Source organism: Pseudomonas sp. GW822-FHT05A08 (assembly GCF_058800485.1).
This window is the reverse complement of the sequence record NZ_CM179511.1, coordinates 6,515,138-6,571,765: the sequence shown is the minus strand read 5'-3', so window position 1 is coordinate 6,571,765 and position 56,628 is coordinate 6,515,138. Positions and strand designations below refer to the sequence as shown.

The following is a 56,628-nucleotide window of genomic DNA, read 5'->3' as shown; positions in this document are numbered from 1 at the left end:
AGTCGTCATGGTTCATGGAGGGCGCGCGTAAATTCATAAGGCCAGCAGTCTAGTGACGCACCCCCAACCTCGCAAGATCAATATCAAAAAGTTTTGATATTGGTCGATAGGTGGCACTTAACGCAGGTCCCTGTGTTCTACAAACGAACTGCGGAATGGTTTCATCAGGCGATTGCCCCTTTATCGACCGGAAAAACGCGCCAGAGTCATTATCTGTCATTGCCCCCGCCTACCGGCTGAGGGAAAATGCACGCCTTTTTCCGATTCGTTTTTATTCAACCCGACTTAGATAACCCCCAGGAGATCAGCGATGCCAAGCCGTCGTGAGCGTGCCAACGCCATTCGTGCCCTCAGCATGGATGCCGTGCAAAAAGCCAACAGCGGCCATCCCGGCGCCCCTATGGGGATGGCTGATATCGCCGAAGTACTTTGGCGTGACTATCTGAAGCACAACCCGAGCAATCCATCCTTCGCCGACCGTGACCGCTTCGTGCTGTCCAACGGCCACGGCTCGATGCTGATCTACTCGCTGCTGCACCTGACCGGCTACGACGTCACCATCGACGACCTGAAGAGCTTCCGCCAGCTGCACAGCCGCACCCCGGGCCACCCGGAATTCGGCTATACCCCGGGCGTCGAGACCACCACCGGCCCGCTGGGCCAAGGCCTGGCCAATGCTGTGGGCTTTGCCCTGGCGGAAAAGGTCCTGGCGGCGCAGTTCAACCGTCCTGGCCACAACGTCGTCGACCACCACACCTACGTGTTCCTGGGCGATGGCTGCATGATGGAAGGCATCTCCCATGAAGTCGCTTCCCTGGCCGGCACCCTGGGCCTGGGCAAGCTGATTGCCTTCTACGATGACAACGGCATTTCCATCGACGGCGAAGTCGAAGGCTGGTTCACCGACGACACGCCAAAGCGTTTCGAAGCCTACAACTGGCAGGTGATCCGCAACGTCGACGGTCACGACCCGGAAGAGATCAAGACCGCGATCGACACCGCGCGCAAAAGCGAGCAGCCGACCCTGATCTGCTGCAAGACCACCATCGGCTTCGGTTCGCCGAACAAGCAAGGCAAGGAAGACTGCCACGGCGCGCCACTGGGTGCCGAGGAAATCGCCCTGACCCGCGCCGCGCTGAAGTGGAACCACGGCCCGTTCGAAATCCCGGCCGACATCTATGCCGAATGGGATGCCAAGGAAGCCGGTCGCGCCGTCGAAGCCGAGTGGGACCAGCGTTTCTCCGCCTACTCCGCCGAGTTCCCCGAGCTGGCCAACGAGCTGGTGCGTCGCCTGAGCGGCGACCTGCCGGCTGACTTCTCCGAGAAGGCCGATGCCTACATCGCCGAAGTCGCGGCCAAGGGCGAAACCATCGCCAGCCGTAAGGCCAGCCAGAACGCCCTGAACGCGTTTGGCCCGCTGCTGCCGGAATTCCTCGGCGGTTCGGCCGACCTGGCCGGTTCCAACCTGACCCTGTGGAAAGGCTGCAAGGGTGTCAGCGCCGAAGACGCCAGCGGCAACTACATGTACTACGGCGTTCGCGAGTTCGGCATGACCGCCATCATGAACGGCGTGGCCCTGCACGGCGGCCTGGTGCCTTACGGCGCGACCTTCCTGATGTTCATGGAATACGCGCGCAACGCGGTACGCATGTCGGCCCTGATGAAGCAGCGCGTGATCCATGTCTACACCCACGACTCCATCGGTCTGGGCGAAGACGGCCCGACGCACCAGCCGATCGAGCAGATCGCCAGCCTGCGCTGCACCCCGAACCTCGACACCTGGCGTCCAGCCGATGCCGTGGAATCGGCGGTGGCCTGGAAAAACGCGATCGAGCGCAAGGACGGCCCTTCGGCACTGATCTTCTCCCGTCAGAACCTGCAGCATCAGACCCGCAATGCCGTGCAGATCGCCGAAATCAGCCGCGGCGGCTACGTGCTCAAGGACTGCGCTGGCGAGCCTGAGCTGATCCTGATCGCCACCGGTTCCGAAGTCGGCCTGGCGGTGCAGGCTTTCGACAAACTGACCGAGCAGGGCCGCAAGGTGCGCGTGGTGTCCATGCCATGCACCAGCGTGTTCGATGCCCAGGACGCCGGCTACAAGCAGTCGGTCCTGCCGCTGCAGGTCAGCGCGCGTATCGCCATCGAGGCCGCGCACGCGGACTACTGGTACAAGTACGTCGGCCTGGAAGGTCGCGTCATCGGCATGACCACCTACGGCGAGTCGGCGCCTGCGCCGGCCTTGTTCGAAGAGTTCGGTTTCACCCTGGAAAACATCCTGGGTCAGGCCGAAGAGCTGCTGGAAGACTAAAAAAGCGCGAATGCGGCGGCCTCTGGTCGCCGCATCACTTTGTAGGAGCGAGCTTGCTCGCGATGGTCGTCAACGATAACGCTGGCTATCTGGATAACCGCGTCGTCCTGAAGCCCATCGCGAGCAAGCTCGCTCCTACAATGGTTTTGTATCGCTCATGAAGTTGTCGGCTAACGAGAACCCCATGCCTCAACCGCGTCCCTATAAAGTTGCACTCAACGGCTACGGCCGGATCGGTCGTTGTGTCTTGCGTGCCCTGTTCGAACGGGGGGCTGCGGCCGGGTTCGAGATTGTCGCGATCAACGATCTGGCCGACATGGCCAGCGTGGAATACCTGACACGCTTCGACTCCACCCATGGCCGGTTTCCCGGCGAAGTGAAGGTCGACGGCGACTGTCTGCATATCAATGGCAACTGCGTGAAGGTCCTGCGCAGTGCCACCCCCGAAGGCATCGATTGGGCGTCCCTGGGCGTCGATCTGGTGCTCGAATGCTCCGGCGCCTATCACACCCGTGAAGACGGCCAGCGTTTCCTCGACGCCGGTGCGCCGCGGGTGCTGTTTTCCCAGCCGATGGCCAGCGAGGCGGATGTCGACGCCACCATCGTCTACGGCGTCAACCAGGACTGCCTGACCGGTGACGAGCTGCTGGTGTCCAATGCGTCCTGCACCACCAACTGCGGCGTGCCGCTGTTGCGCCTGCTGGACCAGGCCATCGGTCTGGAATATGTGTCGATCACCACCATCCACTCGGCGATGAACGACCAGCCGGTGATCGACGCCTATCACCATGAAGACCTGCGCCGCACCCGTTCGGCGTTCCAGTCGGTGATCCCGGTGTCCACTGGTCTGGCGCGCGGTATCGAACGGCTGCTGCCGGAACTTGCCGGGCGAATTCAGGCCAAAGCTGTGCGCGTGCCGACCGTCAACGTGTCCTGCCTCGACATCACGATGCAGACCGTGAGCGATACCGACACCGGCGAAGTCAACCGGATCCTGCGCGAGGCCGCCACCAGCGGTCCGCTCAAGGGCCTGTTGGCCTATACCGAGTTGCCGCACGCCAGTTGTGATTTCAACCATGATCCGCATTCGGCGATCGTCGATGCCAGCCAGACCCGTGTTTCCGGCCCGCGGCTGGTGAACATCCTGGCCTGGTTCGACAACGAATGGGGTTTTGCCAACCGAATGCTGGACGTTGCAGGACACTATCTGCAAACAGCCGCACCCAAAGCTGTCTCTTAACTTCCCGTTTCCAAAAAACAGTAACCCAGGAATTGCGACCCATGACCGTGTTGAAGATGTCCGACCTCGATCTGCAAGGTAAGCGCGTACTGATCCGCGAAGACCTCAACGTCCCAGTCAAGGACGGTGTTGTCACCAGCGATGCGCGTATCCTGGCTTCGCTGCCGACCATCAAGCTGGCCCTGGAAAAAGGCGCGGCCGTGATGGTCTGCTCGCACCTCGGCCGTCCGACCGAAGGCGAGTTCTCCGCCGAGAACAGCCTCAAGCCAGTGGCCGACTACCTGAGCCGTGCCCTGGGTCGTGAAGTGCCGCTGGTGGCTGACTACCTGGGCGGCGTCGACGTCAAGTCCGGCGACATCGTGCTGTTCGAGAACGTGCGCTTCAACAAGGGCGAGAAAAAGAACGCCGACGAACTGGCCCGGCAATACGCCGCCCTGTGCGACGTGTTCGTGATGGACGCCTTCGGCACCGCGCACCGCGCCGAGGGTTCGACCCACGGCGTGGCCAAGTTCGCCAAGGTCGCCGCTGCCGGCCCGCTGCTGGCTGCCGAGCTGGACGCGCTGGGCAAGGCCCTGGGCGCCCCGGCCAAGCCGATGGCGGCCATCGTCGCCGGCTCCAAGGTGTCGACCAAGCTCGACGTGCTCAACAGCCTGAGCCAGATCTGCGACCAACTGATCGTTGGCGGCGGCATCGCCAACACCTTCCTCGCCGCTGCCGGCCACCCGGTCGGCAAGTCGCTGTACGAGCCGGACCTGCTGGATACCGCGCGCGCCATTGCCGCCAAGGTCAGCGTGCCGCTGCCGGTGGACGTGGTGGTGGCCAAGGAATTCGCCGAAAGCGCCACCGCTACCGTCAAGCTGATTGCCGAGGTGGCGGCCGACGACATGATCCTGGACATCGGCCCGCAAACCGCGGCGAACTTCGCCGAGCTGCTGAAGTCGTCGAAGACCATCCTGTGGAACGGTCCGGTCGGCGTGTTCGAGTTCGACCAGTTCGGTAACGGCACCAAGGTGCTGGCCCAGGCCATCGCGGAGAGCGCGGCGTTCTCCATCGCCGGCGGCGGCGACACCCTGGCGGCCATCGATAAATATGGCGTGGCCGAGCAAATCTCCTACATTTCTACCGGTGGTGGCGCTTTCCTCGAATTCGTCGAGGGCAAGGTACTGCCGGCGGTCGAAGTCCTGGAAAGCCGGGCCAAGGCCTGAAGCCCCAATGGCCAGGCAAGGGAGTGTTCATATGGTCAAGACGTTACCGCTGTTGATCGTCGCGGGCTTGCTGGCCGGTTGCGGTAGTCAGCCTGCCCAGTCGGAGCCCGAGTCGGGAGAGCCTGAGAGAGGTTGCTATCAGGCCGACTGGCAGGCCGAGACTGCGCCGGTGATCAACAAGCGCATGGGACCCGATGGTCTGGACAAGTACGAGACTCCAGCCAAGGCCAAGGAACATGGTTGCCCTTGACGGGTCTGATTCGATAACGCGTTGTGCTGGCGGCCGTGGGCCGTCAGCCGAGGAACACCGATGAAAGGCTTTATCGCCGTGGCTGCGCTGGGATTGCTGGCAGGTTGCGCCAACTTCGACCTGTTCAAGCCGGCCGAGACGGACAACTGGACGACCTGGGTGTGCGACAGCCAGGCGCAAGTGGTCTGGCGCTACACCGACAGCGGCCGCAAGGAAGTCGATGTGCGGTTGGGCGGGGCCGATCAGGTCTATCGCCTGAAGCTGGAGCCGAGCGGTTCCGGTTCGCTGTACAGCAACGACATGCTGGCGTTTCACGAAAAAGGTGACGAAGGCCTGGTTTACTGGGTCGCCACCAACGATTTGATCGGCCGCGGCTGTAAAGCGCCGTAGGCCGGGAGCCGATGCTGAACCCGTAGGAGCGAAGCTTGCTCGCGATAGCGATCCAACCGTCAACAGGAATGTTGAATGCGATGACCCTGATCGCGAGCAAGCTTCGCTCCTACAGAGATAGGCGCGGCTCGCAAGATTGATGCAGTAACGAATCGGCAGGCCGGGCTGACCCCCGATCTGCAATCACTTGAATAGCAGCCGCCGCTACGGCAGGCTTGCACGATTAACGACCCTCGACCGGGAGAGATACACACAATGGCACTCATCAGCATGCGCCAGATGCTGGACCACGCAGCCGAATTCGGCTACGGCGTTCCAGCCTTCAACGTCAACAACCTTGAACAGATGCGCGCCATCATGGAAGCAGCTGACAAGACTGACTCTCCGGTGATCGTCCAGGCTTCGGCCGGTGCCCGCAAATACGCCGGCGCGCCTTTCCTGCGTCACCTGATCCTGGCGGCGATCGAAGAATTCCCGCATATCCCGGTGTGCATGCACCAGGACCACGGCACCAGCCCTGACGTCTGCCAGCGTTCGATCCAGCTGGGCTTCTCCTCGGTCATGATGGACGGCTCCCTCGGCGAAGACGGCAAGACCCCGACCGACTACGAGTACAACGTTCGCGTGACCCAGCAGACCGTGGCCATGGCTCACGCCTGCGGCGTTTCGGTGGAAGGCGAACTGGGCTGCCTGGGTTCCCTGGAAACCGGCATGGCCGGTGAAGAAGACGGCATCGGCGCCGAAGGCGTGCTGGACCACAGCCAGATGCTGACCGACCCGGAAGAAGCCGCGGACTTCGTCAAGAAGACCCAGGTCGACGCCCTGGCCATCGCCATCGGTACCAGCCACGGTGCCTACAAGTTCACCAAGCCGCCTACCGGCGACGTACTGGCTATCGACCGCATCAAAGAGATCCACAAGCGCATCCCCAACACCCACCTGGTGATGCACGGTTCGTCTTCGGTTCCGCAAGAGTGGCTGGCGATCATCAACCAGTACGGCGGCGACATCAAAGAAACCTACGGCGTGCCGGTTGAAGAAATCGTCGAAGGCATCAAGTACGGCGTGCGCAAGGTCAACATCGACACCGACCTGCGCCTGGCGTCCACCGGGGCGATGCGTCGCCTGATGGCCACCAACCCGAGCGAGTTCGACCCGCGCAAGTTCTTCGGCGCCACCGTGACCGCCATGCGCGACGTGTGCATCGCCCGTTACGAAGCCTTCGGCACCGCTGGCAACGCCTCGAAGATCAAGCCGATCTCCCTGGAAGCGATGTTCCAGCGTTACCTCAAAGGTGAGCTGAACGCCAAGGTCAACTAAGCCTTTGTGTTGAACGAAAAAGCCCGCAGCGATGCGGGCTTTTTTGTGCCTGTGGCAAACACCTCATCGTGCAGGAGCGAGGCTTGCCCGCGACGAGGGCCTGACATTCGCCATGGATGTCGCCAGGCAGACCGCTATCGCGGGCAAGCTTCGCTCCTACAGAAGATCAGGTTTCGTTGTGATCGATATCCAGCTTGTAGAAGGTCACCTTGCCGCCTTCGGTGGTGTAGCCGGTGTTGTCCTGCACGTACACCCCGGCCTTGAAGTACAGCGGCTTGTCGCGCCAGGTGCTGCTGAGCTGGGTGTCCCATTGATAGCCTGCGGCGCTGACGCCCAGGGCACCGCCCGGGCTCAGGTGGATCAGGTAGGAGAACTCGCGGTCCAGCGGCACGTTTTCGGCGACGATGATCACCCGGCTATCGGTATCGTCCGGATGCATGCGGACCTTGGCGACTATGTTGCCGCTCTGGGTGGTGGTCTTGTACTGGTACTCGACCTTCACCAGGGGCTTGGTGCTGTTGTAGGCGTGGATCTGGCCGATGACGATCTTGCCCGTGGACGGCACCTGGTTCACCGCCAGGGTGGCGTAGAGCAGGTTGTCGGCTTCCGGGTAGGTCCAGTTCTTCAGGGTGCCGTTGGAGTAGGTTTCCCGCAGCTCGCTGCGCGGGTAGATGGCGTTGGCGGTGCGGGAACCGGTGACGGGCGACCAGAAGAACAGGGTGCCGGTGTCGGAATGGAAATATTGATCCTTGAAGCCATCCACCAGTCGGGGGGTGTCGATAGTCGCCGGTGGACTGCCTTCGGGAATGCTCAGATTCCAGGTTGCGAGGTCGATCATAGTCAAAGCTTCCCGATTTGATGCCGGATAAAAAAGCCGACAAAGGCTTTAGCCTGCGCTTTTGAAGGCGATCTTTATAAGCGTAGAAGGGACTTTTGTTAATGCCCGTCCGGCGGATAATTGGCGTCAACCATCTGTCAAAAAAACACCTCCACCGGTTTCAGCAGCTATGGGGCTGACCGTTAGTCGGGTGCCTCGGGCTTTGGCTAAATGATGGCGCTGTGACAGCTTCTGCTTTATTGGATCCAGGTCTAGAGTGAAGTCTCAGTATTTGTCCGGCCTTGTTCGCAGGCCGACCCTACACAGACAAGAGAAGCAGCATGGAATGCGCGCAAACTCGGCCAGGTGAAGCCCGCTCGGTCTTGCTGATTGTTGATGATTACCCTGAAAATCTGCTCAGCATGCGTGCACTCCTGCAGCGCCACGACTGGCAGGTCATGACCGCCGCCTCGGGTGTCGAGGCCCTGGGGCTGTTACTGGAACACGACATCGATCTGGTGTTGCTGGATGTACAGATGCCGGAAATGGACGGTTTCGAAGTCGCCCGCCTGATGCGCGGCAGCCAGCGAACCCGGCTGACCCCGATCATTTTCCTCACCGCCAACGAGCAGTCCAAGGACGCGGTGATCAAGGGCTACGCCAGCGGCGCGGTGGATTATCTGTTCAAGCCGTTCGATCCGCAGATCCTCAAGCCCAAGGTGCAGGCGCTATTGGAGCAGCAGCGCAATCGCCGCGCACTGCAGCGCCTGAGCCATGACCTGGAGAGTGCCAGGGCCTTCAATGCCTCGGTGCTGGAGAACGCCGCGGAGGGGATTCTGGTAGTGGATGAGGGCGGAGTCATCCGCTTTGCCAATCCGGCGATTTCCCGCTTGCTCAACGCTCCGGTGAATGAGCTGGAGGGGGCGTGGCTGCTCGACTATCTGCAAAAGCCCCATGTGCCGCAGTGGGCCGAATCCGAGCTGTATGCCAGCTATCGCAAGGGTGAGACCTACCGCCTGCACGACGCCACGTTGCGTACGGCTCCGGGCCAGCAGGTGTCGGTGGCGTTGTCCTGCGCGCCACTGCCGAGCGAGCAGAAGGCGATGGTGGTGACCTTGCTCGACATGTCGGAAGTCCGTCATCTGCACCAGCAACTGGAATACCAGGCAGTGACCGACCCGCTGACCGGCCTGCTCAACCGTCGTGGCTTCTACCAGACCGTGGAAAGCCTGTTGTTGCGCAGCGAGCGCTCCGACAAGTCGGTGGTGCTGCTGTACCTGGACCTGGACGGATTCAAGCGGGTCAACGATTCCCTGGGGCATGACGCCGGGGACCGGGTGCTGCGCTGGGTGTCCGAACAGATAAAGGCCTGCCTGCGTTCCTTCGACATCCTGGCGCGCATAGGCGGCGATGAGTTCACCGCTTTGCTGGAGCTGGAGTTTCCGGAACAGGCGGCGAAGATTTCCGAGAAGCTCATCGAGCGCATATCGATCTGTCAGCAGTTCGATGGCCTTGAGGTCGCGCTGGGGGCCAGTATCGGTATCGCCATCTACCCCGATTGCGGTTCCAATCTGGATGGCCTGATGCGCGCGGCGGACATCGCCATGTACGAGTCCAAGCGTGCCGGGCGCCAGCAGTATCGTTATTACGACCACGAAATGAACGGCCGTGCCCGCTCGCGGCTGATGCTCGAGGAAAGCGTGCGCAGCGCGGTCGAGCACAAGGAGTTCAACCTGGTGTACCAGCCCCAGGTGGCGATTGCCGATGGGCGCCTGCGCGGTTTCGAAGCCCTGTTGCGCTGGCGGCATCCGAGTGTCGGCGATGTGCCGCCGGGGTTGTTTCTGCCGCTGCTGGAGGAGGCGCGGCTGATCAGCCGCCTGGGGAGCTGGATCTATCAGCAGAGTGCGAGCCAGCGGGCGTCCTGGAAAACACTGTTCGCCGAGCAGACCGTGCTGGGCGTGAGCTTGAGCGGCACCCAGTTCGCCATGCCGAACCTCGCCACCGAACTGCGCCAGGTCCTGGAACGCCATGGCCTGGAACCTCGGCAGTTGGAGGTCGAGATCACCGAAGACGCCCTGACCCAGAACCTCGACGAGTCGCGCAAGCAGCTGCGCCTGTTGCGCAGTCTCGGGGTGCGGGTGGCGCTGGATGACTTCGGTTCGGGCGCCTGTTCGCTGGCCCACCTGCGGGATCTGCAGCTCGATACCCTCAAGCTCGACCGTCACTTGATCGCCAGGTTGCCGGATTCGGCACGGGATGCGGCGCTGGCGCGCTGCGTGATCGACCTGTGCAAGGCGTTCGGCGTGCTGGTGATCGCCGAGGGCGTGGAGACCCTGGAGCAGTACCGCTGGCTGCAGGCCAACGGCTGCGAGTACGTGCAGGGCTTCCTGGTGGCCCGGCCGTTGATCGCCGCGGATGCCGAGCGCTTTGCCGAGCCTTTCGACTGGAGCGCGTTGCCGGGTTGAATTCGCTACACTGGCGGCCTTTCGTGATTGCATTGGCGCCCCATGACCGCGTTGAAATACCTCCAGGCCTATCCCGCCACCCTGCAAGAGCAAGTGCGCCAGCTGATTGCGCAAGGGCGGCTGGGCGATTACCTGAGCCAGCGGTACCCCGGCAAGCACGGGGTGCAGAGCGACAAGGCGCTGTACGGCTATGCCCTGGAGTTGAAGCAGGAGTACCTGCGTAACGCCCCGGCCATCGACAAGGTGCTGTTCGACAACCGCCTGGACCTGACGCACCGCGCCCTGGGCCTGCACACCACGATCTCGCGGGTCCAGGGCGGCAAGCTCAAGGCCAAGAAGGAAATCCGCATCGCTTCGCTGTTCAAGGAGGCGGCGCCGGAGTTCCTGCGCATGATCGTTGTCCACGAGCTGGCGCACTTCAAGGAAAGCGAGCACAACAAGGCGTTCTACAAGCTCTGCGAGCACATGCTGCCGGGCTATCACCAACTGGAATTCGACCTGCGGGTCTACCTGACCTGGCGCGACCTGCACGCCAGGGCAGGTGGTTCCGAGTAACCCTGTACAAGGAACGGGCGATGGACGTGAGCAAGACCAAGAGCAGCTTTTACCGCCGGCTGTATGTGGCGTACCTGATCGACAGCGGCCTGGCCAGCAATGTCCCGGCCCTGACCGAGGCCACCGGCATGCCGCGGCGCACGGCGCAGGACACCATCGCCGCCCTGGCGGATCTGGATATCGTCTGTGAGTTCGAGCAGCAGGACGGCGCGCGCAATCATGCCGGCAGCTATCGGATCAAAAGCTGGGGCGCGATCGACAAGGGCTGGATCGAGGCGAACCTGTCGCGGATCAAGACGGTGTTGGAGTATCCCTGAGGGAACTCGGCAGCCGGTCGATGCGAAGGCGAACCTGCTGGCGCCAGCAGGTTCGCGATGACGCTATCAGCTTCGGCGCATGCCGATATGCGGAATATCGTCTTCCAGGTACTCCTCGCCCACGACGTTGAAGCCGTAGCGCCCGTAATACCCCTGCAAATGCGCCTGGGCCGACAGATAGATCGGCATCTGCGGCCAGCGTTTCTGCGCCTGTTTCAGGGCGTGCTCCATCAGTTCATGGCCCAGTCCCTTGCCCCGCGCTTGCGGGGCGATCACCACGCGGCCGATGACCACGTCGCCGCCCTGGGAGGTCGGGTCGAGCAGGCGCAGATAAGCCACCAGCTGGTCATCATCCCAGGCCATCAGGTGGCAGGTGTCGCCTTCCAGGTCCTGGCCATCGACTTCCTGGTAGGCGCATTTCTGCTCGACCACGAAGACTTCGGTACGCAACTGCAGGATCGCGTACAACTGCTCCTTGCCCAGATCGGTGTGGTGTTTGCAGACCCATTCGATTGTCATCGTTTCATCCTTTGGAAAGCGGTGCCCGGATGTTAAGCGCCTGGCGGGTGGCTTGTCTTGTCTGGTGCTGGAGTGGCGTTTCTGTGAGGTAGGTCAAAATGCCATCATCGCATTGGTTCGTGGCGGTCTTCTTTGTGTAATCTGCGCTGAAGCGCTGTGCAGTGGCACCCATAAGCTACTGTTAGGAGCTGGGTCGTGGCCGTCCGCCGGCCGGAGAACCTCGAGTCTGGGCAAAAAAACACGCAGGGCTGTCCGCCCGCTAAGGATCTTTTAGCATGCCGCGATTGCATCGAGCCTTTGCTTTGATCGGATTGCTGTTGCTGGGCCAGAGCGCTTATGCGGAAAAATTGCGATTGGTCGCCGACGTCTGGCCGCCCTTCACGGATGCGACGCTGGTCAACGGCGGGCTGGCCACCGACATCGTCAGCACCGCGCTGGCCCGGGCCGGTTATGCCAGCGAGTTCGAACAGGTGCCCTGGGCGCGGGCCTTGCTTGGCGTCGGCGAGGGGCGTTACGACGTGCTGGTGAATGCCTGGTTCAATGAGGCCCGCACCCAGCTGGGGCAATTCTCCTCGGAGTATCTGGTCAATCGGGTGCGTTTCATCCGGCGCAAGGATGCCCCCATCGAATACACCAACCTCAAGCAACTGCACCAGTACCCCATCGCGGTGGTGCGCGGTTATGCCTACTCCCCCGATTTCGACAGCGATCCAGAACTGCAGAAGGTCCTGGTGCACAACTTCGCGATGGCGGTGCGCATGCTGGCAGCCGACCGGGTCAAGCTGACCCTGGAGGACGAGTACGTTGCCCGCTATTACCTGGCGCGGGAGTCGCCGCGGGTGCGTAACGCGGTGGAGTTCCTGCCCAATTCCCTGAGCGAGAACGGCCTGCATATCCTGGTCAGCCTGAAGAACCCCGCACATGCGCAGATCGTGGCGGGGTTCGATCGAGAGATCGAGGCGATGAAAGCCGACGGCAGCTACGACCGCTTGCTGCGCCAGCACGGGATGTAAGGGGGGCAGCGGCAAGCTACAAGCTACAAGCTACAAGCAAGGCAGTCCGCACCCGTCTTGCAGCTTGAAGCTCGAAGCTTGCAGCTGCTCTTAGGCCGCCTTGATCAGATGCGCCGCCAGGGTCCGCAAGGGGCCCAGTTGGCGGCAGATCAGCGCCAGTTGGGTCTGCACCAGCCGCTGGCCTTCATCGATCTCGTCCGGCATCTGCTCCAGCTCATTGGCCAGGGCCTCTTCGGCATCGCTCTGGATCGCCACCGGCTGCTTGCTCGCCAGGCCCTGGGCGATTTCATCGATGCTGCTGGCCAGGCTGACCCCGGCCCCGCCGATCAGGTGCTCGCGGACTTCCGCCGGCAGCTGGGTTTCCCGATGCGCGCCGAGGCCGGAGAGGTAACTGAGCAGGGTGTGCGAGAGCACCAGGAAGCGAAAGCCCACGTCCGCTTCCTTACGGAAATGCCCAGGCTCCATCAGCATGTTGGCCAGGGTGGTGGACAGCGCCGCGTCGGCGTTGTGGGCGTTGCGCCGGGCCAGGCGGTAAGCCAGGTCGTCGCTCTTGCCGGCCGCGTACTGCTGCATGATCTGCCGCAGGTAGATGCTGTTGCAGGTCAGGGTATTGGCCAGCACCTTGTTCAGGCGTCGGCCCTGCCAGTCCGGCAGGAACAGGAACACCGCCAGGCCGGCGATCAGGCTGCCCAGCAGGGTATCGAACAGGCGCGGCAGCAACAGCCCGTAGCCGTCGCCCACCTGGTTGAAGCAGAACAGCACCATGATGGTGATGGCGCCGGTGGCCAGGGTGTAGCGGGTGGTGCGGTTGGTAAAGAACACCACCCCGGCGGCAATCGCGAACAGCGACTGCACCAGCGGGCTGGGGAACAGGTCGAACAGCGCCCAGGCGACCACCAGGCCGATGGCGGTGCCGATGATTCGCTGGCCCAGCTTGCGCCGCGTGGCGCCATAGTTCGGCTGGCAGACGAACAGGGTGGTGAGGATGATCCAGTAACCCTGGGAGGGGTGGATCAGGTGCACCATGCCGTAGCCGATGCTCAGGGCCAAGGGCAGGCGCAGGGCGTGGCGAAACAGCAGCGACGTCGGGGTCAGCTGGGTGCGCAGGCGGGTCCAGACGTCCTTGAGGTTGCGCGGCGAACGGTCCAGCAGGCTGCTGTCGGTGGCGTCGGCCAGGGCGTCGGGGTTGCTGGCGTCACTGAGCAGGCGGTCGAGGGTGCCGAGGTTGGCGGCCAGCGCCCGCAGCGAACGCAGCAGGCCGCGCCAGGCCGGGTTGCTCTGGATGCGCAGGTGTTCCAGGGAGGCGTGCAGGTCGCTCAGGGCTTCGGCGAAGCTGGCGTCGTAGACGAAGGGCTGGCGCAGCTGGATGGATTCGCCCAGGGCCCGGCAAGCCTTGCCCTGCTGGCGCAGCAGGCGTTGGCAGCGGAACAGTACGTCGCTGTGGAAGAACGCATCGGCCAGGGCGTTGTAGGGGTAGTGGGACGAGCTGGCGCGTTCGTGGATGTCCTGGGCAAGGAAGTACAGCTTCAGGTAGCGGCTGACTTTCGAGCCCGGCCGGCCGTTGCCGACCCGGTGCAGGATGATTTCCTTGGCGGCGTTCAGGGCCGCCACTACCCGGCCGTTCTGCTGCGCCAGTTCCAGCCGGCGTGCTTCCACGTCCAGCTGGCGGATCGGCTCGAACAGCGACGACTTGAGCTTGAGGTAATAGCCCAGCTCGCGGAACAGGCGCGCCAGGCTCTGCTGCACCGGCTGGTTGGAAAACATCGCCTGCCACAGCACCGACAGCAGGCCATACCAGGCGGCGCCGGCCACCAGCAGCAGCGGTTCGTGCCAGAAGTCGGTGACGGCGCCGCCGCGCTGGTCCACGCCGATCATGGTGTAGACCGACAGGATCAGGGTCGCCGAGGCAATCGCCCCGTAACGTTCGCCCAGGGCGCCGAGCATGGTCAGGCCAAAGCTGGCCAGCGCCAGGGCGATGACGAAGATCCAGGGGTAGGGGAACAACAGTTCGACGGAAAGGGCAGCGACGCTGAAACACACCAGGGTCACGGCCAGGGCATTGATCCGGCCTTGCCAGCTGTCGTCGGTCTCGGCCAGGGCGCTGGCGATAATCCCCAGGAACAAGGGAATCAGCAAGGCCATTTCGTCCTGGTACCAGCACAGCGCCATGCTCCCGGTCAGAGCGATGAACACCCGCACGCTGTAGCTGAATTTATCCAGCGCCCAAAGGCGCCGCAGTGACTGACGAAAGCTGGTCGATGACATGAAGTGAGAAAGCCTTCCGGGGCGATGCCGCTAAATTGAGCCAGTATTGACGACCGTGCAATGGGGTCGTCACATCCGACAGCAAATTCTGTTCCCGCTGATGTTCATCGGAACCTTTAGCCGCTGCCGAAGGCTGCGATCGACCCGAAGGGGCGCAGCGATCTGGCGCCCCGAGGTCCTGCGGACCTATCGCAGCCTGCGGCAGCGGCTACAGGATACGGGGAAGCCTTGTAGCCGCTGCCGAGCCCTGCGAGGCTGCGATCGGGCGCGCAGCGGCCGCATAACAGGCGACCGTGTTCGGCCTGTCCCACCGCAGTGGCCGGTTCTGCGGCTCCTGGGGCAGCGGCTACAGGCCAGGTGAACGGCGGATCAGACGTACTGCGCGGCCGCGTAGCCGGAGGCCCAGGCCCACTGGAAGTTGAAGCCGCCCAGGTGGCCGGTGACGTCCAGCACCTCGCCGATGAAATACAGCCCCGGGCTCTTCAGCGACTCCATGGTCTTGGACGACACCTCGCGAGTGTCGACGCCGCCCAGGGTCACTTCGGCGGTGCGATAACCCTCGGTGCCGGCCGGGACCACTTTCCAGCACGCCAGTTGCTCGGCGATCTGCGCCAGTTCGGCGTGGGTGTACTGCTTCATCGGTTTGGAGACGAACCAGTTGTCCGCCAGCAGGCCGGCCATCTTCTTGGTGAAGATCTCGCCAAGCAGGGTCTTCAGCTCGCTGTTCGGGCGTTCGGCCTGTTGCTGTTGCAGCCAGCTTGCGGCGTCGTGGTCCGGCAGCAGGTTGATCTCCACCGTGTCGCCGGATTCCCAGAACGAGGAAATCTGCAGGATCGCCGGACCGCTCAGGCCACGGTGGGTGAACAGGATGTTCTCGCGAAAGCTCATGTCGTTGCAGCTCACCAGGCAGTCCACCGAGGTACCGGACAGCTCGCCGCACAGCTCCTTGAGCTGGTCGGTGATGGTGAACGGCACCAGGCCCGCGCGGGTCGGCAGCAGCTCGTGGCCGAACTGCCTGGCCACCTGATAGCCGAAGCCGGTGGCGCCCAGGGTCGGAATCGACAGGCCGCCGGTGGCGATCACCAGGGATTGGCACTGGAGCTGGCCGAGGGTGGTTTCCAGCAGGTAGCCGCTGTCGAGCTTCTCGATCTGCTGGATCGAGGTGTCCAGGTGCAGCTGGACGCCGACCTGGTCGCACTCGTCGAGCAGCATGCCGAGGATGTCGCTGGACTTGTTGTCGCAGAACAGCTGGCCGAGTTTTTTCTCGTGGTACGGCACGCCGTGCTTGGCCACCAGGCCGATGAAATCCCACTGGGTGTAGCGGGCCAGGGCCGACTTGCAGAAATGCGGGTTGTGCGAGAGGAAATTGCCCGGCTCGGTGTACATATTGGTGAAGTTGCAGCGCCCACCGCCGGACATGAGGATCTTCTTGCCGGCCTTGTTGGCGTGGTCCAGCAGCAGCACCTGGCGGCCACGGCCGGCCGCGGTCAGCGCGCACATCAACCCTGCGGCGCCAGCGCCAATGATCACGACTTCGGTAGAGCGCAAAACGGTGTCCTCACACAAGTGTCGAGGCAACCCCGTTCCCGTAGGAGCGAGGCTTGCCCGCGATGAACGATGATGCGGTTGTACCTGGCAGACCGCGGTGCCTTGATCGCGGGCAAGCCTCGCTCCTACAGGAGAGCAGGCATTGGCCGCGGTGGTATTACAGGATGCGCACGCGCAGCGAACGGCCCTTGATCTTGCCGCTGTTCAGGCGTTGCAGGGCCTGCTTGGCAATGCCGCGGTCCACGGCGACATAGGCCTGGAAGTCGAAGATCGCGATCTTGCCGACCTGGGTGCCGGGGATGCCGGCTTCACCGGTCAGGGCGCCGAGGATGTCGCCCGGACGCACTTTGTCCTTGCGCCCGGCGCCGATGCACAGGGTGCTCATGGCCGGCAGCAGCGGGCCGCCGCCCTGGGATTTCAGGCTGTCGATCTGTTCCCAGTTCAAGGGCGACTTCTGCAATTGCTCGATGGCCTGGGCGCGGTGCGCCTCGGACGGCGCCACCAGGCTGACCGCCAGGCCCTTCTCGCCGGCGCGGCCGGTGCGGCCGACGCGGTGGATGTGGATCTCCGAATCCCGCGCCAGCTCGACGTTGATCACCATGTCCAGGGCATCGATGTCCAGGCCGCGGGCGGCCACATCGGTGGCCACCAGCACCGAGGTGCTGCGGTTGGCGAACATCGCCAATACCTGGTCGCGGTCGCGCTGTTCCAGGTCGCCGTGCAGGCCCACCGCGGACATGCCCTTGGCGGTCAGGTGGTCGACGGTTTCCTGGACCTGCTGCTTGGTGAAGCAGAAGGCCACGCAGGACTCTGGACGGAAGTGGTTCAGCACCTTGACCACCGCGTCGATGCGTTCTTCCGGCGAGATCTCGTAGAAACGCTGTTCGATCTGGCTGTCGGCGTGCAGGGCTTCGGCCTTCACCTGCTGCGGGTCGCGCATGAACTTCGAGGCCAACTGCTTGATGCCCACCGGGTAGGTGGCGGAGAACAGCAGGGTCTGCCGGCGCTCGGGGGTGTAGGCGATGATTTCTTCGATCGGGTCGTAGAAGCCCATGTCCAGCATGCGGTCGGCTTCGTCGAGGACCAGGGTGTTGAGGCCGTCGAGTTTCAGCGAGCCCTTGCGCAGGTGCTGGGACAGGCGGCCCGGGGTGCCGACGATGATGTGCGCGCCGTGTTCCAGCGAGGCGATCTGCGGGCCGAAGGACACGCCGCCGCACAGGGTCAGGACCTTGATGTTGTCTTCGGCGCGGGCCAGGCGGCGGATTTCCTTGGCCACCTGGTCGGCCAGCTCGCGGGTCGGGCAGATCACCAGGGCCTGGCAACCGAAGTAGCGCGGATTGATCGGGTTCAGCAGGCCGATGCCGAACGCGGCGGTCTTGCCGCTGCCGGTCTTGGCCTGGGCGATCAGGTCCATCCCCTTGAGGATCACCGGCAAGCTTTGCGCCTGGACCGGCGTCATCTGGGCATAACCGAGTGAGTCGAGGTTAGCCAGCATGGCGGCGGACAGCGGCAAAGTATTAAAAGCGGTGGCAATGGTGGTCACGGGACGGGCCTGCAAAACAAAATGTCGCGCAGTGTATCAGTCCCGCTCCCTTTACCTGCAATTTCTGGACGAGCGAGCCATCGCTCGCTCCTGTAGCCGCTGCCGAAGGCTGCGATCGGCGGCGCAGCCGACGTCAATCGAGCTGCATGTTTTATCCGATGCGCCTCAGTGCTCGATATGCTCCTGGACCTTCTTCGCCCGTCGGCCGTCCCTGGGCGACAGCTGCAGGAAGATCGCCGCCGCCAGCATCGCCATGATCCCCACCGTGAGGAAGGTCAGCTGGAAGGCGCCGAGCACGGTGTTCACGCCATCGTTGCCGACTTCGGCGGTGAAGCCGCCGAGCAGCGCGCCGGCGCAGGCCACCCCCAGGCTCAGGGACAGTTGCGCCACCACCGATAGCAGGCTGTTGCCGCTGCTGGCGGAAGCGTCGTCGAGGTCGATCAGGGTCACGGTGTTCATCGCAGTGAACTGCAGCGAGTTGATCGCCCCCAGCACCGCCAGCATGCCCAGCAGTAGCGGGTAGGGCGTCTGTTCCGTCACTAGACCCATGCTGGCGAGCATGATCCCCAGCGCCAGGGTGTTGCCGGTGAGGACGATGCGGTAGCCCAGGCGTTCGATCAGCGGACGGGCGATGGACTTGGCGAGCATCGCCGCGGCGGCCAGCGGCAGCATGCTCATCCCGGCCTGGGACGGTGAATAACCGAGGGCCACTTGCAGCAGCAAGGGCACCAGGAACGGCAGGGCGCCGCTGCCGAGGCGGGCGAACAGATTGCCGAGGATGCCTACGGCAAAGGTCCGCACCTTGAACAGCGAAGGCGCGAACAGCGGGTTGTCGATATGCCCGGCCCGCAGCCAGTAGGCCGCGAGGCAGGCCAGGCCGCCGAACAGCAGCAACATCACCCGCAGGTGCGGCAGGTGCAGTTCGCCCAGGCCCTCCATAGCGATGGTGATCAGCACCATCGCCGCGCCGAACAGCAAAAAGCCCAGGCCGTCGAAACGCGTGCGCTCGCTGCCGCGCAGGTCGGGAATGAAGCGCCAGACGGCATAACAGCCGATCGCGCCCACCGGCAGGTTGATCAGGAAGATCCAGTGCCAGGTCAGGTACTGCACCATCCAGCCGCCCATGGTCGGGCCGATCAGCGGGCCGAGCAGCCCGGGAATGGTGATGAAACCCATGATCCGCACCAGTTCCGAGCGCGGGTAGGCGCGCAGCACCACCAGCCGGCCGACGGGCAGCATCAGGGCGCCGCCCAGGCCCTGGATCACCCGGGCGCCGACCAGCATGCTCAGGGAGTTGGACAGGGCACAGAGCAATGAGCCGATGCTGAACAGCAGGATGGCGCCGAAGAAGATTTTCTTGGTGCCGAAACGGTCGGCGATCCAGCCCGAGGCCGGGATCAGCAGCGCCACGGTGAGCATGTAGGCGATGACCACGCCCTGCATGCGCAACGGATCTTCCGCCAGGTCGCGGGCCATGGCCGGCAGGGCGGTATTGAGGATGGTCCCGTCGAGGGATTGCATGAAAAAGGCGATGGCCACCACCCACGGCAGCCAGCGGGCGGTGGTGGCGTCAAGTTCGGCACGGTTGGGCATGGGACCTCTTTCTTGTTGTGAACACCTATCCCCCCTGCAACCGCATCGCGGGCAAGCCTCGCTCCTACAGACACGCTCCCGTAGGAGCGAGATTTGCGTGCGACAGCGGTTACAAGGTCAACGTCAGCCGGCTCACCAGTGCGCCCGGCAATTGCGCCGAGGCGGTCTGGCGCTGACTGTAGGTACTGGCCGACAGCAGCAGCTCGCGCTCCCGGGTCAGGCCTTCCAGGTGCGAACCCAGCAGGCTGTAGACGCTGTCATCGAAACGCATGGTGCTGACCGGAGCCTGGATCTCGCCGTTCTCCACCCAGAAGGTAGCGAAGCGGGTCATGCCGGTCAGGCGCGCCGCCGGCTGGTCCGAGTAGTTCAGGTACCACAGGTTGCTGATGTACAGGCCGGTGCCCAGTTGCTTGAGAATCTCCTGCTGCGACAACTGCCCGGGCGCCATGTTCAACGCGCTGGGGTATTCGCCGCTGCCGGCACCGTTGGTGGCCAGGCTGTATTCGGCGGCGCTGCGCGAGTTGATCAGTTGCCCTTGGGCGACGCCGCCGGCGATCAGCGACAGGTCGCTGCGCGGGTAGCCTTCATCGGAAAACGCCGGGCTCAACGAGCCGCTGACCTGCTCGTCCAGCGACACCAGGGGGCTCAGGCTGGCATCGCCGGCATAGAGCTTTTGCAGCGGGCTGTGCTTGCTGGCGATGGACTGCGCGGAAAACCCGCCCCAGCTCAGCATGCCCATGATTTCTTCCAGGGCCGCTGGCGCCAGGTAGGCGCGATACTGCCCGGGCGCCAGAGTGCGCAACGGTCGTCCGAGAAACGCCAGCTGTTCCCGGGCCTGCTGGAAGCGCTGGGCAAAACCCTGGCTGCTCCATTCGTGCCCGGCGTAGCTGGCTTTGACGGCCTGGCCATTTTCGTGGAACAGGCTGAAATCGAAGTTGAAGCTATTGGCCTGGTGCCAGCCAAAGGCGCCCGAGGAACTGGCAAAACCACGGCTGATGGGACCTGCCGCATAGAACCCCACCAGGTCCAACCCGGCGGCGGCCTGGCCGATTTCGGCCACCACCTGCTCGCTGCTGGGCAGCGGGTGCTCCTGCACATTGTGGGTGTTCCAGGCATCGGGGTTGAGCAGCAGGTACGGGTCCCGGGGCAGCAGCGGCAGGGTCTCGCGCAACTGTTGCAGGCCTTCGGCCAGGCGCTGGACATCGACCTGCGGGTCGCCGGCGAGGGTGATTTCGAGGTCGGCATGGCGCCCGTCGTCGATCAGCTTGAAGCCGAGGCTGGCCTGCTGCACTTGCCCGGCCTGGCGCACCTTGGCGTGGTTGAAACGGATGAACTGCGAAGACTCGGCGGCGTAGCTCAGGGTGAACTGTTCGGGTCCGCGCACGGCATCGCGCAGCCAGCCCACCAAAGCCTTGAACTGCTCGGCCTGATTCAGGGACGTACTCATCAGGCATCTCCTCCAAATACATCGACATGGCTGAACACACAGGCCGGCGAGGCATGGCCGACGCGGATCACCTGGTTCGGTTCGCCCTTGCCGCAGTTCGGCGTGCCCAGGACCTTGAAGGTGCTGGCGTCGCCGACGGCGCTGAGGTTTTTCCAGAACTGCGCGGAAATCGCCCGGTAGTTGGGGTTTTTCACCACGCCCTTGAGTTCGCCGTTCTCGATCAACTGGCCCCATTCACAGCCGAACTGGAACTTGTTGCGCGCATCGTCGATGGACCAGGAACGGTTGGTGGACATCAGGATGCCGTTCTCGATACCGCCGATCAGCTGCGCCAGCGGCTGGTCGCCGGGTTCGATATTGAGGTTGGCCATGCGGTCGATGGGCGGGCGGTTCCAGCTGCAGGCGCGGCTGTTGGCCACGCCGTCGAGGCCGGCGCGAAATTGCGAGAGCGCGCCGCCCAGCGGGCGCAGCAGCAGGCCCTGCTTGATCAGAAACTGCTTGCTGGCGGGCGTGCCGTCGTCGTCATGGCCGTAGCTGGCCAACTGCTCGGGAATGTCCGGGTCGAAGGTCACGTTGAGCAGGCTGGAGCCATATTGCAGGCTGCCGAAGTCGCTGCTTTTCACGAAGCTGGTGCCGGCGTAGTTGCGCTCGTCGCCGAGGATACGGTCCAGCTCCAGCGGGTGGCCGATGGATTCGTGGATCTGCAGCATCATCTGGTCCGGCATCAGCAACAGGTCGCGCGGGCCCTGGGGCGTATTGGGCGCCAGCAGCAATTGCAGCGCCTGGTCGGCGACCTGGGCCCCGGCGCCGATCAGCCCGCAGCGGCTGATCACGTCGGCGCCGCCTTGCTGGCCGAAGTTCTCGCGGCCCAGGCTGCGGGTCTGGCTGTCGCTGCCGTCGTAGGCGGTGACGTCCATGCCCGGGTAGACGAAGCGCTGGGCCTGGCGCAGTTCGGCGCCGGCGCTGTTGAGGTAGATCTGCTCGACCTGGGTGAGGCCGAGGCTGACCTGCCAGTTCACCAGGCGCTCGTCCCTGGGCACGGCCGCGGACTCGTCGCCAAGCAACTGGTAGCAGTCGCTCAGGGAGGGAAAGGGCTGGTCGAGGTTGGGCGAGAAGTAGTCGCCGCGGTCGCTGGACACCGCCTGTTCGCGCAGGTCGAGCAGGGCGTGGGCGGCGATCAGCCGGGCCTGTTGCTCGGCGCGTTGCAGCGCGGCCTGCAGGCCGCTTTGCGACAGGTCGTTGGTGGCGGCGTAAGCCTCGACGCCATTGACCCGCACGGTGAGCATCGCGCCTTCGTCGCGGCTCAGGCTCGGCGGCTCCGCGACGTTCTTGCGCACCGACAGGTACTGGCCGGATTCGCGCACGTAGCGCAGGGAAAAGAATTCGGCGCCCGTGCGCAAGGCAGCGAAGCGCTGCTTGAGCTGGGGGTGGAAATCGAACATCTGAGGAACCTCCATGTGAACAGTCTGGCTGTTGCAGGCCTTATCGAGAGCAAGCGGGCGTCGGGCCAGGGTTTTTCTGTAGGAGCAGCCGGTCGACGCTCGATTGCTCGCGATAAAGCCCGAAGGGCTTGGAAGCCAGGTCGGAAAAGGTGCTGGGGAATGCTGCGAGCGCCTAGATTAGGCCCGTGCGGGGCGCGGTATCAAGCAGGGAGGCGCAGGGAAATGTTGGAGAACTGTAGTCGTGGCCAAGGGCTGTGATTCGGCAATCGGGTTCTTGCCTGGTGAATCGTGGTGGCTGGTTTACGTCGGCTGCGCCGCCGATCGCAGCCTGCGGCAGCGGCTACAGGCCGGATACAGCAAAAAGGCGCCGATCATTGCGATCGGCGCCGTTCGAAGTTACTGCGCGGTAGCGCTCACTTCACGTACCGGCTTGCCACGTACCGGGGCATCGCCCGCCACGTAGTAGGCGGCCTTGCTGCGCGGCAGTGGCTGACGGCCACGGATTTTGTCGGCGATTTTCTCGGCCATCATGATCGTCGGCGCGTTCAGGTTGCCGGTGGTGATGATCGGCATGATCGAGGCATCGACCACGCGCAGACCCTGCATGCCATGCACGCGACCCTGGCCATCGACCACGGCCATTTCATCGGAGCCCATCTTGCACGAGCAGGATGGGTGGAACGCGGTTTCGGCGTGCTCGCGGATGAATTTATCCAGTTGCTCGTCGGTCTGCACCTCGATGCCCGGGCTGATTTCGCGGCCGCGGAAGGCGTCCAGCGCCGGCTGTTGCATGATTTCCCGGGTCAGGCGGATGCCGTCGCGGAATTCCTGCCAGTCCTGCTCGGTGGCCATGTAGTTGAAGAGGATGCTCGGGTAGTCGCGCGGGTTCTTCGACTTGAGCTGGATCCGGCCGCGGCTTGGCGAACGCATGGAACCCATGTGCGCCTGGAAGCCGTGTTCTTTCACACCGTTGCTGCCGTTGTAGTTAATCGCCACCGGCAGGAAGTGGTACTGGATGTTCGGCCATTCGAACTCTTCGCGAGTGCGGATAAAGCCGCCGGCTTCGAACTGGTTGCTGGCGCCGATACCGGTGCCGTTGAACAGCCACTCGGCACCGATGGCCGGCTGGTTGTACCAGAGCAGCGACGGGTACAGCGAGACCGGCTGGGTGCAGGCGTACTGCAGGTACAGTTCCAGGTGGTCCTGCAGGTTCTCGCCGACGCCCGGCAGGTCGTGGACTACCGGGATGTCCAGGCTTTCCAGGAGCTTGGCCGGGCCGACGCCGGAACGTTGCAGGATTTGTGGCGAGGCGATGGCGCCGGAGCACAGCAGCACTTCCTTGCGGGCACGGGCTTCGACGCGCTCTTCGGCGGAGCCGACCAGGTAACGCACGCCAACGGCACGCTTGCCTTCGAACAGGATCTTGTCGGTCAGGGCGTGGGTGACGATGCTCAGGGTCGAACGTTTTTTCGCCACGTCGAGGTAACCGCGGGCGGTACTGGCGCGACGGCCTTTAGGCGTCACGGTACGGTCCATCGGGCCGAAACCTTCCTGCTGGTAGCCGTTGAGGTCTTCGGTACGCGGGTAACCGGCCTGCACGCCGGCTTCGACCATGGCGTGGAACAGCGGGTTGTTGCCGGCTTTTGGCGTGGTCACGCTGACCGGGCCTTCGCCGCCGTGGTAGTCGTTCGGGCCGATGTCGCGGGTTTCGGCTTTACGGAAGTACGGCAGGCAGTCCAGGTAGGCCCAGTCTTCCAGGCCTGGCAGTTTTGCCCAGCCGTCGTAGTCCATGGCGTTGCCGCGGATGTAGCACATGCCGTTGATCAGCGAGGAACCGCCCAAGCCCTTGCCACGGCCGCATTCCATCCGGCGACCGTTCATGTGTGGCTCTGGGTCGGTCTCGTAGGCCCAGTTGTAGCGACGGCCTTGCAGCGGGAACGCCAGGGCGGCCGGCATCTGCGTGCGGAAGTCGAAACGGTAGTCCGGGCCGCCGGCTTCGAGCAGCAGCACGGTGACGCCTTCGTCTTCAGTCAGACGGGTCGCCAGGGTGTTACCGGCGGAGCCGGCACCGATGATGATGTAATCGTATTCTTGGGACATTGAATGCACCCTCTTTGGAGTTGGTCAGGTCTGGCCATGGCGAGTGCTGAGCACTCGATCGCGGGCAAGCTCCGCTCCTACAGGAGATTTGCGTGCTTCTGTAGGAGCGAGGCTTGCCCGCGAAGGCGGCCTCGCAGGCGAAGCGAATTTCGCCTTAGAACACCGAGGCGTAGTCGCCCAGCTCGACCTGTACCGATTTGATGCGGGTGAAGTTGTTCAGCGAGCTGATCCCGTTCTCACGGCCAACACCCGACTGCTTGTAGCCGCCGACCGGCATCTTGGCGTCGGATTCGCCCCAGGCGTTGATCCAGCAGATACCGGCTTCGAGCTGATGAATCACGCGGTGCGCGCGGTTCAGGTCACGGGTTACCACACCGGCGGCCAGGCCGAAGTCGGTGTCGTTGGCGCGACGGATCACTTCTTCTTCGGTTTCGTAGGTCAGGATGCTCATCACCGGGCCGAAGATTTCTTCGCGAACGATGGTCATCTCGTCGGTGCAGTCGGTGAACACGGTCGGCGCCACGAAAGCACCTTTGGCGAATGCGCCGTCGGTCAGGCGTTCGCCGCCGCACAGCAGGCGGGCGCCTTCTTCCTTGCCCTTGGCGATGTAGCCCAGCACGCTTTCCATGTGGGCGAAGCTGACCAGCGGGCCGAAGTTGGTGTTTTCATCTTCCGGGTTGCCAACGCGAATGCGCGCGACGCGCTCGACGATCTTGGCTTCGAAAGCGGCTTTCAGGTGGCTCGGTACGAAGACGCGGGTACCGTTGGTGCAGACCTGGCCGGAGCTGTAGAAGTTGGCCATCATCGCGGTGTCGGCGGCGCGATCCAGGTCGGCGTCGTCGAAGATGATCAGCGGCGACTTGCCGCCCAGTTCCATGGTCACGTCTTTCAGCGAGGAGCTGGAAGCGCTGGCCATGACCTTCTTGCCGGTGTCGGTGCCGCCGGTGAAGGAGACTTTCTCGATGCGCGGGTGTTCGGTCAGCCAGGTGCCGACTTCGCGGCCGCTACCGGTCAGGACGTTGAACACGCCAGCCGGAACGCCGGCTTCGGTGTAGATCTCGGCCAGTTTCAGAGTGGTCAGCGAAGTGACTTCGCTTGGCTTGAAGATCATCGCGTTACCGGCCGCCAGGGCTGGCGCGGATTTCCACAGGGCGATCTGGATCGGGTAGTTCCACGCGCCGATACCGGCCACGACGCCCAGCGGCTCGCGACGGGTGTAGACGAACGAAGTGGTGCGCAGCGGGATCTGCTCGCCTTCGATGGCCGGTACCAGGCCCGCGTAGTATTCCAGCACGTCGGCGCCGGTGACGATGTCGACATACTTGGTTTCGGAGTAGGCCTTGCCGGTGTCCAGGGTTTCCAGGGCAGCCAGTTCATCGTTGCGCTCGCGCAGGATGTCCACGGCGCGACGCAGGATGCGCGAACGCTCCATGGCGGTCATCGCGGCCCAGATCTTCTGGCCTTTCTCGGCGCTGACGACAGCGCGCTCGACGTCTTCTTTAGTCGCACGTTGCACTTGAGCGAGGACTTCACCGTTGGCCGGGTTGATGGCGTCGAAGGTGGCGTCGCTGCCGGCGTCGGTGTAGCCGCCGTCAATGTAGAGTTTTTGCAGTTCGAAACGGGCCATATTGATAGTCCTCGCAAGTGCATGAGTGGTTGGCGTTGACCACTGGGCGCGCCGTGTAGCCTGGGCGCGCTGGTCAGTGGCGGTTCAGGGGGCCGAGCGTCTTGTAATGTGCTCTAGCGCTCCTGCTTAGCCAGTTGGAAATCCATGTATTCGTAAGCGATCCGGTGCGCCTGCTCGGTGTCGAAAGCGTCTCCCGACAGCGCGCCGCGCAACCACAAACCGTCGATCAGGGCTGCCAGGCCTCGCGCCGCGCTGCGTGCATCATCCAGCGGCAGGACGCGGCGGAACTGGCAGCACAGGTTGGAATACAGGCGGTGATCGTTGATCCGCTGCAACCTGTGCAAAGACGGGTGGTGCATGCTGGTGGCCCAGAAGGCCAGCCAGGTTTTCATTGCCGGGCCATTGACCTGGCTGGCGTCGAAGTTGCCTTCGATGATCACCTGGAGGTGCGCCCGCGGGCTGCTGTCCTCCAGCGCCTGACGGCGCGCGGTGACGTTCTCGCTGAGGACACTCATCAGATACTGCGCCGTGGCGGCGATCAGGCCGTTCTTGTCCTGAAAGTAGTGACTGATGATGCCGTTCGAGACACCGGCCAAACGGGCGATCAGCGCAATGCTGGCGTCCCCCATCCCGACCTGATCGACCGCCAGCAACGTGGCTTCGATCAACTGCTGGCGGCGTATGGGTTGCATACCGACCTTGGGCATCTTGCACATCTCCTTAGGCCTGCTGGCAGTCGTGAAACGGCTACCGGCGTGAGGGCCAGTCTATTTTGTTTTGATTGAACGTTCAATCAACAAAGAATAAGATCTGCGACAAATCGTCGCTGCCTCCAGGTCCTTCCTGCGTGTAGATGGCGGAAAAGCGACCTCCGAAAAAGTCTGAAACCCAAGCAGGGCATAGCGTGAGCCAGCGAGGACGGATGTGTTGAATGGGCAAGACGCTTAAGGCCAGGTGACGAACTGCACGTTTGCACAAGGCCTTCGACGCTGGTTCTCAACGCAACCCCTGCGGGTTCGGGCTTTTTTCGGGGTGTCTTTATATCACCCGTCGGTCGGCTGCCAACTAACCGATTGGTCGGGTGCCGTGTTGCCTTGTGTTCTTCTCTCGCACTGCCTGGAGCATCTGTGCCATGAGTTCTGCCTCTCTTATAAAGACCCCACCGGAAAAGGTGCGGGTCAACGGTTGGGTGTTCTACACCTCCACCGCGCTGATCCTGCTGCTGACCGCCATTCTGATCATCGCCCCGCAAGAGGCCGGCAGACTGCTCGGCATTGCCCAGGCCTGGTTGTCCCGCAGCTTCGGCTGGTACTACATGGTGGTGATCGCCGCCTACCTGGTCTTCGTCGTCGGCCTGGCGTTTTCTTCCTACGGCAAGCTCAAGCTGGGGACCAAGCAAGACACTCCGGATTTCAGCTATGGCGCCTGGGCCGGCATGCTGTTCTCGTCCGGTATCGGCATTTCGCTGCTGTACTTCGGTGCTTCCGAACCGCTGGACCACTACTTCAATCCGCCTGAAGGCGTACCGGGCAGCAACCAGGCCGCGCGTTCGGCGCTGCAACTGACGTTCCTGCACTGGGGCCTGCACGGCTGGGCGATCTACGCCCTGGTCGGCCTGGCCGTGGCCTACTTTGCCTACCGCCACAACCAGCCACTGGCGCTGCGTTCGGCGTTGTACCCGCTGGTGGGCGAGCGCTGGGTCAAGGGCGCGGCCGGCCACGCGGTGGACGGTTTCGGCATGTTCGTGACCCTGCTGGGCCTGGTGACCAACCTGGGCATCGGCTCGATGCAGGTGTCTTCCGGCCTGGAAAACCTGTTCGGCATGGAACACAGCAACACCAACCTGCTGATCGTGATCATCGTCATGAGTACCGTGGCCACCATCGCCGCGGTATCCGGTGTGGAAAACGGCATTCGCCGCCTGTCCAACCTGAACATCGTACTGTTCAGCGGCCTGCTGATCTTCGTGCTGCTGTTTGGTCCGACCCTGCACCTGCTCAACGGTTTCGTGCAAAACGTCGGCGATTACCTCAACGGTGTGGTGCTCAAGACCTTCGACCTCTATGTGTACGAAGGCGACAGCGCCAAGTCCGACCGCTGGCTGGGCCTGTGGACCCTGTTCTACTGGGCCTGGTGGATTTCCTGGGCGCCATTCGTCGGCATGTTCATCGCGCGTATTTCCCGCGGCCGTACCGTGCGCGAACTGGTGGCGGGCGTGCTGCTGATTCCGCTGGGCTTCACCCTGGCCTGGCTGTCGGTGTTCGGTAACTCGGCCCTGGACCTGGTGATGAACCATGGCGCGGTGGAGCTCGGCAAGACGGCGCTGGAACAGCCGTCCATGGCGATCTACCAACTGCTGGATCATTACCCGGCGTCGAAGATTGTCATCGGCGTGTCGATTTTCGTCGGCTTCGTGCTGTTCCTGACCCCGGCCGACTCCGGCGCGGTGATGATGGCCAACTTGTCCTGCAAGGGCGGCAACGTCGACGAAGACGCCCCGCACTGGCTGCGGATCTTCTGGTCGGTGGTGATCACCCTGGTGACCGTCGGCCTGCTGTTCGCCGGTAACTTCGAAGCCATGCAGACCATGGTGGTGCTGGCTGGCCTGCCGTTCTCGGTGGTGCTGGTGTGCTTCATGTTCGGCCTGCACAAGGCCATGCGCCAGGACACGCAGATCGAACAGGAACAGGCGGAACTGGCGGCCCGTGGTCGTCGTGGTTTCAGCGAGCGCCTGACCCAGCTGGACCTGCAGCCGACCCAGGCGGTGGTCCAGCGTTTCATGGACAAGCACGTGACGCCGGCACTGGAAGAAGCCGCGACCCAGCTGCGCAACCAGGGCCTGGATGTGCAAACCCTGCTGGGCAAGTCCAAGCGTTGCATGGGCGTGCGGATCGAGATGGAAGAGGGCAACCCTTTTGTCTATGAAGTGAGCCTGGACGGCTACCTGGCTGCGCCGAGCGAATCGGCCGATGCGCCCGAAGAGCGTGCACGCTACTACCGCGCCGAGGTCTACCTGCACAACGGCAGCCAGGAATACGACTTGATGGGCTTCACGCAGGAGCAGATCACCCGTGACGTGCTCGATCAGTTCGAAAGCCATCGGCAGCTCCTTGGCCGGGTCTACAGCTAAGACGTGAGGGACGCGGTGTAGCCCTGTTACGCCGCGTCCCCTGTATCGCGAGCAAGCTCGCTCCTACAAGGATTGGATTTGACCTGTAGGAGCGAGCTTGCTCGCGAAGCGCCATCCCTGACCCAGCGCAACACCCGCTCCCGCAACAGGGAGCAAACCTGCACCCTTTATTCCCGATAAAACAAAAACGCCGCGATCGATGTCGCGGCGTTTTTGTCTGCGTGTCGCTGTTACCCCAGGTTCTTGCCGAGCAGCGCGTGGTAGAGCTCGCTGTCGCCGAGGATCCCCACCACCTTGTTGTTGTCATGCAGCACCAGCTTGTTGCCGGTCTGGTAGCGGATCTGCAGCGCGTCGCGCATGCCGATGTTGGAGTCCACCAGGGTCGGCTTGCGGCCCAGGCCTTCCACCGCCTGGCCCGGGATCCAGTTCTGCAGGTCGAGGCTGGCGCCGTTCTGGCGTGCGCCCTTGATGGTGTTGCCCTCGGCCAGGTCGAGCCAGGAGTCGCCACCCGGGTCCAGGCACACCGAGCCGTTGATGCGTTTGCAGTTGTCCAGGGTGCGCATCAGGCTGCGGCCGCAGAGCACGTTGAGCGGGTTGGTATGGGCGACGAAGGTGCGCACATAGTCGTCCGCCGGGTTCAGCACGATTTCTTCCGGCTTGCTGTACTGGATGATCCGCCCGTCTTTCATGATGGCGATGCGGCTGCCCAGTTTCAGGGCCTCGTCGAGGTCATGGCTGACGAACACGATGGTCTTGCTCAGCTTGCGTTGCAGCTCCAGCAGTTCGTCCTGCAGGCCCTGGCGGATCAGCGGGTCGAGGGCGGAGAAGGGTTCGTCCATCAGCAGGATGTCGGCGTCCATCGCCAGGGCGCGGGCCAGGCCGACACGTTGCTGCATACCGCCGGACAGTTCGTCGGGCTTCTTGTTGCGCCACTGGGTCAGGCCCACCAGCTCGAGTTTCTCGTCCACCAGCTTGCGCCGTTCCTTTTCCGGCCGGCCCTGCATTTCCAGGCCGAAGCTGATGTTCTCGCGAACGGTCAGCCAGGGCATCAGGGCGAACTTCTGGAACACCATGGCGATGCGCTTGGTGCGCATCATCTTCAGTTCCGCCGGGGTACAGGAAGCGATGTCGATCTGCTTGCCCTCATGCTCGACGAACAGCTTGCCGCGGCTGACGGTGTTGAGGCCGTTGATGCAGCGCAGCAGGCTCGACTTACCGGAACCGGAGAGGCCCATCAGCACGCAGATTTCGCCTTTCTCGATGTCCAGGCTGGCCTTTTCCACACCGACGATCAGGCCGGTCTTTTTCAGGATCTCGTTGCGGGTCATGCCCTGATCCAGCAGCTTGAGCGCCTCGCGTGGATCCTTGGAGAAGATAACGTCGACGTTATCGAAGCGGATTATGCTCATGCGTCACCCCCTACTTTGGCTTCGGGTTGTTTGCAGATACGGTCGAGCATGATCGCCAGCAGTACGATTGCCAGGCCCGCTTCGAAGCCCAGGGCGATATCGGCGGTGTTCAGTGCGTTGACCACGGGTTTGCCCAGGCCATCGGCGCCCACCAGGGCCGCGATCACCACCATCGACAACGACAGCATGATGCACTGGGTGATGCCGGCGGCGATGCTCGGCATGGCATGGGGCAGCTCGATACGCGACAACAGTTGACGGCGGGAGCAGCCAAAGGCCTTGCCGGCGTCCATCAACTCTTGTGGTACATCGCGGATGCCCAGGTAGGTCAGGCGGATCGGCGCGGCAATGGCGAACACCACCGTGGAAATCAGGCCTGGTACCACGCCCAGACCGAACAGGGTCAGGGTAGGAATGAGGTAAACGAAGGTCGGTACGGTCTGCATCAGATCGAGCACCGGACGCATCATGGTGTAGAACATCGGCTTATGCGCGGCGACGATGCCCAACGGCACGCCAATGAGCACGCAGACCAGGGTGGCGAACAGCACCTGGGCCAGGGTTTCCATGGTTTCCTGCCAGTAACCCAGATTGAGGATCAGCAGGAAGGACAGCACGACGAAGGCGGTCAGGCCCCATTTGCGTTGAATGATATGCGCCAGCAAGGCAATCAGGCCGATCAAGGCCAGTGGGTTGAACCAGGTCAGCGCAAACGTCACGCCGTGGATCATCGTTTCCAGGGTCGATGCGATCGCATCGAATGTGTTGGCGCCGTGTTGCGTCAACCATTCGACGAAGGCAGCGATGTACTGGCCTAAAGGGATTTTCTGATCAATGAGCATGGTATTGAACGTCCGCATGCAAGGAATAAACAGCCCGGGCGGGCGACCCCGCCCGGCATAAGCGACTTACTGTGCAAGCTTGGCTTTCACGGCCTCCAGGCCAGGTTTTCCGTCAATGGTGGTCACGCCAGCGAGCCAGGTATCGAGTACCTCGGGGTTTTTCTTCAGCCAGGCCTTGGCGGCCGCCTCGGGCTTCATCTTGTCGTCCAGGACGTTACCCATCAGGGTGCTTTCCATGTTCAGGGTGAACGACAGATTCTTCAGCAACTGACCGACGTTGCTGCATTCCTCGGCGTAGCCCTTGCGGGTATTGGTGTAGATGGTCGCCTGGCCGTAGTTGGGGCCGAAGAACTCGTCGCCGCCGGTCAGGTACTTCATCTTGAAACGGGTGTTCATCGGGTGCGGTTCCCAGCCCAGGAACACCACCGCGGTGCTGCGCCGTTGCGCGCGCTCGACCTGGGACAGCATGCCCGCCTCGCTGGACTCGACCACCTTGAAGCCGGCGTCCTTGAGGCCGAAGGCGTTCTTGTCGATCATGCTCTGGATCATGCGGTTGCCGTCGTTGCCCGGCTCGATGCCGTAGATCTTGCCGTCCAGTTCTTTCTTGAACTTGGCGATGTCGGCGAAATCCTTCAGGCCCTTGTTGTACAGCTCTTCCGGGACCGCCAGGGTGTACTTGGCGTTCTCCAGGTTGGCGCGGATGGTTTCCACGGTGCCGGCATCGCGGTAGGGCTTGATGTCGTTTTCCATGGTCGGCATCCAGTTGCCGAGGAACACGTCCATGTTCTTGCCGTCGGCCAGGGACTTGTAGGTCACCGGTACGGAAATCATCGTGGTCTTGGTCTTGTAGCCAAGGGCATCGAGCACGACGCTGGTGGTCGCGGTGGTGACGGTGATGTCGGTCCAGCCGACATCGGAGAAGTTTACGGTGCTGCATTGCGCCGGTTCTGCGGCGTGCGCCAGAAGCGGCAGACTCAGCATGGCGGCCAACAACAACGACGGGGAACCTTTCATGGGGTGGACTCCTGGGTGTTTTCTGGCGGTGTGTCTGACCGCACTTATAAGTGTTGCGGTTGGGGCGAGTGGGACAGCTCTACCACAGTGCCTTGCAATCGAGTCGAGACTGATCATGTACCAGTGAAAATCTGACGCCTACAGGGTGCGTCGTATCCAGTACAGGGAGGGTCGCATCCAGTGTCGGTGAGGTCGCTTACAGCTTTTTTCAGCACTTTTTGCCCATCTGAACCGCAAAAAAACGGCCAGAACCGCAGGTCCGCGGACCACGGCGTTGGTGGGCATGAGTGAGTCGGTGTGAGACGTCGAACGACACTGCAAAAGCCTGATGATGCGCGTATCTCGGCGGATTACTGCTTGAGCGTAGCAGCTTCGCCACCGGGCGTTTTGGCGCCCGGCGTGTGCTCATCGAGGAGTTTCGCAGTCATGGCTATCAGTGTTTTCGACCTGTTCAAAATCGGCATCGGCCCCTCCAGTTCCCACACCGTCGGGCCCATGCGCGCCGCGGCGCTGTTCGTCCAGGCCCTGCGCGAGAAAGACCTGCTGGGCCAGGTGCGCCGCGTCGAGGTAAGGCTCTACGGTTCGCTGTCGGCCACCGGCATCGGCCACGGCAGCGACAACGCGGTGATCATGGGGCTGATGGGCGAATGGCCGGATGCGATCGATCCGTCGCAGATCGGCTGTCGCATCGAGACCCTGCGCGAAACCAATACCCTGCTGCTCGACAACCGCCTGCCGATTCCCTTCGTCTGGGCGCGCGACATGCTGCTGATCGACGAAAACCTGCCGTTCCATCCCAACGCCATGACCCTGGTGGCCGAAGGCGACTCCGGGGAACTGCACCGCGATACCTATTATTCCGTGGGCGGCGGTTTTGTCGTCGACCAGGCCCAGGCCAGCAGCGGCGTGGTGGACCTGGATCGCACCGAATTGCCTTATGACTTCTCCAGCGCCGTGGAGCTGCTGAGCCTGTGCCAGAAGCACAACCTGCGGGTGGCCGAACTGATGATGGCCAACGAGAAGGTCTGGCGTTCGGAGGAGGAGATCCGCGCCGGCCTGATGAAGCTCTGGCAGGCCATGCAGGATTGCGTCGAGCAGGGCCTGAAACACGAAGGCATCCTGCCCGGCGGGCTCAATGTGCGGCGCCGCGCGGCCAAGCTGCATCGCAGCCTGCAGGAACTGAACAAACCCAATGTGATCGGCTCGACCCTGAGCGCCATGGAGTGGGTCAACCTGTTCGCCCTGGCGGTGAACGAGGAAAACGCCGCCGGCGGACGCATGGTGACGGCGCCGACCAACGGCGCGGCGGGGATCATCCCGGCGGTGCTGCATTACTTCATGCGCTTCAGCGAGGACGTCACCGACGCCAACGTGGTGGACTTTTTCCTCGGTGCGGCGGCGGTGGGCATCCTCTGCAAGAAAAACGCCTCGATCTCCGGCGCCGAAGTCGGCTGCCAGGGCGAGGTGGGTTCTGCCTGCGCGATGGCCGCCGCCGGCCTGGCGGAGATTCTCGGGGCGTCGCCGGAGCAGCTGTGCAATGCCGCGGAAATCGGCCTGGAGCATAACCTCGGCCTGACCTGCGACCCGGTCGGCGGCCTGGTGCAGGTGCCGTGCATCGAGCGAAACGCGATTGCCGCGGTGAAGGCCATCAACGCCGCGCAAATGGCCCTGCGCGGCGACGGCCAGCACTTCATTTCCCTGGACCGGGTGATCCGCACCATGCGCGATACCGGCGCCGACATGCACGACAAATACAAGGAGACATCCCGCGGCGGCTTGGCGGTCAGCGCTGTGGAGTGTTGATGCTTTAACAGCGGGACTGCTGCGCAGTCCATCGCAGGCAAGTCGGATCGCCGCCCGCTTGCTCCTACAGAAAACGCATTCCGTAGGAGCGAGGCTTGCCCGCGATGACGCCGGATCATCCACCGCCTGTTTCCAATCCATTGCTCATAAATTGAACACCCCGCGGCGCCCTCGCCACCTTTTGGAGCGTCGCAAACAGGTAAGTCCCAAGGCTCATCGGTCAGGTTTTTCGCTGACCTCGGCTGAGCGCCCACCTGTGCTTGCGGTGACACTCTTTTCCCGGGACGTTTCTCGTCGTTCCCACAAGTGCTACCGATTTGCTCACAGCCACCGGGCCAGGGCCCTTCCAGGCCGATTCGACACTGATAACCCGCACATTGCGCACGGCTTATATAGACGCATCGCGACGTCGTTTTCAGGAGTTATTGAATGGCCATTCAATTTTAGGCATGGCAATTGCTCTGTCCTCACAAAGCCCGTCTCCCACGTGAGAACGATGGCAATAACAAGAGCCTCCGCCTGAGGCCATCACCTGCTTTGTGTGAGGAGATACCGCGATGACGTCGTTCAACTCCGGGGCTCAACCCCAGAACCGTGCGCCTCAATCCATCGGCTTTTTGCTGCTGGACAATTTCACGCTGATTTCCCTGGCGTCCGCGGTCGAGCCGCTGCGCATGGCCAACCAGTTGTCCGGTCGCGAGCTGTATCGCTGGACCACCCTCAGCGTCGACGGCGGCCAGGTCTGGGCCAGTGATGGCCTGCAGATCACCCCCGACGCCTCCATGCACAAAGCCCCCGCCCTGGACACCGTGATCGTCTGCGGCGGCATCGGCATCCAGCGCACCGTGACCCGCGAACATGTGTCGTGGCTACAAAGCCAGGCGCGCCAGTCCCGCCGCCTCGGCGCGGTCTGCACCGGCAGCTGGGCCCTGGCCTGCGCCGGCCTGCTCGACGGTTTCGATTGCAGCGTGCACTGGGAATGCCTGGCCTCGATGCAGGAAGCCTTCCCGCGGGTGGCCATGAGCACCCGCCTGTTCACCCTCGACCGCAACCGCTTCACCAGTTCCGGCGGCACCGCGCCGCTGGACATGATGCTGCACTTGATCAGCCGCGATCACGGCCGTGAACTGTCGGCGGCGATCTCGGAAATGTTCGTCTACGAACGTATCCGTAACGAGCAGGATCACCAGCGCGTGCCGCTCAAGCACATGCTCGGCACCAACCAGCCGAAACTGCAGGAAATCGTCGCGCTGATGGAAGCCAACCTGGAAGAGCCGATCGACCTCGACGAACTGGCGGTCTACGTTTCGGTATCCCGTCGCCAGCTGGAGCGGCTGTTCCAGAAATACCTGCATTGCTCGCCATCGCGCTACTACCTGAAGCTGCGGCTGATCCGCGCCCGCCAATTGCTCAAGCAGACGCCGATGTCGATCATCGAAGTGGCTTCGGTCTGTGGTTTTGTCTCCACGCCGCACTTCTCCAAGTGCTACCGCGAGTACTTCGGCATTCCACCGCGTGACGAACGCGTGGGCTCCAACACCGCCCAACAGGTGGCGATGATGCCGATTCCGCAGGCGCTGGTGCTGGCCGGCCCGATGTCCTCGCTGAGCCAGGCGCGCAACGAATCGACCTTCGCCAGCGTCAGGCTGTAATCACAGGCTTTTCCTGAAGTACACGACGCGCTCGGTTTCCTCGAAACCGAGCGCCTTGTGCACGGTCTGGCTCACCAGGTTTTCCAGGCCGGTATCCGAAGCCATTTCCACGCAGCCCTGATCCCGCCCCCATTGGGCGACGGCATCGATCAGCCGTTCGGCAATGCCCTGGCGCCGCTGTTCGGCGCTGACGTACAAACCCTCCAGAAACACCACCGGCGAATGCTCGGTGCCGTTCACGTAGTCGTGGCGCAATGAAGCCTCGGCCAACCCTGCTGGCTGCCCATCGGCGGTATAAGCGAGCAGGTTGATATAGCGCTGCGGGTCGTCCAGCAAACTGGCGATTTCTTCCCGGTGTTCCTCGGCCGGACAGTCGGGCCACAGCGCCTGGCGCAACGGCAGCCAGTCCGCTTGATGGGCTGGCTGGCAGGGTTCGATTCGAATCATGGGGGCGGCTCCTTGGTGTGCAGGCACCGCACTCTACTCCGCGATCCGCTCCCGGCGAAGGCTCAGGCGCGGCTGTTCTGGAATTGGGCCAGGGCCGGCAACAGTTGTTTGTCGATGGCCTGGCGCACGGCCGGCAGGATGGTGGCATTGCCGGTCAGCATCTGCTCGACCATGCCCTTGAGGGCCTTGGCCCGGGCATCGCTCAAGCCGCGCACCGCACACTCGCAGGCCTGGTCGGCCGTGGCGCCGGCCGGCATTTCAAAACCCAGGGCCCTCAGTTGGCCGAGCAGGTCGTCCTGGTCAATCAGATCCGCGTGCATCATGACTCTTATCCTTGTTCAGGGAGCGTGGTCGTGAGCCGATTCTGGTAGCCACCCGGACAGTCGGCAAGGGCGAATTGTCGCAATGGCCGGGATGCCTATGAACAGGTCGTTTTCGGCTAACTTGGCTTGAAGGCGACTGGGCACACTGGATTCCAGCTCGGTCATCGAAGGTTTGGTCACCCTCGTGTCGGCTCCTCAGAAAACCTCCTCTGCCCCGATCCTGTCACGGCTTGATCGGGGTCTTTTTTTGCCTGGGAAAAAGGTGCTGCCTGGGAGATTTTTTCGCGAGCAAGCTCGCTCCTACAGAGGCGATGTCGTACCCAGCATCGTGCTACGACGCGAACCTGTAGGAGCGAGCTTGCTCGCGATTGACGCGACGCGGTCTAGCGCTGCAACACCAGGATCCGCGACAGCAACTCGTCGCGGTCGATGTAGCAACCCTGGAAATGCCGCGCGCCGGTGGCGGGGTCGAAGGCGTTGCGGGCGTGCAGGGTGCGGCGGTTGTCGAAGCACCACAGCTCGCCCGGGTTGAGGCGTTGGATCAGGCGAAAGCGCGGCTCGCGGGTTATGGCGATAAAACGTCGATAAGCGCGGTAGAGCCGGGGCATGTCGTCCACCGAGGCCTCGAACGGCCCGCGCAGGAAGTTGGCCATGCGGATCTCCGTGACCTCGCCCAGCGCATCCAGGGCGATCACCGGCGCCAGGCAGCGGTAGTCGCTGTGGCGGTCCTTGTTGCGAAACTCCACGGGAATCTCGCACAGCGCGCGAAACGCCTCGGGGTCTTCGCGGCGCAAGGCGTCGGCGATGGCAAAACCGTCGACAAAGATGCTTTCGCCGCCTTCGGCATCGTTCACCAGGCAATGCAGGAACTGCAGGCCCGGTTGCAGCTCACGGGTCGGCAGGTCGGTATGCAGCGGCAGGTTGAAGGCGGTGTAGGCGTTGCTGTCGGCGTCGGCCTTGGATTGCACGTTGAACAACACGCCGAAATTGCTCTCGCGGATAAAGGCAATGCGCTTGGCGACCTGGGCCAGCGCCCCCGGTTCGGTGGGCACCCCACGGACCTGCGTCAGGCCGATGTCGCGCACCGCCAGTAGCCATTGCAGCAGCGCCTGCGGGTCCTCCATCAGCGCCTGGTACTCGAACACCGGCAGTTGCAGCCGGCTGTCCCACAGCTGGCTGTGCGGGCGACGCGCGCGGCGCTCGGCGCGGCTTTCATCGTCGTAGGCGTGGGCCCGCAGCCAGCCCGGGTCGAAGCGGCTGAGGTGACCGTCCTGCCAGTCGATGCTCAGGCAGCCCTGGGCGTCGATCCGGCTGGCGGCTGGGGCCAGGTCTTCGGCGACGTCGACGATCTCCAGCACCTGCTCGCGGGTCACGCTGTACACGCAGTGCGCGCAGGGGCAGTTGTCGCGCAGCCACTGATGATGAAAGGGGCTCGAGCGACCGTCGGCCCACTGCACCTGAACACGGTCCGCCAGGGCTTGTACGGCGGTCAACGCGCTGATCAACGGGTAACTGCGGAAGTCGGCAAAAGCGGTGGAGGTATTCACGGTGCGCTCCTGTTTATGGGTGGTTATTTTTCCGGCGGCAGGGCAATCACCCGACCGATCCAGGCGGGGGCGGGGAGGTCGGCCTGCTCGGCGGCGATGGCCTGCAGGCACTGCAGCACCGACTCGCTGAACGGTGCCGAGCGCGGGCCGGCGAGGTCGACGTGGAGCAGCATCTGCTCGTTGCCGGCCAGTTCCAGGTCGTCACCGACCTTGTGCAGGCTGTGGTACAGGTGCAGGCGTTTGCGGTCGTGGCCGATGATCTGGGTGTGCACTTCGACCTCGGTATCGAGCTTCACTTCATGCAGGTAATTGAGGTGCAGCTCCAGGGTGAACAGCGAGTTGCCGCTGGCTTCGCGGTGGTTGCTGTCCATGCCCATCCGGTCCATCAGGGCGTCGGTGGCGTAACTGAAAATCAGCAGGTAGAAGGCGTCCCGCAGGTGGCCGTTGTAATCGACCCAGTCGGGGCTGATGCGGGTGGTGTAGGTGGTGAGTGCGGGCATGTCATGGGCTCACGAAAATGGCGGGCTGAACCTGTAGCCGCTGCCGCAGGCTACGATCGGCTCCGCAGGAGACGCGCTCTTGCGGAAGGCTCTTCGAGCCTTATCGCAGCCTGCGGCAGCGGCTACAGGGGGCGTCAGGGTTACTCGCTGAAGCTCATGCCGTGTTTGGCCTTGGTGGTTTTAACCGCTTCGAGCACGGCGAGCAGGCAGTCATCACGATAGCGCTCCAGCGCCGAAATGCTGTGGGTGCCGAGCTGCTCGGCGGTGCCTTCGACCACGTCGTCGATCAGCTTGTCGGTCAGTTCCGGGGCCGGCAGGTAGGTCCACGGCAGCTGCAGGGCCGGGCCGAACTGGGCCATGAAGTGGCGCATGCCGGCATCGCCCCCGGCCAGGGTGTAGGTCAGGAAAGTGCCCATGAACGACCAGCGCAGGCCGGCGCCGAAGCGGATCGCGTCGTCGATCTCGCCGGTGGTGGCGACGCCGTCGTTGACCAGGTGCAGGGCCTCGCGCCACAGCGCCTCCAAAAGACGGTCGGCGATAAAGCCCGGGACTTCCTTGCGCACATGCAGCGGGCGCATGCCGAGGGATTCATAGACCTTGATCGCGGCCTGCACGGCTTCTGGCGCGGTGTTCTTGCCGCCGACCACTTCCACCAGCGGCAGCAGGTACACCGGATTGAACGGGTGGCCGACCACGCAGCGTTCCGGGTGGGTGGAGCTCTCGTAGAACTCGCTCGGCAGCAGGCCGGAGGTGCTGGAGCCGATCAACGCATTGGGCTTGGCCGCGGCGCTGATCCTGGCGTGCAGCTCGAGTTTCAGTTCCAGGCGTTCCGGGGCGCTTTCCTGGATGAAGTCGGCGTCTTTCACGCACTCCTCGATGGTCGCGACAAAGCGCAGGCGATCCTGGGACGCGCCCGCTGCCAGGCCCTGTTTCTCCAGGGCGCCCCAGGCATTGGCCACGCGCTTGCGCAGGGCCGCCTCGGCGCCGGGCGCCGGGTCCCAGGCCACCACGTCCAGGCCATGGGCGAGGGCGCGCGCTACCCAGCCGCTGCCGATGACACCGCTGCCCAGGGCGGCGAAGGTTTTGATCTCGGTGATAAAGCTCATGGTCATTTCCTGAAAGAGTTCACGGTCTTCCTGTAGGAGCGAGCTTGCTCGCGATGACAATCTTCCAGACGCAGAAATTGCATCGGATGCAGCCATTTTTCGCGAGCAAGCTCGCTCCTACAGAAGAAGGGATATCGGGGTCAGCCGCGCTTGCGCAGGCCCATCCTGGCCCGGCCCTCGGCCGGGGTCAGGACGCGGGCGCCGAGGCGGCTGAGGATCTCGCCGGCGCGCTCCACCAACTGGCCGTTGGTCGCCAGTACGCCCTTGTCCAGCCACAGGTTGTCTTCCAGGCCGACCCGCACGTTGCCGCCCAGCAGCACCGCCTGCGCGGCCATCGGCATCTGCATGCGGCCGATACCGAAGCCGGCCCAGACCGCGCCGGCCGGCAGGTTGTCGACCATGGCCTTCATAGTGGTGGTGTCGGCCGGCGCACCCCAGGGAATGCCCAGGCACAGCTGGAACAGCGGGTCGTCCAGCAGGCCTTCCTTGATCATCTGTTTGGCGAACCACAGGTGGCCGGTGTCGAAGATTTCCAGCTCGGCCTTCACCCCCAGCTCCTGGATGCGCTTGGCGCCGGCGCGCAGTTGCGCCGGGGTGGACACGTAAATGGTGTCGCCGTCGCCGAAGTTCAGGGTGCCGCAGTCCAGGGTACAGATTTCCGGCAGCAGTTCCTCGACGTGGGCCAGGCGGGTCAACGGGCCGACCAGGTCGGTATTGGGGCCGAACTCCATCGGGTTTTCGCCGGCGCCGATCTCCAGGTCGCCGCCCATCCCGGCGGTGAGGTTGACGATGATGTCGACGTCCGCCTCGCGGATACGCTCCATCACTTCGCGGTACAGCGCGACATCGCGGCTGAACTTGCCGGTGTCCGGGTTGCGCACGTGGCAGTGGACCACGGTGGCGCCGGCCTTGGCCGCTTCCACCGCGGCGGCGGCAATCTGTTTCGGGGTGACCGGCACGTGGGGGCTCTTGGCGGTCGTGTCGCCAGCACCGGTGAGTGCGCAGGTGATGATGACGTCGTGGTTCATGGTGCGGGTTCCTTACAGGCGTGGTGGGTCGCTGCGCAGGCGTTTGGCGCTGCGCAGAGGGAGTTCGGGGTGGTTATTGGCTGGTCAGTTTCAGGTTGTCGGCGGCCGGCTTGCCGTCGAAGGTGGTGACCCCTTCGAGCCAGCGCGCCTTGTCCTGCGGATGCTCGGCCAGCCATTGCCTGGCCGATTCCAGGGCGTCCTTGTGGTCGAGCAGCGGTTGCATCATGCGGCTCTCGTCCTCGGCGCTGAAGGTCAGGTTGCTCAGCAGCCGGCTGACATTCGGGCACTGCTCGGCGTAGGTCGGCGCGGTGACGGTCCACACCGTGGCCATGCCTTCGTTCGGGCCCAGGGCGTCGTCGCTGCCGGTGAGGTAGGTCATCTGCACATTGACGTTCATCGGGTGCGGCGCCCAGCCGAAGAACACCACGGCTTCCTTGCGTCGCACGGCGCGATCCACCGCCGCGAGCATGCCGGCCTCGCTGGATTCGACCAGCTGGAATTTGCCCAGGCCGAACTGGTTCTTGGTGATCATCGCCTTGATCTGGGTATTGGCGCCCGAGCCGGGTTCGATGCCGTAGATCTTGCCGCCCAGTTCCTTCTCGAATTTGGCGATGTCGGCGAAGGTCTTCAGGCCCTTGTCCGCCAGGTAGGTGGGCACGGCGAGGGTCGCGCGGGCGTCCTTGAGGCTGGGCTCGGCCAGCACCTTGACCTGCTTGGCGTCGACGAAGGGGGTGATGGTCTGGGTCATCAGCGGGTTCCAGTAGCCGAGGAACAGGTCCAGGCGCTGGTCGCGGATGCCGGCGAAAATGATCTGCTGCGAGGCGCTGGTCTGCTTGGTCTTGTAGCCGAGGCCGTCGAGCAGCACCTGGGCCATGGCGCTGGTGGCGATCACGTCGGTCCAGTTGACCACGCCGAGGCGCACGTTCTGGCAGCTGGCGGCGTCGGCGGCCATGGCGCCGGAGCTGAGAAAGACGGTACCGCTGAGTGCAAGGACGCAACTGCTGATCAGTCGTTTCATGAAGGTTTCCTCGGCAGGTCGTTATTGTCGGTTCCGGCGTCTATGTGCGCCGGTGATGCCACGTTACGCAGCCGGCGGGCGCTGAAAACGCACAGCGGCGACCGGCTCTTGCACTGCAGCGACCTTCGTCTTGAACCCGGCGTGGAAACGGCGTATCACAGTGGCCACGCTGCCCGTCATCCGAGTGCGTTCCATGTCCCAGGATTTCTATTTCTTGCTGATGCCGGGCTTCTCGGCCATCGGGTTCATCTCGGCCATCGAACCGCTGCGCGTGGCCAATCGCTTTCGCGGCGAGCTGTATCGCTGGCATGTGCTGAGCGCCGATGGCGGCGCGGTATTGGCGAGCAACGGCATGTCGGTCAACGCCGACGCGGCGCTGGAGCCGTTGAAGAAGGGCGCGACCCTGCTGGTGGTGGCCGGCTTCGAACCGTTGAAGTTCGTCACCCCGGCGCTGGTGCACTGGTTGCGCCGCCTGGATGTGGAGGGCGTGACCCTGGGCGGCATCGACACCGGCAGCGTGGTCCTGGCGCAGGCCGGGCTGCTTGAAGGCCACCGCGTGACCCTGCACTGGGAAGCGATCGAGGCGTTCAAGGAGTCCTATCCGCAGCTCAGCGTGACCCAGGAGCTGTTCGAGATCGACCGGCGGCGCATCACCTCGGCCGGCGGCACCGCGTCCATCGACATGATGCTCGACCTGATCGGCCAGGCCCACGGCCCGGAGCTGGCGATCCAGGTCAGCGAACAGTTCGTGCTCGGGCGCATCCGCCCGCGCAAGGACCACCAGCGCATGGAAGTCGCCACCCGCTACGGCATCCGCAACAAGAAGCTGGTGCAGGTGATCGGCGAGATGGAACAGCACAGCGAGCCGCCCCTGAGCACCCTGCAACTGGCCGAGTCGATCAAGGTCACCCGGCGCCAGCTCGAACGCCTGTTCCGCCTGCACCTGAACGACACCCCGAGCAACTTCTACCTGGGGCTGCGCCTGGAAAAGGCCCGGCAACTGCTGCGCCAGACCGACATGAGCGTGCTGGAAGTCAGCATCGCCTGCGGCTTCGAATCACCCTCGTATTTCACCCGCAGCTATCGCGCCCGGTTTGCCCAGTGCCCGCGGGAAGACCGGCGCCAAAGCCTGAAGGTCTGAGCTGCCCGATTCTGTAGGAGCGAGGCTTGCCCGCGATGGCGGTCTGCCTGACCCAGCGCGTTGCCTGCGTCGCGAGCAAGAGAGACAGGATTACTTTTTCAGCAACGCCGCACAGGCGGTCTTGTACGCCTCATGCTGATACTTGTTCAGCGTCGCCGGCAGGTCGACGTTGTGCTTCTTGTTCTGCGCGTTGATGGTCTGCGGCGACAGCAGGGTCACCTCGCAGTTGTCCAGCAGCTGGAACACGCCTTCGATCTTGAAGGTGGTCGGGCCGCCGGCGAATTCGCCTTTTTTGCTGCGCTTCTTGATGGCGATGCGGCTGATGCCGTTGTCGCGGACGAAGGCGGCCACCTGGGCCGCGAAGGCTTTGACGTTGGCGGCTTCGTCATCGTCGTCCAGGGCGATTTTCTTGCAGGTGTTGGCCAGGTGTTGCGCCGTGCCGTCTTGCAGGGTGGCCAGGGCGAAGATGGCTTCGCTGCCTTTGATTTCGATGCCGCAGATGCTCATGGGAAAACCTTTTCTCGATGAATGGCGTGCAGCTTACAGTTCCAGCTGGTCGGCGCGAATGCCAAAGGCCGCGGCGATCTTCTCGCGGGTGGCGCGGCGGGGCTTGGCGACGCTTTCCTGCTGGGCGAAGGCCGGCTGGGAAATGCCCAGGCGCCTGGCGACCTCGTCCTGGGTCAGGTGCAGGTGCTCGCGCCAGGCGCGGATCGGCGTGGCGCCGTCAACGATGCGACTGACCACGTCATGGGGGATCAGGTCCGGCTCTTGGCGTTGCGCCACATAGTCCGCATAAGGGATCACCACGAACGCCGGCTTGCCGTCCGTGCCGTTGATGATCTGGATGTCAGTAGGTGCGTTCGTCACGTTTCTTGACCTCTTGAATACTGACCACTCTGATAGCGCCATCCCAGTCGAACAGGATTCGATAGCTGCCTACTCGCAGGCGGTAGGCATAGGCGTGGCCGCTGAGCGCCTTGACGTTGCCGGTGTCGGGCATGTCGCCGAGCAAGGTCACCGCGTCACGGATCTGTACCTGATGGGCGCTGTGCAATCGCAGCAGTTGTTTGACGGCCTTACGGGTCCACAGGATGCTGTTCATGAACGAATATAAGCCTTTTATAAGATTAATCAATCTTTGCTTATATTCGCTCGCGGGCCAAGGCGAGAACCTTGTCCGGGTATTGCTCATGCTTCTGTAGGAGCAGGGGGGACGCCCAGTCCTTGCCCGCGATTGCGGTATTCCTGTTGTAGAAAAACTTGCGGCCGACTCGTTACTCCTGCCCGATCGACTCAAGAAATTCCGACCGTTCATCGCTCATGCGCGCCAGGCAGTCGGCCTGGGCAACGGCGTAGGCCTTGCTGCCGGGTTTGGCGGGGAAGGTATCGACGGCGCAGTCGGCGTCGCGCTGTTTCTGCCACAGCTGCTGGGCGTTCTGCACCTTGGCGGTGATGTCGGCCAGCTGCGCCTTGTCGCTGCCGTATTGCGTGCCCAGGCGTTCGAGCAGGCCCTGCAGGTTGTCGCTCAGCAGTTGCTCGGCGGTGGTTTTGTTGAAGGTGGCGCATTCCAGAGTCTGTTGATCCTGTTCGACGCTGTCGCACGGGGAGTTGTCGGCTTCTTCAGCCGCCTGTGCGCCCGTCGCCAGCAGTGCCAAAGCCAGGAAGATCGATTTCATTGCGTCGCAGCCCCCTCTAATCCAGTGATGCGGCGGATTCTGGCCCATGCGCATGACAAAGAACAGATGGGGCAAGGGACGCCCGGCAGACCCTTTGTCGCGGATTGACGCTTTCGGCAATTCCCCTGTCGTTTTTGCACCCGGCTGCCCGGGCACCGAGGCATATGCTGACCCCAAAGCGCCGGCAGACGATTCGGCGCATGAATTGCCAATAAGGGGACTGCCTGATGAGCCCAGCCGAATTGCACGCCGACAGCATCGTTATCGACGGGCTGATCATTGCCAAGTGGAACCGTGAGCTGTTCGAAGACATGCGTAAAGGCGGCCTGACCGCGGCCAACTGCACCGTGTCGGTGTGGGAGGGCTTCCAGGCCACGGTCAACAACATCGCCTCCAGCCAGAAGCTGATCCGCGAGAACAGCGACCTGGTGATGCCGGTGCGCACCACCGCCGACATCCGCAAGGCCAAGGAACTGGGCAAGACCGGCATCCTGTTCGGCTTCCAGAATGCCCACGCCTACGAGGACCAGATCGGCTACGTCGAGGTGTTCAAGCAGCTGGGCGTGGGTATCGTGCAGATGTGCTACAACACCCAGAACCTGGTGGGCACCGGCTGCTACGAGCGCGATGGCGGCCTGTCGGGCTTCGGTCGCGAGATCGTCGCCGAGATGAACCGCGTCGGTGTCATGTGCGACCTGTCCCATGTCGGCTCCAAGACCTCCGAGGAAGTCATCCTCGAATCGAAAAAGCCGGTCTGCTACTCCCACTGCCTGCCGTCGGGCCTCAAGGAACACCCGCGCAACAAGTCCGATGAAGAGCTGAAGTTCATCGCCGACCACGGCGGTTTCGTCGGCGTGACCATGTTTGCGCCGTTCCTGGCCAAGGGCATCGATTCGACCATCGACGACTACGCCGAGGCCATCGAATACACCATGAACATCGTCGGCGAAGACGCCATCGGCATCGGCACCGACTTCACCCAGGGCCATGGCCAGGACTTCTTCGAATACCTGACCCACGACAAGGGCTACGCCCGTCGCCTGACCAACTTCGGCAAGATCATCAACCCGCTGGGCATCCGCACCGTGGGCGAGTTCCCCAATCTCACCGAGACCCTGCTCAAGCGCGGTCACTCCGAGCGTGTGGTGCGCAAGATCATGGGCGAGAACTGGGTCAACGTCCTCAAGGACGTCTGGGGCGAATAACGCCAACCCTCCACAGCACACACCTGTAGTCGCTGCCGGAGGCTGCGATCGGCTCCGAAGGAGACGCGCTCCTGCGGCCCTCGGAAGGCTCTTCGAGCCTTATCGCAGCCTTCGGCAGCGGCTACGGATGCACCAATCCAAAAGAATTCCGGAGTTTTGAAACATGGCCAAGATCGCCCCGCAACTGCCTATCGAAGTCGACAGCGAAACCGGTGTCTGGACCTCCGACGCCCTGCCGATGCTGTACGTGCCGCGTCACTTCTTCGTCAACAACCACATGGGCATCGAGGAAGTACTGGGCGCCGACGCCTACGCCGAGATCCTCTACAAGGCCGGCTACAAGTCCGCCTGGCACTGGTGTGAAAAAGAAGCCGAATGCCACGGCCTGGAAGGCGTCGCGGTGTTCGAGCACTACATGAAGCGCCTGTCGCAGCGCGGCTGGGGCCTGTTCAAGATCCAGGACATCGACCTCGACAAGGGCACCGCCAGCGTCAAGCTCGAACACTCGGCCTTCGTCTATGTGTACGGCAAGGTCGGACGCAAGGTCGACTACATGTTCACCGGCTGGTTCGCCGGCGCCATGGACCAGATTCTGGCCGCCCGCGGTAGCAAGATCCGCACCGTCGCCGAACAGGTCTACGGCGGTTCCGAAGAAGGCCACGATGATGGCCTGTTCACCGTCAAGCCGTTGTAAGCGGAGTTAAGAAAAATGGCTTTCGAAGCGATGTTCCAGCCGATCCAGATCGGCAAACTGACCATCCGCAACCGGGTGCTCAGCACCGCGCACGCCGAGGTCTACGCCACCGATGGCGGCATGACCACCGACCGCTACGTGAAGTATTACGAAGAGAAAGCCAAGGGCGGTATCGGCCTGGCGATCTGTGGCGGTTCGTCCGTGGTGGCCATCGACAGCCCGCAGGAATGGTGGAGCTCGGTGAACCTGTCCACCGACCGCATCATTCCGCACTTCCAGAACCTGGCCGACGCCATGCACAAGCACGGCGCCAAGATCATGATCCAGATTACCCACATGGGCCGCCGCTCGCGCTGGGACGGTTTCAATTGGCCGACCCTGATGTCGCCGTCGGGCATCCGCGAACCGGTGCACCGCGCCACCTGCAAGACCATCGAGGTGGAAGAGATCTGGCGGGTGATCGGCAACTACGCCCAGGCCGCGCGCCGGGCCAAGGCCGGCGGCCTGGACGGCGTCGAGCTGTCCGCCGTGCACCAGCACATGATCGACCAGTTCTGGAGCCCGCGGGTCAACAAGCGGACCGACGAATGGGGCGGCAGCTTCGAAGGCCGGATGAAGTTCGGCCTGGAAGTGCTCAAGGCAGTGCGCGCCGAAGTCGGCGACGATTTCTGCGTGGGCATGCGTATCTGCGGTGACGAGTTCCACCCGGACGGCCTGTCCCACGAGGACATGAAGCAGATCGCCAAGTATTACGACGACACCGGCATGCTCGATTTCATCGGCGTCGTGGGTTCGGGTTGCGATACCCACAACACCCTGGCCAACGTGATTCCGAACATGAGTTATCCACCGGAGCCGTTCCTGCACCTGGCTGCCGGGATCAAGGAAGTGGTCAAGGTTCCGGTACTGCACGCGCAGAACATCAAGGATCCGAACCAGGCCACCCGCATCCTCGAGGGTGGTTACGTCGACATGGTCGGCATGACCCGGGCGCACATCGCCGACCCGCACCTGATCGCCAAGATCAAGATGGGCCAGGTCGACCAGATCAAGCAGTGCGTGGGCGCCAACTACTGCATCGACCGCCAGTACCAGGGCCTGGATGTGCTGTGCATCCAGAACGCCGCGACCTCCCGTGAATACATGGGCGTGCCGCACATCATCGAGAAGTCCACCGGGCCGAAACGCAAGGTGGTGGTGGTCGGTGCCGGCCCGGCCGGCATGGAATCGGCGCGGGTGGCGGCCGAACGTGGCCACGACGTGACCCTGTTCGAGAAGAAAGAGGCCATCGGCGGGCAGATCACCACTGCGTCGAAAGCGCCGCAGCGCGACCAGATCGCCGGTATCACCCGCTGGTACCAGTTGGAGCTGGCACGGCTGAAGGTCGACCTGCGTCTGGGCACCGCGGCCGATGCCGAGACCATCCTCGACCTGCGTCCGGACATCGTGGTGCTGGCCGTCGGCGGGCATCCGTTCCTTGAGCAGAACGAGCACTGGGGCGCCGCCGAAGGGCTGGTGGTCAGCAGCTGGGACGTGCTCGACGGCAAGGTCGCGCCGGGCAAGAACGTGCTGGTCTACGACACCATCTGCGAGTTCACCGGCATGTCGGTGGCCGACTTCCTCGCCGACAAGGGCAGCCAGGTCGAGATCGTCACCGATGACATCAAGCCGGGCGTGGCCATCGGCGGTACGTCGTTCCCGACCTACTACCGCAGCATGTACCCCAAGGAAGTGATCATGACCGGCGACATGATGCTGGAAAAGGTCTACCGCGAAGGCGACAAGCTGGTGGCGGTGCTGGAGAACGAATACACCGGCGCCAAGGAGGAGCGGGTGGTCGACCAGGTGGTGGTGGAGAACGGCGTGCGGCCCGACGAAGCGATCTATTACGCGCTCAAGGAAGGCTCGCGCAACAAGGGCCAGGTCGACGTCGAAGCGCTGTTCGCGATCAAGCCGCAGCCTTCGTTGAGCCAGGCGGGCGACGGTTATCTGCTGTTCCGCATCGGCGACTGCGTGGCGCAGCGCAACACCCACGCGGCCATCTATGACGCCCTGCGGATCTGCAAGGATTTCTAAGCCATACCTGTAGCCGCTGCCGAAGGCTGCGATCGACTGCGAAGCAGTCGTGCTCTTGAGTTCGCAGGGAAGTCCTGCGGACTTCATCGCAGCCTGCGGCAGCGGCTACAACGACCGAGCTGGTCTTTGGGAGCTCCACCATGTTGAACACCCTTCTTCCCATCCTGCTGTTCGCAGCCATCGGCCTGGCTGTCCTGGGCGCGTTGCGGCGGGTGGCCATGTGGCGCCGGGGCCGTGCGTCCAAGGTCGACCTGATCGGCGGCCTGCTGGCCATGCCCAAGCGCTACATGGTCGACCTGCACCATGTGGTGGCGCGGGACAAATACATCGCCAACACCCACGTGGCCACGGCCGGTGGCGCCGTGGCGTCCATCGTGCTGGCGATCCTGGTGCACGGTTTCGGCCTGCATAACCGCATCCTCGGCTACGCCTTGCTGCTGATGTCGGCGGTGATGTTCGTCGGCGCGATCTTCGTTTACCTGCGCCGTCGCAACCCGCCGGCGCGCCTGTCGAAAGGCCCGTGGATGCGCCTGCCGAAAAGCCTGCTGGCGTTCTCGGCGTCGTTCTTCCTGGTGACCCTGCCGGTGGCCGGGATCCTCCCGGAAAACTTCGGTGGCTGGGTACTGGCCGCGATCCTCGGTATCGGTGTGTTGTGGGGCGTGTCCGAGCTGTTCTTTGGCATGACCTGGGGCGGCCCGATGAAGCACGCCTTCGCTGGTGCCCTGCACCTGGCCTGGCACCGCCGTGCCGAACGCTTCGGTGGCGGCCGCTCCACCGGCCTCAAGCCGCTGGACCTGGAAGACCCGAACGCGCCGCTGGGCGTGGAAAAACCCAAGGATTTCACCTGGAACCAGTTGCTTGGCTTCGACGCCTGCGTGCAGTGCGGTAAATGCGAAGCCGCGTGCCCGGCCTTTGCCGCCGGCCAGCCGCTGAACCCGAAAAAGCTGATCCAGGACATGGTCGTCGGCCTGGCTGGCGGTACCGATGCCAAGTTCGCTGGCAGCCCGTATCCCGGCAAAGCCATTGGCGAACACAGCGGCAATCCGCACCAGCCGATCGTCAACGGCCTGGTGGACGCCGAGACCCTGTGGTCCTGCACCACCTGCCGCGCTTGTGTCGAGGAATGCCCGATGATGATCGAGCACGTCGATGCCATCGTCGACATGCGCCGTCACCTGACCCTGGAAAAGGGCGCCACCCCGAACAAGGGCGCCGAAGTCCTGGAAAACCTGATCGCCACCGACAACCCGGGCGGTTTCGCCCCGGGCGGGCGGATGAACTGGGCGGCGGACCTCAACCTGGCGCTGCTCGGCGAGAAGAAAACCACCGACGTGCTGTTCTGGGTCGGCGACGGTGCCTTTGACATGCGCAACCAGCGCACCCTGCGCGCCTTCGTCAAAGTGCTGAAAGCGGCCAAGGTCGACTTCGCGGTGCTGGGCCTGGAAGAGCGCGACAGCGGCGACGTGGCCCGGCGCCTGGGCGACGAGGCGACCTTCCAGCTACTGGCCAAGCGCAATATCCAGACCCTGGCCAAGTACAGCTTCAAGCGCATCGTCACCTGCGACCCCCACAGTTTCCATGTGCTGAAAAACGAATACGGCGCCCTCGGCGGCGAGTACGTGGTGCAGCACCACAGCACCTACATGGCCGAGCTGATTGCCGGCGGCGCCTTGAATCTGGGCCAGCACAAAGGCAACAGCGTGACCTATCACGACCCGTGCTACCTGGGCCGCTACAACGGCGAGTACGAGGCGCCGCGCGAGGTCCTGCGCGCCCTGGGGATCGAGGTCAAGGAAATGCAACGCTCCGGTTTCCGCTCGCGCTGCTGCGGCGGCGGTGGCGGCGCGCCGATCACCGACATCCCGGGCAAGCAGCGGATCCCCGACATGCGCATGGACGACATCCGCGAAACCGGCGCCGAGCTGGTGGCCGTGGGTTGTCCACAATGCACCGCGATGCTCGAAGGCGTGGTCGAACCACGACCACTGATCAAGGACATCGCCGAACTGGTGGCCGACGCCTTGCTCGAAGACGCCGCGCCTGGCAAGCCGGTGACCCCGGCCAAACGTGAACCTGCGGAGGCCCACTGATGAGCGACATTATCCGCCGCGACCCACGGGCCGAATGGATCGCCCGTAACCGCCTGCACCCGCTGCACGCGGCCATGCAGCCGGCGCAGCACAGCTGGATGGGGCCCAACGGCATCCTCCGCAAGACCCCCCACGGGATCGGTTTCATCGGCCCCAACGGTATCAAGCGCATCGACCGCAGCGGCGCCCAGCAGGGCGGGGCGGTCAAGCGCAGCGCCGCGGTCGAAGTCCAGCTGCCGCTGCATCAGGTGGCGCAGCCGGCGTTCTACATCAGCGTGGTGCCGGACATGGTCGGCGGCCGCCTGAGCAGCCACGACCGCGACCTGCTGGGCCTGGCCCATCAGCTGGCCGGCAAGGACGGCGCGGTGCTGGCGGTGGTGTTCGGCGAGCACAAGGAAAACGCCTTCGCCACGGCCGGCGTCGACCGCCTGCTGGTGCTCGAAGGCAACGAATTCAGCGGTTATGCACCGGAACAGCGAGTCCAGGGCCTGCGGGCTGTGGATAACCAGTTCAGCCCACGCCACTGGTTGCTGCCCGACAGCCGCACCGGTGGCGGCGAACTGGGCCGGCGTTTTGCCGCGGCCCTGGGCGAACGCCCGGCCACGCGGGTCTGGCAGGTCAAGGACGAGCAATGCATCGGCCGCGCCGGTGCCGGCTTGCAGGACCTGGCGCGACCGTTGGCGCGGCTGATCCTGGCCGCCGCCGAATGCGCGGAACCGGTCAGTGAAACCCGCCACGAAGCCCTGCCGGTGGAGTTATCCACAACGGTGGCGCGCAGCCTGGCGCGAATCGAGGACCTGGGCGCGGTGGCGGTGGACCCGGCGGCGATTCCCATGGCCGAGGCCGAATTCATTTTCTCCGGCGGCAACGGGGTCAAGGACTGGGAGCTGTTCCACAAAACCGCCGCGGCCCTGGGCGCCACCGAAGGCGCGTCGCGGGTGGCGGTGGACGATGGCTTCATGGCCCGCGACCGTCAGGTCGGCGCCTCGGGCACTTGGGTCACAGCCCGGGTGTACGTGGCGGTGGGGATTTCCGGGGCGATCCAGCACCTGCAGGGCATCGGTGCCTGCGACAAGGTGGTGGCGATCAACCTCGATCCGGGCTGCGACATGATCAAACGCGCCGACCTGTCGGTGATTGGCGAAAGCGCCGAGCTGCTTCAAGCCTTGATCGCGGCGGTAGAGGCCTACCGCAACGGCGCCAAGCGCGATGCGGCTTAAGGGAAGGACAGAGCTTATGAGTACCAATGTGATCAGCCTGGTGTCCATCGGCGCCCACCCGACTTCCGGCCGGCCCCGGCGCGCCGAGCAGGATGCGCGGGCGGTCGAGCTGGGGCTGCAACTGGCCGGGGACAGGCTGCAGGTGCTGCACGCCGGCGATATTGCCGAGCCGGCCCTGCGCGCGTACCTGGGCATGGGCCTGGAACAGATGCACGTGCTGGAGCAGTCGGCCGGTGCCGATGCGCTGCCGGCGCTGACCGATTATCTGCGCGATGCCGGGGCGCAAGTGGTGCTCACCGGCAGCCAGGCGGAAACCGGCGAAGGCTCGGGCATGCTGCCGTTCCTGCTGGCGGAAAACCTCGGTTGGCCGCTGGTGGTGGGCCTGGCCCAGGTGGAATCCATCGACGGCGGCGTGGCCCTGGTGCTGCAAGCCCTGCCGCGCGGCCAGCGCCGTCGGCTGAAGGTGCGCCTGCCGTTCCTCGCCACTGTGGATAACGCCGCGCCCAAGCCGCGGCAGAGCGCCTACGGCCCGGCCCGGCGTGGGCTGCTGCAGGCGCGGCAGGTGGAAGTGCTCGACGATGAGTTATTCACCAGCGCCACCCTGCAACCGGCCAAACCGCGGCCCAAGCGCCTGAAAGTGATCAAGGCCAAGAGCGGCGCCGACCGCATGAAAGCCGCGACCGCCAAGGCCAGCGGCGGTGGCGGCCAGGTGCTCAAGGGTGTCAGCGCCGAAGCCGGGGCCGAGGCCATCCTCAAGCTGCTGATCGAAGAAGGCGTGGTCCGCTAGGGTCTGGCCTGTCGCACTATTGTTATCGCGAGCAAGCTTCGCTCCTACAGGGGCGCGGCTTGCCAGCCACTGATTTCCCTCCTGTATCCACGGTTACCCACAATCCCTGTGCGCGCCTCTGTGGATAAGATGTTCGTCCCTCTCTGCAAGCCTCGCCAATCAAGCGCTACAGCGCGTTGTACGAAAAACGATCAAGCTAAGTCGAGGTTTTTCCGAAGGTTTTTTCTGTGGATAAGGAGCTCCCTCGATCCTCCGCCGCTGCCAAGTTGCCCCCAAAGTCTGTTGGCCTCTTTGTGGATAAGATGTTCGCTGTCCGTTGAGAGCCTTATAAACAGCGGCTTCCATAGGGTTGATCAAAAAACAGTCAGTTCCGGGGTTTTGCCCTGCCGGCAGCACTGAAACCTCGATATTTCGCGCTATTCGGCGGTTTTCCACAGCTCGCTGCCCTTGGCCGCAAAGTTGCCCCCAAAGTCTGTTGGCGCTTCTGTGGATAAGGTGTTCGCCTTCATCTGCGGGCCTTTAAAAACGTGGCTTACAGAGCGCTGTTCAAAAAATGAACAAAGTCTTGTGGAAAAGGCCTTTCCGGATAAGTCACGGATTTTCTTCAGGTTCTGCCAGTGAATCCGCCGGCTGAAAGCCGAGTTGCCCACATTTGCTGTGGGTGGAGGTGTGGATAACTTGTTCGCGGTCTTCTGTAAGCCTTGGCGGGTGGTATCTCGACGGGGGCGATCATTTTTTATACAGCTTGGGGGTGACCCTCTCGTTTGTTTCGGGCTCGGATAAAACCTGAGTGAGGTTTGGTTTATATATTCAGCCTGCATAAATGCAGTTTCCTATGGGTATAAGTGGCTGTTTGACGCCTGATGGGCACGCGGCTTTACTCTTTCAAACACAAGGAGTGGGGCGGATTTTCAAGGGCAATAGTCGAGTTCTTCGGCTGCACTTCAAGATAATCCATGACAGGAGTCAAACATGAAAAGCATGTTTTTGTTTCTGCACTTCCCTAATAGCTGATACCGAGTCTGGTTGATCGGTGAAAGTGCTATCTCCAACGTCCTTCCGGTTGATGAAGTCCACGATTGATTTTTGGAATTAATAAAGGCTGATTCTGAATGATGGATTCGGGAGAATTGCGGGCGTTATGAACGTTACCGTTCCCGCGAGTGAAAGGCACAAGAGTGCCGGTTGTTTAAATTACAAGGAGTTATTGAAATGTCCGAAGCATCCAAAGCAAAAACCAAGGCCAAGCCTGTTGCTGCACAAGGCAAGGAAGCCTATGTCGAGTTACTCAACGAAATGCGTGTGCATGCGAAAAGACGATTGTCGGGCGAGGCCAGGGGCCTGCTGATGGCTTCGCCGCACCTGCAGCAGATTCACCTGCGCAGTCTCTACGTCACCAAGAGTTCCAATGATCCTGCGGTGCGGAACCTCGAGCCTCAGGCCCGGGAAGTGGGGGAAAGCCAAGCTGATCAGTCGGAGTCCGAGCTGGTCAAGGCTACGGAAAGTTTTCAGAACTCGGGTTCGACCGACACCACGGACTACAAGAAAAAGCTCGAAGAGTTGCGTAAGCGGGACAAGGAATCAGCAGATAAACGCATCGACAAGATGTATGACGCGGCGATCGAGCAGTTGGACCAATACCCCCAAAGCGCTGATGCGGTGGTTGGGTTCATGGAAACTTTCGGTGGCCTGTTCAATACCGTGCTGGACAAGGTCAGCGAGTTTTTCACCGAGATTGGCAAGAATATCCTCAATTGGTTGAAGAACGTCTGGGAGAAAATCACTAATACATTCAACTCGATCGTCAGTTGGGTCACTGGCTGGTTCTCTTGACCAGCTGAAATAGTGAGGTGGCTATGAACAAACCTGTCGGTCCACCGCCTTTTATTGATAATCATCAGCCTGAGTGGGACAGGGCTTTTTATATCGAGGAAGGTAGAGCGCTGGCTGCTAACAAGGCCCGGCTCGATGTACTTCGGCAGCACGATAAAAAGAAAACCCAGGAAAGAATTGACGGCTTGTATGACGATTTGCAACGACGTATCGATCCGAATTACAAGCGTGCGCCCAATATCGAAGACTTGGGAAATATCTTTGATACAGCGCAGGACATCATTCACGCCTGGAACTGGTAGTAGCCACTTCACGTCATAAAAAACCGCGAGCATGCTCGCGGTTTTTTATGGCCGGGACAGCGCGTTTAGCCGTGAACCGGCACGCCCTTGAGGTACGGAGCCGGTTCGGCGCCGAGGTTGCTCAGCATGCGTTCGCTGTACCAGTCCACGAAGTTGACCACGCCGAACTCGTAGGTCTTGGAGTACGGGCCTGGCTGGTAGGCGGTGGAGTTGATGCCGCGCTGGTTCTCTTCGGCCAGGCGACGGTCCTGGTCGTTGGTGGCGTCCCACACCTGGCGCATGCGCGCGACGTCGTAGTCCACGCCTTCGACCGCGTCCTTGTGCACCAGCCACTTGGTGGTGACCATGGTTTCCTGGGCGCTGATCGGCCACACGGTGAACACGATGATGTGGTCGCCCATGCAGTGGTTCCACGAGTGCGGCAGGTGCAGGATGCGCATCGAGCCCAGGTCGGGGTTCTTGATCCGGCCCATCAGCTTGGCGCAGCCCTGCTTGCCGTCCATGGTCATGGACACGGTGCCCTTGAGCAGCGGCATGCGCACGATGCGGTTGCGCAGGCCGAAGCTGGCGTGGGCGTAGGGGATCTTCTCGGCTTCCCAGGCGGCGGCGGAGGCGGCCACGTGGTCCTTGAACGCCTGGTCGGCGCGCGGGTCGGTGACGTCGTCCCACTCCAGCAGGGTCTTCAGCAGTTCCGGGTGCGCACCGCCGCAGTGGTAGCACTCGCGGTTGTTTTCCAGCACCAGCTTCCAGTTGGCCTTTTCCATCAAGGTGGTCTGCACCGCCACCTTGGTGTTCTCCATGTCGTAGGGTTCCATGTAGTGCGTCAGGGTCGCCAGGAAGTCATCGATGGCCGGCGGGTTCTCGGCCAGCGAGATGAAGATGTAGCCACCGGCGGTCTTCACGTTCACTGGCTTGAGGCCGTACTGCTTCATGTCGAAGTCGGCGCCCATCTCGGTGCCGGCGAACAGCAGGCGACCGTCCAGCTCGTAGGTCCACTGGTGGTAGTGGCAGACCAGCTTGGCGACCTTGCCCTTGTCGCTGGTGCACAGGCGCGAACCGCGGTGGCGGCAGACGTTGTGGAAGGCATGGACCACGCCGTCGGCGCCACGGATCACGATGATCGGGTTCTTGCCGACCTGCAGGGTCATGTAGTTGCCCTTGGTCGGAATCTCGCAGGTCATGCCGGCGATCAGCCATTCCTTCTGGAAGATCTCCTGCATGTCGATATCGAACAGGCGCTCGTCGCAGTAGAACGGCTGCGGCAGGGAAAAGGTCCGCTCGCGTTCTTGGAGCATTTGCGCGGTGGCCTTGCGTGCGGGTTCCAGCGGATCGCCCAGGCTCAGGGTTGCGGTGACGTCCATCGTTTTGGTCCTCATGGCCATCTGTGTGGCCGGCGAAAGTGGCAGTGTGGCCGGTGTAACGGGCTTGCTCCGCACAAGCCCGTCACACCGGCCACGGTTACGACGCAAGGCTGAAAAGTCAGCGGTTATCAGTTGAGGCGAGTGTGGGGCCGGCGCGGCCCGGAACCTTATCCATGGGCGACATGGCCCAATCTGTTCCCGACGCGCAAGCCCCGGTGGTTGGGGGCTGGTCGCGATAAGTATGTGAATGTCGCAGATAGGTAAATGGGCGTTTATGGGCCTGCGCACAATCGCCACCATAAAGGCCGGCAGTCGGCCGTGGAGATCAGCATGTCCAACAACTTCCTGAACCCGGTAACCACCCAGACCTGGGCCAATGGCCGACACATCGTCCGTTGCGTCAAAGTCATCCAGGAAACCTGGGACGTGCGCACCTTCTGTTTCATGGCCGACCAGCCGA

General features: G+C 63.2%; 50 protein-coding genes (2 of these 50 only partly in view). 23 read left to right on the top strand and 27 right to left on the bottom strand.

Annotated features, from left to right (window positions below):
* A protein-coding gene (locus AC3RCP_RS29755) for an ArsR/SmtB family transcription factor (protein WP_037033913.1) crosses the window boundary here: on the bottom strand, window positions 1-37 show its 5' end (the start). Its footprint begins 959 nt before the window's first position; the window shows 37 of its 996 coding nt (coding positions 1-37); it begins with the start codon at window positions 35-37; its stop codon lies beyond the left edge, outside the window.
* A 273-nt stretch (window positions 38-310) separates the two neighbouring features.
* Here AC3RCP_RS29755 and tkt point away from each other — a divergent pair, with 273 nt between their 5' ends.
* From tkt to fba, 6 genes are all read left to right on the top strand, one after another.
* The gene (gene tkt / locus AC3RCP_RS29750) at window positions 311-2,308 is read left to right on the top strand and encodes a transketolase (RefSeq protein ID WP_007922335.1); all 1,998 of its coding nucleotides are present in this window, start codon (window positions 311-313) and stop codon (window positions 2,306-2,308) included.
* Window positions 2,309-2,492: 184 nt separating this feature from the next.
* Window positions 2,493-3,548 carry an erythrose-4-phosphate dehydrogenase gene (gene epd, locus AC3RCP_RS29745; RefSeq protein WP_009045982.1) on the top strand — a complete coding sequence of 352 codons (1,056 nt, stop codon included), beginning with the start codon at window positions 2,493-2,495 and terminating at the stop codon, window positions 3,546-3,548.
* Between the two features lie 41 nt (window positions 3,549-3,589).
* A complete protein-coding gene (locus AC3RCP_RS29740; protein ID WP_101339338.1) occupies window positions 3,590-4,753 on the top strand; it encodes a phosphoglycerate kinase in 1,164 nt (387 codons plus the stop codon).
* Window positions 4,754-4,784: 31 nt separating this feature from the next.
* Complete coding sequence (locus AC3RCP_RS29735; RefSeq protein WP_007922316.1) at window positions 4,785-5,003, top strand: hypothetical protein; 219 nt, start codon at window positions 4,785-4,787, stop codon at window positions 5,001-5,003.
* 60 nt (window positions 5,004-5,063) lie between these two features.
* Window positions 5,064-5,393: an MliC family protein gene (locus tag AC3RCP_RS29730; RefSeq protein ID WP_101339337.1), complete on the top strand. Its 330-nt coding sequence runs from the start codon at window positions 5,064-5,066 to the stop codon at window positions 5,391-5,393.
* Between the two features lie 255 nt (window positions 5,394-5,648).
* Entirely contained in the window at window positions 5,649-6,713 is a 1,065-nt protein-coding gene (fba, locus tag AC3RCP_RS29725; RefSeq protein WP_003229012.1) for a class II fructose-bisphosphate aldolase, read from the top strand.
* A gap of 166 nt (window positions 6,714-6,879) precedes the next feature.
* On the opposite strand, the gene AC3RCP_RS29720 is transcribed toward fba, so the two are convergent.
* Window positions 6,880-7,551, bottom strand: coding sequence for a polysaccharide lyase family 7 protein (locus AC3RCP_RS29720; protein ID WP_007922313.1), 672 nt, complete (start codon window positions 7,549-7,551; stop codon window positions 6,880-6,882).
* Window positions 7,552-7,871: 320 nt separating this feature from the next.
* Here AC3RCP_RS29720 and AC3RCP_RS29715 point away from each other — a divergent pair, with 320 nt between their 5' ends.
* The 3 genes from AC3RCP_RS29715 to AC3RCP_RS29705 are packed head-to-tail and all read left to right on the top strand — an operon-like array spanning window position 7,872 to window position 10,867.
* A complete protein-coding gene (locus AC3RCP_RS29715; RefSeq protein WP_101339336.1) occupies window positions 7,872-9,995 on the top strand; it encodes a putative bifunctional diguanylate cyclase/phosphodiesterase in 2,124 nt (707 codons plus the stop codon).
* A gap of 42 nt (window positions 9,996-10,037) precedes the next feature.
* The gene (locus AC3RCP_RS29710) at window positions 10,038-10,550 is read left to right on the top strand and encodes a M48 family metallopeptidase (protein WP_101339335.1); all 513 of its coding nucleotides are present in this window, start codon (window positions 10,038-10,040) and stop codon (window positions 10,548-10,550) included.
* A 20-nt stretch (window positions 10,551-10,570) separates the two neighbouring features.
* On the top strand, window positions 10,571-10,867 hold the full coding sequence (locus AC3RCP_RS29705) for a winged helix-turn-helix domain-containing protein (RefSeq protein ID WP_007922307.1): 297 nt from the start codon (window positions 10,571-10,573) through the stop codon (window positions 10,865-10,867).
* Between the two features lie 66 nt (window positions 10,868-10,933).
* Here AC3RCP_RS29705 and AC3RCP_RS29700 read toward each other — a convergent pair whose 3' ends face one another.
* Window positions 10,934-11,386 carry a GNAT family N-acetyltransferase gene (locus AC3RCP_RS29700; RefSeq protein ID WP_007922299.1) on the bottom strand — a complete coding sequence of 151 codons (453 nt, stop codon included), beginning with the start codon at window positions 11,384-11,386 and terminating at the stop codon, window positions 10,934-10,936.
* 275 nt (window positions 11,387-11,661) lie between these two features.
* Here AC3RCP_RS29700 and AC3RCP_RS29695 point away from each other — a divergent pair, with 275 nt between their 5' ends.
* On the top strand, window positions 11,662-12,399 hold the full coding sequence (locus tag AC3RCP_RS29695) for a substrate-binding periplasmic protein (RefSeq protein ID WP_007922297.1): 738 nt from the start codon (window positions 11,662-11,664) through the stop codon (window positions 12,397-12,399).
* Between the two features lie 90 nt (window positions 12,400-12,489).
* On the opposite strand, the gene yccS is transcribed toward AC3RCP_RS29695, so the two are convergent.
* The 9 genes from yccS to betI form a co-directional block, all read right to left on the bottom strand.
* The gene (gene yccS, locus AC3RCP_RS29690) at window positions 12,490-14,664 is read right to left on the bottom strand and encodes a YccS family putative transporter (protein WP_087089508.1); all 2,175 of its coding nucleotides are present in this window, start codon (window positions 14,662-14,664) and stop codon (window positions 12,490-12,492) included.
* A 369-nt stretch (window positions 14,665-15,033) separates the two neighbouring features.
* Window positions 15,034-16,212: a BaiN/RdsA family NAD(P)/FAD-dependent oxidoreductase gene (locus AC3RCP_RS29685; RefSeq protein ID WP_007922295.1), complete on the bottom strand. Its 1,179-nt coding sequence runs from the start codon at window positions 16,210-16,212 to the stop codon at window positions 15,034-15,036.
* Between the two features lie 157 nt (window positions 16,213-16,369).
* Window positions 16,370-17,707 carry an ATP-dependent RNA helicase DbpA gene (dbpA, locus tag AC3RCP_RS29680; RefSeq protein ID WP_238437657.1) on the bottom strand — a complete coding sequence of 446 codons (1,338 nt, stop codon included), beginning with the start codon at window positions 17,705-17,707 and terminating at the stop codon, window positions 16,370-16,372.
* Between the two features lie 213 nt (window positions 17,708-17,920).
* Window positions 17,921-19,441: a multidrug transporter subunit MdtD gene (mdtD, locus tag AC3RCP_RS29675; protein ID WP_371860917.1), complete on the bottom strand. Its 1,521-nt coding sequence runs from the start codon at window positions 19,439-19,441 to the stop codon at window positions 17,921-17,923.
* A 16-nt stretch (window positions 19,442-19,457) separates the two neighbouring features.
* Window positions 19,458-20,795, bottom strand: coding sequence for a TldD/PmbA family protein (locus tag AC3RCP_RS29670; protein ID WP_492570636.1), 1,338 nt, complete (start codon window positions 20,793-20,795; stop codon window positions 19,458-19,460).
* Complete coding sequence (locus tag AC3RCP_RS29665; protein ID WP_101339332.1) at window positions 20,795-22,237, bottom strand: TldD/PmbA family protein; 1,443 nt, start codon at window positions 22,235-22,237, stop codon at window positions 20,795-20,797. Before AC3RCP_RS29665 ends, AC3RCP_RS29670 begins: the two co-directional genes overlap by 1 nt.
* 396 nt (window positions 22,238-22,633) lie before the next feature.
* Window positions 22,634-24,337: a choline dehydrogenase gene (gene betA, locus AC3RCP_RS29660; RefSeq protein ID WP_492570637.1), complete on the bottom strand. Its 1,704-nt coding sequence runs from the start codon at window positions 24,335-24,337 to the stop codon at window positions 22,634-22,636.
* A 154-nt stretch (window positions 24,338-24,491) separates the two neighbouring features.
* Entirely contained in the window at window positions 24,492-25,964 is a 1,473-nt protein-coding gene (betB, locus tag AC3RCP_RS29655) for a betaine-aldehyde dehydrogenase (RefSeq protein WP_007925976.1), read from the bottom strand.
* A gap of 113 nt (window positions 25,965-26,077) precedes the next feature.
* On the bottom strand, window positions 26,078-26,671 hold the full coding sequence (gene betI / locus AC3RCP_RS29650) for a transcriptional regulator BetI (protein WP_007925978.1): 594 nt from the start codon (window positions 26,669-26,671) through the stop codon (window positions 26,078-26,080).
* 425 nt (window positions 26,672-27,096) lie between these two features.
* Here betI and betT point away from each other — a divergent pair, with 425 nt between their 5' ends.
* On the top strand, window positions 27,097-29,094 hold the full coding sequence (gene betT / locus AC3RCP_RS29645) for a choline BCCT transporter BetT (RefSeq protein WP_007925980.1): 1,998 nt from the start codon (window positions 27,097-27,099) through the stop codon (window positions 29,092-29,094).
* 230 nt (window positions 29,095-29,324) lie between these two features.
* On the opposite strand, the gene choV is transcribed toward betT, so the two are convergent.
* From choV to AC3RCP_RS29630, 3 genes are all read right to left on the bottom strand, one after another.
* Entirely contained in the window at window positions 29,325-30,503 is a 1,179-nt protein-coding gene (choV, locus tag AC3RCP_RS29640) for a choline ABC transporter ATP-binding protein (RefSeq protein WP_007925983.1), read from the bottom strand.
* The gene (choW, locus tag AC3RCP_RS29635) at window positions 30,500-31,345 is read right to left on the bottom strand and encodes a choline ABC transporter permease subunit (RefSeq protein WP_007925985.1); all 846 of its coding nucleotides are present in this window, start codon (window positions 31,343-31,345) and stop codon (window positions 30,500-30,502) included. Before choW ends, choV begins: the two co-directional genes overlap by 4 nt.
* A gap of 66 nt (window positions 31,346-31,411) precedes the next feature.
* Complete coding sequence (locus AC3RCP_RS29630; protein WP_007925988.1) at window positions 31,412-32,359, bottom strand: choline ABC transporter substrate-binding protein; 948 nt, start codon at window positions 32,357-32,359, stop codon at window positions 31,412-31,414.
* A gap of 426 nt (window positions 32,360-32,785) precedes the next feature.
* On the opposite strand from AC3RCP_RS29630, the gene AC3RCP_RS29625 reads away from it, so the two are divergent.
* Together AC3RCP_RS29625 and gbdR are read left to right on the top strand one after the other, a co-directional pair.
* Complete coding sequence (locus AC3RCP_RS29625; RefSeq protein ID WP_101339330.1) at window positions 32,786-34,162, top strand: L-serine ammonia-lyase; 1,377 nt, start codon at window positions 32,786-32,788, stop codon at window positions 34,160-34,162.
* A 557-nt stretch (window positions 34,163-34,719) separates the two neighbouring features.
* The gene (gbdR, locus tag AC3RCP_RS29620) at window positions 34,720-35,814 is read left to right on the top strand and encodes a choline metabolism transcriptional regulator GbdR (protein WP_007925992.1); all 1,095 of its coding nucleotides are present in this window, start codon (window positions 34,720-34,722) and stop codon (window positions 35,812-35,814) included.
* Here the strand turns inward: gbdR and aac(6') are convergent, their stop codons facing one another.
* The 7 genes from aac(6') to AC3RCP_RS29585 form a co-directional block, all read right to left on the bottom strand.
* Window positions 35,815-36,261, bottom strand: a complete 447-nt coding sequence (gene aac(6'), locus AC3RCP_RS29615; protein WP_492570638.1) for an aminoglycoside 6'-N-acetyltransferase — start codon at window positions 36,259-36,261, stop codon at window positions 35,815-35,817.
* 62 nt (window positions 36,262-36,323) lie between these two features.
* Window positions 36,324-36,584: a hypothetical protein gene (locus tag AC3RCP_RS29610; RefSeq protein WP_007925996.1), complete on the bottom strand. Its 261-nt coding sequence runs from the start codon at window positions 36,582-36,584 to the stop codon at window positions 36,324-36,326.
* A 383-nt stretch (window positions 36,585-36,967) separates the two neighbouring features.
* Window positions 36,968-38,131, bottom strand: a complete 1,164-nt coding sequence (locus tag AC3RCP_RS29605; RefSeq protein WP_492570639.1) for a gamma-butyrobetaine dioxygenase — start codon at window positions 38,129-38,131, stop codon at window positions 36,968-36,970.
* A gap of 23 nt (window positions 38,132-38,154) precedes the next feature.
* Window positions 38,155-38,631 carry a thioesterase family protein gene (locus tag AC3RCP_RS29600; RefSeq protein ID WP_492570640.1) on the bottom strand — a complete coding sequence of 159 codons (477 nt, stop codon included), beginning with the start codon at window positions 38,629-38,631 and terminating at the stop codon, window positions 38,155-38,157.
* Window positions 38,632-38,771: 140 nt separating this feature from the next.
* Complete coding sequence (locus AC3RCP_RS29595; protein WP_492570641.1) at window positions 38,772-39,737, bottom strand: L-carnitine dehydrogenase; 966 nt, start codon at window positions 39,735-39,737, stop codon at window positions 38,772-38,774.
* A 140-nt stretch (window positions 39,738-39,877) separates the two neighbouring features.
* Entirely contained in the window at window positions 39,878-40,765 is an 888-nt protein-coding gene (cdhC, locus tag AC3RCP_RS29590; protein ID WP_085533061.1) for a 3-dehydrocarnitine:acetyl-CoA trimethylamine transferase CdhC, read from the bottom strand.
* 73 nt (window positions 40,766-40,838) lie between these two features.
* Window positions 40,839-41,783, bottom strand: a complete 945-nt coding sequence (locus AC3RCP_RS29585) for a choline ABC transporter substrate-binding protein (RefSeq protein ID WP_101339326.1) — start codon at window positions 41,781-41,783, stop codon at window positions 40,839-40,841.
* 193 nt (window positions 41,784-41,976) lie between these two features.
* Here AC3RCP_RS29585 and AC3RCP_RS29580 point away from each other — a divergent pair, with 193 nt between their 5' ends.
* Window positions 41,977-42,924, top strand: a complete 948-nt coding sequence (locus AC3RCP_RS29580; RefSeq protein WP_492570642.1) for a GlxA family transcriptional regulator — start codon at window positions 41,977-41,979, stop codon at window positions 42,922-42,924.
* Window positions 42,925-43,014: 90 nt separating this feature from the next.
* Here the strand turns inward: AC3RCP_RS29580 and AC3RCP_RS29575 are convergent, their stop codons facing one another.
* The 4 genes from AC3RCP_RS29575 to AC3RCP_RS29560 form a co-directional block, all read right to left on the bottom strand.
* Window positions 43,015-43,431 (bottom strand): DUF3010 family protein, encoded by a 417-nt coding sequence (locus AC3RCP_RS29575; protein ID WP_492570643.1) that lies wholly within the window; start codon window positions 43,429-43,431, stop codon window positions 43,015-43,017.
* A 33-nt stretch (window positions 43,432-43,464) separates the two neighbouring features.
* Entirely contained in the window at window positions 43,465-43,833 is a 369-nt protein-coding gene (locus AC3RCP_RS29570) for a helix-turn-helix domain-containing protein (RefSeq protein WP_087089476.1), read from the bottom strand.
* Window positions 43,772-44,026: a type II toxin-antitoxin system RelE family toxin gene (locus tag AC3RCP_RS29565; RefSeq protein WP_053262929.1), complete on the bottom strand. Its 255-nt coding sequence runs from the start codon at window positions 44,024-44,026 to the stop codon at window positions 43,772-43,774. The genes AC3RCP_RS29570 and AC3RCP_RS29565 overlap by 62 nt, the downstream gene beginning before the upstream one ends.
* Window positions 44,027-44,198: 172 nt before the next feature.
* Window positions 44,199-44,600: a lysozyme inhibitor LprI family protein gene (locus tag AC3RCP_RS29560; RefSeq protein ID WP_101339322.1), complete on the bottom strand. Its 402-nt coding sequence runs from the start codon at window positions 44,598-44,600 to the stop codon at window positions 44,199-44,201.
* Window positions 44,601-44,827: 227 nt separating this feature from the next.
* On the opposite strand from AC3RCP_RS29560, the gene AC3RCP_RS29555 reads away from it, so the two are divergent.
* The 8 genes from AC3RCP_RS29555 (at window position 44,828) to AC3RCP_RS29520 (ending at window position 54,807) form a co-directional block, all read left to right on the top strand.
* Window positions 44,828-45,805, top strand: a complete 978-nt coding sequence (locus AC3RCP_RS29555) for a dipeptidase (protein WP_007926352.1) — start codon at window positions 44,828-44,830, stop codon at window positions 45,803-45,805.
* Window positions 45,806-45,968: 163 nt separating this feature from the next.
* Window positions 45,969-46,499: a DUF5943 domain-containing protein gene (locus AC3RCP_RS29550; RefSeq protein WP_007926354.1), complete on the top strand. Its 531-nt coding sequence runs from the start codon at window positions 45,969-45,971 to the stop codon at window positions 46,497-46,499.
* Between the two features lie 15 nt (window positions 46,500-46,514).
* On the top strand, window positions 46,515-48,575 hold the full coding sequence (gene dgcA, locus AC3RCP_RS29545) for a dimethylglycine demethylation protein DgcA (protein ID WP_009045952.1): 2,061 nt from the start codon (window positions 46,515-46,517) through the stop codon (window positions 48,573-48,575).
* A gap of 140 nt (window positions 48,576-48,715) precedes the next feature.
* Window positions 48,716-50,665, top strand: coding sequence for a dimethylglycine demethylation protein DgcB (gene dgcB, locus AC3RCP_RS29540; protein ID WP_101339321.1), 1,950 nt, complete (start codon window positions 48,716-48,718; stop codon window positions 50,663-50,665).
* A complete protein-coding gene (etfA, locus tag AC3RCP_RS29535; protein WP_492570644.1) occupies window positions 50,665-51,885 on the top strand; it encodes an electron transfer flavoprotein subunit alpha in 1,221 nt (406 codons plus the stop codon). Before dgcB ends, etfA begins: the two co-directional genes overlap by 1 nt.
* A gap of 16 nt (window positions 51,886-51,901) precedes the next feature.
* The gene (gene etfB, locus AC3RCP_RS29530; protein ID WP_007926363.1) at window positions 51,902-52,672 is read left to right on the top strand and encodes an electron transfer flavoprotein subunit beta; all 771 of its coding nucleotides are present in this window, start codon (window positions 51,902-51,904) and stop codon (window positions 52,670-52,672) included.
* A 1,212-nt stretch (window positions 52,673-53,884) separates the two neighbouring features.
* Window positions 53,885-54,505 carry a hypothetical protein gene (locus tag AC3RCP_RS29525; protein WP_007926364.1) on the top strand — a complete coding sequence of 207 codons (621 nt, stop codon included), beginning with the start codon at window positions 53,885-53,887 and terminating at the stop codon, window positions 54,503-54,505.
* Between the two features lie 23 nt (window positions 54,506-54,528).
* On the top strand, window positions 54,529-54,807 hold the full coding sequence (locus AC3RCP_RS29520) for a hypothetical protein (protein WP_007926365.1): 279 nt from the start codon (window positions 54,529-54,531) through the stop codon (window positions 54,805-54,807).
* A 65-nt stretch (window positions 54,808-54,872) separates the two neighbouring features.
* Here AC3RCP_RS29520 and gbca read toward each other — a convergent pair whose 3' ends face one another.
* Entirely contained in the window at window positions 54,873-56,168 is a 1,296-nt protein-coding gene (gbca, locus tag AC3RCP_RS29515; protein ID WP_062824385.1) for a glycine betaine monooxygenase oxygenase subunit, read from the bottom strand.
* 330 nt (window positions 56,169-56,498) lie between these two features.
* Here gbca and gbcB point away from each other — a divergent pair, with 330 nt between their 5' ends.
* Window positions 56,499-56,628: the beginning of a glycine betaine monooxygenase reductase subunit gene (gene gbcB, locus AC3RCP_RS29510; protein ID WP_007926368.1), read on the top strand. The gene runs 971 nt beyond the window's last position; 130 of the gene's 1,101 nt are visible here — the first part of the coding sequence; it begins with the start codon at window positions 56,499-56,501; its stop codon lies beyond the right edge, outside the window.

Excerpts from the sequence above, each read along its gene's own strand:
- tkt (WP_007922335.1), top strand. The coding sequence starts at position 311 with ATGCCAAGCCGTCGTGAGCGTGCCAACGCCATTCGTGCCCTCAGCATG.
- epd (WP_009045982.1), top strand. The coding sequence starts at position 2,493 with ATGCCTCAACCGCGTCCCTATAAAGTTGCACTCAACGGCTACGGCCGG.
- AC3RCP_RS29740 (WP_101339338.1), top strand. The coding sequence starts at position 3,590 with ATGACCGTGTTGAAGATGTCCGACCTCGATCTGCAAGGTAAGCGCGTA.
- AC3RCP_RS29735 (WP_007922316.1), top strand. The coding sequence starts at position 4,785 with ATGGTCAAGACGTTACCGCTGTTGATCGTCGCGGGCTTGCTGGCCGGT.
- AC3RCP_RS29730 (WP_101339337.1), top strand. The coding sequence starts at position 5,064 with ATGAAAGGCTTTATCGCCGTGGCTGCGCTGGGATTGCTGGCAGGTTGC.
- fba (WP_003229012.1), top strand. The coding sequence starts at position 5,649 with ATGGCACTCATCAGCATGCGCCAGATGCTGGACCACGCAGCCGAATTC.
- AC3RCP_RS29720 (WP_007922313.1), bottom strand. The coding sequence starts at position 7,551 with ATGATCGACCTCGCAACCTGGAATCTGAGCATTCCCGAAGGCAGTCCA.
- AC3RCP_RS29715 (WP_101339336.1), top strand. The coding sequence starts at position 7,872 with ATGGAATGCGCGCAAACTCGGCCAGGTGAAGCCCGCTCGGTCTTGCTG.
- AC3RCP_RS29710 (WP_101339335.1), top strand. The coding sequence starts at position 10,038 with ATGACCGCGTTGAAATACCTCCAGGCCTATCCCGCCACCCTGCAAGAG.
- AC3RCP_RS29705 (WP_007922307.1), top strand. The coding sequence starts at position 10,571 with ATGGACGTGAGCAAGACCAAGAGCAGCTTTTACCGCCGGCTGTATGTG.
- AC3RCP_RS29700 (WP_007922299.1), bottom strand. The coding sequence starts at position 11,386 with ATGACAATCGAATGGGTCTGCAAACACCACACCGATCTGGGCAAGGAG.
- AC3RCP_RS29695 (WP_007922297.1), top strand. The coding sequence starts at position 11,662 with ATGCCGCGATTGCATCGAGCCTTTGCTTTGATCGGATTGCTGTTGCTG.
- yccS (WP_087089508.1), bottom strand. The coding sequence starts at position 14,664 with ATGTCATCGACCAGCTTTCGTCAGTCACTGCGGCGCCTTTGGGCGCTG.
- dbpA (WP_238437657.1), bottom strand. The coding sequence starts at position 17,707 with ATGCTGGCTAACCTCGACTCACTCGGTTATGCCCAGATGACGCCGGTC.
- AC3RCP_RS29670 (WP_492570636.1), bottom strand. The coding sequence starts at position 20,795 with ATGAGTACGTCCCTGAATCAGGCCGAGCAGTTCAAGGCTTTGGTGGGC.
- AC3RCP_RS29665 (WP_101339332.1), bottom strand. The coding sequence starts at position 22,237 with ATGTTCGATTTCCACCCCCAGCTCAAGCAGCGCTTCGCTGCCTTGCGC.
- betA (WP_492570637.1), bottom strand. The coding sequence starts at position 24,337 with ATGTCCCAAGAATACGATTACATCATCATCGGTGCCGGCTCCGCCGGT.
- betB (WP_007925976.1), bottom strand. The coding sequence starts at position 25,964 with ATGGCCCGTTTCGAACTGCAAAAACTCTACATTGACGGCGGCTACACC.
- betI (WP_007925978.1), bottom strand. The coding sequence starts at position 26,671 with ATGCCCAAGGTCGGTATGCAACCCATACGCCGCCAGCAGTTGATCGAA.
- betT (WP_007925980.1), top strand. The coding sequence starts at position 27,097 with ATGAGTTCTGCCTCTCTTATAAAGACCCCACCGGAAAAGGTGCGGGTC.
- choV (WP_007925983.1), bottom strand. The coding sequence starts at position 30,503 with ATGAGCATAATCCGCTTCGATAACGTCGACGTTATCTTCTCCAAGGAT.
- choW (WP_007925985.1), bottom strand. The coding sequence starts at position 31,345 with ATGCTCATTGATCAGAAAATCCCTTTAGGCCAGTACATCGCTGCCTTC.
- AC3RCP_RS29630 (WP_007925988.1), bottom strand. The coding sequence starts at position 32,359 with ATGAAAGGTTCCCCGTCGTTGTTGTTGGCCGCCATGCTGAGTCTGCCG.
- AC3RCP_RS29625 (WP_101339330.1), top strand. The coding sequence starts at position 32,786 with ATGGCTATCAGTGTTTTCGACCTGTTCAAAATCGGCATCGGCCCCTCC.
- gbdR (WP_007925992.1), top strand. The coding sequence starts at position 34,720 with ATGACGTCGTTCAACTCCGGGGCTCAACCCCAGAACCGTGCGCCTCAA.
- AC3RCP_RS29610 (WP_007925996.1), bottom strand. The coding sequence starts at position 36,584 with ATGATGCACGCGGATCTGATTGACCAGGACGACCTGCTCGGCCAACTG.
- AC3RCP_RS29600 (WP_492570640.1), bottom strand. The coding sequence starts at position 38,631 with ATGCCCGCACTCACCACCTACACCACCCGCATCAGCCCCGACTGGGTC.
- AC3RCP_RS29595 (WP_492570641.1), bottom strand. The coding sequence starts at position 39,737 with ATGAGCTTTATCACCGAGATCAAAACCTTCGCCGCCCTGGGCAGCGGT.
- cdhC (WP_085533061.1), bottom strand. The coding sequence starts at position 40,765 with ATGAACCACGACGTCATCATCACCTGCGCACTCACCGGTGCTGGCGAC.
- AC3RCP_RS29585 (WP_101339326.1), bottom strand. The coding sequence starts at position 41,783 with ATGAAACGACTGATCAGCAGTTGCGTCCTTGCACTCAGCGGTACCGTC.
- AC3RCP_RS29580 (WP_492570642.1), top strand. The coding sequence starts at position 41,977 with ATGTCCCAGGATTTCTATTTCTTGCTGATGCCGGGCTTCTCGGCCATC.
- AC3RCP_RS29575 (WP_492570643.1), bottom strand. The coding sequence starts at position 43,431 with ATGAGCATCTGCGGCATCGAAATCAAAGGCAGCGAAGCCATCTTCGCC.
- AC3RCP_RS29570 (WP_087089476.1), bottom strand. The coding sequence starts at position 43,833 with ATGGCGCTATCAGAGTGGTCAGTATTCAAGAGGTCAAGAAACGTGACG.
- AC3RCP_RS29565 (WP_053262929.1), bottom strand. The coding sequence starts at position 44,026 with ATGAACAGCATCCTGTGGACCCGTAAGGCCGTCAAACAACTGCTGCGA.
- AC3RCP_RS29560 (WP_101339322.1), bottom strand. The coding sequence starts at position 44,600 with ATGAAATCGATCTTCCTGGCTTTGGCACTGCTGGCGACGGGCGCACAG.
- AC3RCP_RS29555 (WP_007926352.1), top strand. The coding sequence starts at position 44,828 with ATGAGCCCAGCCGAATTGCACGCCGACAGCATCGTTATCGACGGGCTG.
- AC3RCP_RS29550 (WP_007926354.1), top strand. The coding sequence starts at position 45,969 with ATGGCCAAGATCGCCCCGCAACTGCCTATCGAAGTCGACAGCGAAACC.
- dgcA (WP_009045952.1), top strand. The coding sequence starts at position 46,515 with ATGGCTTTCGAAGCGATGTTCCAGCCGATCCAGATCGGCAAACTGACC.
- dgcB (WP_101339321.1), top strand. The coding sequence starts at position 48,716 with ATGTTGAACACCCTTCTTCCCATCCTGCTGTTCGCAGCCATCGGCCTG.
- etfA (WP_492570644.1), top strand. The coding sequence starts at position 50,665 with ATGAGCGACATTATCCGCCGCGACCCACGGGCCGAATGGATCGCCCGT.
- etfB (WP_007926363.1), top strand. The coding sequence starts at position 51,902 with ATGAGTACCAATGTGATCAGCCTGGTGTCCATCGGCGCCCACCCGACT.
- AC3RCP_RS29525 (WP_007926364.1), top strand. The coding sequence starts at position 53,885 with ATGTCCGAAGCATCCAAAGCAAAAACCAAGGCCAAGCCTGTTGCTGCA.
- AC3RCP_RS29520 (WP_007926365.1), top strand. The coding sequence starts at position 54,529 with ATGAACAAACCTGTCGGTCCACCGCCTTTTATTGATAATCATCAGCCT.
- gbca (WP_062824385.1), bottom strand. The coding sequence starts at position 56,168 with ATGGACGTCACCGCAACCCTGAGCCTGGGCGATCCGCTGGAACCCGCA.